General features: G+C 67.3%; 50 protein-coding genes (2 of these 50 cut by a window edge). 24 read left to right on the top strand and 26 right to left on the bottom strand.

What is annotated here, in order from left to right; all coding sequences use genetic code 11:
* From AABM56_RS06740 to AABM56_RS06710, 7 genes are all read right to left on the bottom strand, one after another.
* Nucleotides 1–189 carry the 5' portion of a universal stress protein gene (locus tag AABM56_RS06740; RefSeq protein ID WP_133859755.1) on the bottom strand. Its footprint begins 663 nt before the window's first position, so 189 of the gene's 852 nt are visible here — the first part of the coding sequence; the start codon lies at nt 187–189; its stop codon lies off the left edge, out of view.
* Between the two features lie 12 nt (nt 190–201).
* Complete coding sequence (locus AABM56_RS06735; protein ID WP_133859756.1) at nt 202–1,686, bottom strand: SulP family inorganic anion transporter; 1,485 nt, start codon at nt 1,684–1,686, stop codon at nt 202–204.
* Nucleotides 1,687–1,946: 260 nt separating this feature from the next.
* Nucleotides 1,947–2,561: an ATP-dependent Clp protease proteolytic subunit gene (locus tag AABM56_RS06730; RefSeq protein WP_166655861.1), complete on the bottom strand. Its 615-nt coding sequence runs from the start codon at nt 2,559–2,561 to the stop codon at nt 1,947–1,949.
* Nucleotides 2,562–2,752: 191 nt separating this feature from the next.
* On the bottom strand, nt 2,753–3,109 hold the full coding sequence (locus AABM56_RS06725; RefSeq protein ID WP_133859758.1) for a YajD family HNH nuclease: 357 nt from the start codon (nt 3,107–3,109) through the stop codon (nt 2,753–2,755).
* A 152-nt stretch (nt 3,110–3,261) separates the two neighbouring features.
* Nucleotides 3,262–3,693, bottom strand: a complete 432-nt coding sequence (locus tag AABM56_RS06720) for a carboxymuconolactone decarboxylase family protein (protein ID WP_133859759.1) — start codon at nt 3,691–3,693, stop codon at nt 3,262–3,264.
* The gene (locus AABM56_RS06715; RefSeq protein WP_133859760.1) at nt 3,690–4,334 is read right to left on the bottom strand and encodes an FMN-dependent NADH-azoreductase; all 645 of its coding nucleotides are present in this window, start codon (nt 4,332–4,334) and stop codon (nt 3,690–3,692) included. Before AABM56_RS06715 ends, AABM56_RS06720 begins: the two co-directional genes overlap by 4 nt.
* Nucleotides 4,331–4,780, bottom strand: a complete 450-nt coding sequence (locus tag AABM56_RS06710) for a GNAT family N-acetyltransferase (RefSeq protein WP_133859761.1) — start codon at nt 4,778–4,780, stop codon at nt 4,331–4,333. The genes AABM56_RS06715 and AABM56_RS06710 overlap by 4 nt, the downstream gene beginning before the upstream one ends.
* A gap of 85 nt (nt 4,781–4,865) precedes the next feature.
* Here AABM56_RS06710 and AABM56_RS06705 point away from each other — a divergent pair, with 85 nt between their 5' ends.
* The 7 genes from AABM56_RS06705 (at nt 4,866) to AABM56_RS06675 (ending at nt 16,527) form a co-directional block, all read left to right on the top strand.
* Nucleotides 4,866–6,266 carry a PLP-dependent aminotransferase family protein gene (locus AABM56_RS06705; RefSeq protein ID WP_133859762.1) on the top strand — a complete coding sequence of 467 codons (1,401 nt, stop codon included), beginning with the start codon at nt 4,866–4,868 and terminating at the stop codon, nt 6,264–6,266.
* Nucleotides 6,267–6,616: 350 nt separating this feature from the next.
* Nucleotides 6,617–8,248 carry a methyl-accepting chemotaxis protein gene (locus tag AABM56_RS06700; RefSeq protein ID WP_133859763.1) on the top strand — a complete coding sequence of 544 codons (1,632 nt, stop codon included), beginning with the start codon at nt 6,617–6,619 and terminating at the stop codon, nt 8,246–8,248.
* A gap of 129 nt (nt 8,249–8,377) precedes the next feature.
* Complete coding sequence (locus AABM56_RS06695; protein WP_133859764.1) at nt 8,378–9,571, top strand: DUF2252 domain-containing protein; 1,194 nt, start codon at nt 8,378–8,380, stop codon at nt 9,569–9,571.
* A 232-nt stretch (nt 9,572–9,803) separates the two neighbouring features.
* Complete coding sequence (locus AABM56_RS06690; RefSeq protein ID WP_074584476.1) at nt 9,804–10,319, top strand: sigma-70 family RNA polymerase sigma factor; 516 nt, start codon at nt 9,804–9,806, stop codon at nt 10,317–10,319.
* The gene (locus AABM56_RS06685) at nt 10,316–11,269 is read left to right on the top strand and encodes a FecR domain-containing protein (RefSeq protein WP_133859765.1); all 954 of its coding nucleotides are present in this window, start codon (nt 10,316–10,318) and stop codon (nt 11,267–11,269) included. The genes AABM56_RS06690 and AABM56_RS06685 overlap by 4 nt, the downstream gene beginning before the upstream one ends.
* Nucleotides 11,270–11,403: 134 nt before the next feature.
* Entirely contained in the window at nt 11,404–13,800 is a 2,397-nt protein-coding gene (locus AABM56_RS06680) for a TonB-dependent siderophore receptor (protein ID WP_347883923.1), read from the top strand.
* A 114-nt stretch (nt 13,801–13,914) separates the two neighbouring features.
* On the top strand, nt 13,915–16,527 hold the full coding sequence (locus AABM56_RS06675; protein ID WP_133859767.1) for an excinuclease ABC subunit UvrA: 2,613 nt from the start codon (nt 13,915–13,917) through the stop codon (nt 16,525–16,527).
* Here the strand turns inward: AABM56_RS06675 and AABM56_RS06670 are convergent.
* Entirely contained in the window at nt 16,524–17,657 is a 1,134-nt protein-coding gene (locus AABM56_RS06670; protein ID WP_263259205.1) for an MFS transporter, read from the bottom strand. The genes AABM56_RS06675 and AABM56_RS06670 overlap by 4 nt on opposite strands.
* A gap of 203 nt (nt 17,658–17,860) precedes the next feature.
* Here AABM56_RS06670 and cobF point away from each other — a divergent pair, with 203 nt between their 5' ends.
* Nucleotides 17,861–18,622 carry a precorrin-6A synthase (deacetylating) gene (cobF, locus tag AABM56_RS06665; protein WP_133859768.1) on the top strand — a complete coding sequence of 254 codons (762 nt, stop codon included), beginning with the start codon at nt 17,861–17,863 and terminating at the stop codon, nt 18,620–18,622.
* Here cobF and AABM56_RS06660 read toward each other — a convergent pair.
* Nucleotides 18,589–19,134, bottom strand: a complete 546-nt coding sequence (locus tag AABM56_RS06660; RefSeq protein ID WP_347883922.1) for a GNAT family N-acetyltransferase — start codon at nt 19,132–19,134, stop codon at nt 18,589–18,591. The genes cobF and AABM56_RS06660 overlap by 34 nt on opposite strands.
* 103 nt (nt 19,135–19,237) lie before the next feature.
* Between AABM56_RS06660 and AABM56_RS06655 the strand changes: the two genes are divergently transcribed.
* The 3 genes from AABM56_RS06655 to AABM56_RS06645 all read left to right on the top strand — a co-directional run bounded on the left by AABM56_RS06655 (nt 19,238) and on the right by AABM56_RS06645 (nt 22,186).
* The gene (locus AABM56_RS06655) at nt 19,238–19,645 is read left to right on the top strand and encodes a hypothetical protein (RefSeq protein WP_347883921.1); all 408 of its coding nucleotides are present in this window, start codon (nt 19,238–19,240) and stop codon (nt 19,643–19,645) included.
* 89 nt (nt 19,646–19,734) lie between these two features.
* The gene (locus tag AABM56_RS06650) at nt 19,735–21,108 is read left to right on the top strand and encodes a PepSY domain-containing protein (RefSeq protein ID WP_133859771.1); all 1,374 of its coding nucleotides are present in this window, start codon (nt 19,735–19,737) and stop codon (nt 21,106–21,108) included.
* A 469-nt stretch (nt 21,109–21,577) separates the two neighbouring features.
* Nucleotides 21,578–22,186 (top strand): NAD(P)H-dependent oxidoreductase, encoded by a 609-nt coding sequence (locus AABM56_RS06645; protein ID WP_133859772.1) that lies wholly within the window; start codon nt 21,578–21,580, stop codon nt 22,184–22,186.
* A 120-nt stretch (nt 22,187–22,306) separates the two neighbouring features.
* Here the strand turns inward: AABM56_RS06645 and hutC are convergent, their stop codons facing one another.
* From hutC to AABM56_RS06605, 8 genes are all read right to left on the bottom strand, one after another.
* Nucleotides 22,307–23,020 (bottom strand): histidine utilization repressor, encoded by a 714-nt coding sequence (hutC, locus tag AABM56_RS06640; RefSeq protein ID WP_133859773.1) that lies wholly within the window; start codon nt 23,018–23,020, stop codon nt 22,307–22,309.
* 76 nt (nt 23,021–23,096) lie between these two features.
* Nucleotides 23,097–24,629: a histidine ammonia-lyase gene (gene hutH / locus AABM56_RS06635; protein ID WP_133859774.1), complete on the bottom strand. Its 1,533-nt coding sequence runs from the start codon at nt 24,627–24,629 to the stop codon at nt 23,097–23,099.
* Nucleotides 24,630–24,678: 49 nt separating this feature from the next.
* Entirely contained in the window at nt 24,679–26,070 is a 1,392-nt protein-coding gene (locus AABM56_RS06630; RefSeq protein ID WP_347883920.1) for a cytosine permease, read from the bottom strand.
* Between the two features lie 84 nt (nt 26,071–26,154).
* On the bottom strand, nt 26,155–27,819 hold the full coding sequence (hutU, locus tag AABM56_RS06625) for a urocanate hydratase (protein ID WP_347883919.1): 1,665 nt from the start codon (nt 27,817–27,819) through the stop codon (nt 26,155–26,157).
* Nucleotides 27,820–27,852: 33 nt separating this feature from the next.
* On the bottom strand, nt 27,853–28,797 hold the full coding sequence (gene hutG, locus AABM56_RS06620) for a formimidoylglutamase (RefSeq protein ID WP_133859777.1): 945 nt from the start codon (nt 28,795–28,797) through the stop codon (nt 27,853–27,855).
* Nucleotides 28,787–30,001 (bottom strand): imidazolonepropionase, encoded by a 1,215-nt coding sequence (gene hutI / locus AABM56_RS06615; protein WP_133859778.1) that lies wholly within the window; start codon nt 29,999–30,001, stop codon nt 28,787–28,789. The genes hutG and hutI overlap by 11 nt, the downstream gene beginning before the upstream one ends.
* 612 nt (nt 30,002–30,613) lie before the next feature.
* Nucleotides 30,614–31,495 carry a transglutaminase family protein gene (locus AABM56_RS06610; protein ID WP_133859779.1) on the bottom strand — a complete coding sequence of 294 codons (882 nt, stop codon included), beginning with the start codon at nt 31,493–31,495 and terminating at the stop codon, nt 30,614–30,616.
* Entirely contained in the window at nt 31,495–33,975 is a 2,481-nt protein-coding gene (locus AABM56_RS06605; protein ID WP_133859780.1) for a circularly permuted type 2 ATP-grasp protein, read from the bottom strand. Before AABM56_RS06605 ends, AABM56_RS06610 begins: the two co-directional genes overlap by 1 nt.
* Before the next feature lie 313 nt (nt 33,976–34,288).
* On the opposite strand from AABM56_RS06605, the gene AABM56_RS06600 reads away from it, so the two are divergent.
* Nucleotides 34,289–35,488 carry a putative zinc-binding metallopeptidase gene (locus AABM56_RS06600; protein ID WP_347883918.1) on the top strand — a complete coding sequence of 400 codons (1,200 nt, stop codon included), beginning with the start codon at nt 34,289–34,291 and terminating at the stop codon, nt 35,486–35,488.
* Nucleotides 35,489–35,500: 12 nt separating this feature from the next.
* Here the strand turns inward: AABM56_RS06600 and AABM56_RS06595 are convergent, their stop codons facing one another.
* Together AABM56_RS06595 and erdR are read right to left on the bottom strand one after the other, a co-directional pair.
* On the bottom strand, nt 35,501–35,881 hold the full coding sequence (locus AABM56_RS06595; RefSeq protein ID WP_178083871.1) for a diacylglycerol kinase: 381 nt from the start codon (nt 35,879–35,881) through the stop codon (nt 35,501–35,503).
* Nucleotides 35,882–35,975: 94 nt separating this feature from the next.
* The gene (erdR, locus tag AABM56_RS06590) at nt 35,976–36,626 is read right to left on the bottom strand and encodes a response regulator transcription factor ErdR (RefSeq protein ID WP_133859994.1); all 651 of its coding nucleotides are present in this window, start codon (nt 36,624–36,626) and stop codon (nt 35,976–35,978) included.
* Between the two features lie 172 nt (nt 36,627–36,798).
* Here erdR and AABM56_RS06585 point away from each other — a divergent pair, with 172 nt between their 5' ends.
* Complete coding sequence (locus tag AABM56_RS06585; protein ID WP_133859783.1) at nt 36,799–37,695, top strand: DMT family transporter; 897 nt, start codon at nt 36,799–36,801, stop codon at nt 37,693–37,695.
* Here AABM56_RS06585 and AABM56_RS06580 read toward each other — a convergent pair.
* A complete protein-coding gene (locus AABM56_RS06580; RefSeq protein ID WP_133859784.1) occupies nt 37,692–38,426 on the bottom strand; it encodes a tRNA-uridine aminocarboxypropyltransferase in 735 nt (244 codons plus the stop codon). The two genes, AABM56_RS06585 and AABM56_RS06580, sit on opposite strands and share 4 nt — an antisense overlap.
* A 142-nt stretch (nt 38,427–38,568) precedes the next feature.
* Here AABM56_RS06580 and AABM56_RS06575 point away from each other — a divergent pair, with 142 nt between their 5' ends.
* Nucleotides 38,569–38,976: a quorum-sensing-regulated virulence factor family protein gene (locus tag AABM56_RS06575; RefSeq protein ID WP_133859785.1), complete on the top strand. Its 408-nt coding sequence runs from the start codon at nt 38,569–38,571 to the stop codon at nt 38,974–38,976.
* Between the two features lie 15 nt (nt 38,977–38,991).
* Entirely contained in the window at nt 38,992–40,071 is a 1,080-nt protein-coding gene (locus AABM56_RS06570; RefSeq protein ID WP_133859786.1) for a TIGR00730 family Rossman fold protein, read from the top strand.
* A 490-nt stretch (nt 40,072–40,561) separates the two neighbouring features.
* Here AABM56_RS06570 and recX read toward each other — a convergent pair whose 3' ends face one another.
* From recX to AABM56_RS06555, 3 genes are all read right to left on the bottom strand, one after another.
* Complete coding sequence (gene recX, locus AABM56_RS06565; protein WP_347883917.1) at nt 40,562–41,014, bottom strand: recombination regulator RecX; 453 nt, start codon at nt 41,012–41,014, stop codon at nt 40,562–40,564.
* A 65-nt stretch (nt 41,015–41,079) separates the two neighbouring features.
* The gene (recA, locus tag AABM56_RS06560) at nt 41,080–42,123 is read right to left on the bottom strand and encodes a recombinase RecA (RefSeq protein WP_133859788.1); all 1,044 of its coding nucleotides are present in this window, start codon (nt 42,121–42,123) and stop codon (nt 41,080–41,082) included.
* 86 nt (nt 42,124–42,209) lie between these two features.
* Nucleotides 42,210–42,710 (bottom strand): CinA family protein, encoded by a 501-nt coding sequence (locus AABM56_RS06555; RefSeq protein WP_133859789.1) that lies wholly within the window; start codon nt 42,708–42,710, stop codon nt 42,210–42,212.
* Nucleotides 42,711–42,875: 165 nt separating this feature from the next.
* Between AABM56_RS06555 and AABM56_RS06550 the strand changes: the two genes are divergently transcribed.
* From AABM56_RS06550 to fdxA, 9 genes are all read left to right on the top strand, one after another.
* Complete coding sequence (locus AABM56_RS06550) at nt 42,876–43,913, top strand: substrate-binding domain-containing protein (RefSeq protein WP_133859790.1); 1,038 nt, start codon at nt 42,876–42,878, stop codon at nt 43,911–43,913.
* Between the two features lie 57 nt (nt 43,914–43,970).
* On the top strand, nt 43,971–44,753 hold the full coding sequence (locus AABM56_RS06545) for a sugar phosphate isomerase/epimerase (protein WP_133859791.1): 783 nt from the start codon (nt 43,971–43,973) through the stop codon (nt 44,751–44,753).
* On the top strand, nt 44,746–45,675 hold the full coding sequence (locus AABM56_RS06540) for a sugar kinase (protein ID WP_133859792.1): 930 nt from the start codon (nt 44,746–44,748) through the stop codon (nt 45,673–45,675). Before AABM56_RS06545 ends, AABM56_RS06540 begins: the two co-directional genes overlap by 8 nt.
* A gap of 43 nt (nt 45,676–45,718) precedes the next feature.
* Nucleotides 45,719–47,002: an MFS transporter gene (locus AABM56_RS06535; protein ID WP_133859793.1), complete on the top strand. Its 1,284-nt coding sequence runs from the start codon at nt 45,719–45,721 to the stop codon at nt 47,000–47,002.
* A 14-nt stretch (nt 47,003–47,016) separates the two neighbouring features.
* Entirely contained in the window at nt 47,017–48,000 is a 984-nt protein-coding gene (locus tag AABM56_RS06530; RefSeq protein WP_133859794.1) for an NAD(P)-dependent oxidoreductase, read from the top strand.
* A 53-nt stretch (nt 48,001–48,053) separates the two neighbouring features.
* Nucleotides 48,054–48,260, top strand: coding sequence for a hypothetical protein (locus tag AABM56_RS06525; protein WP_133859795.1), 207 nt, complete (start codon nt 48,054–48,056; stop codon nt 48,258–48,260).
* A gap of 64 nt (nt 48,261–48,324) precedes the next feature.
* Nucleotides 48,325–50,274: an ATP-binding protein gene (locus AABM56_RS06520; RefSeq protein WP_347883916.1), complete on the top strand. Its 1,950-nt coding sequence runs from the start codon at nt 48,325–48,327 to the stop codon at nt 50,272–50,274.
* A gap of 92 nt (nt 50,275–50,366) precedes the next feature.
* Nucleotides 50,367–52,943, top strand: coding sequence for a DNA mismatch repair protein MutS (mutS, locus tag AABM56_RS06515; RefSeq protein WP_133859797.1), 2,577 nt, complete (start codon nt 50,367–50,369; stop codon nt 52,941–52,943).
* A 68-nt stretch (nt 52,944–53,011) separates the two neighbouring features.
* Nucleotides 53,012–53,335 carry a ferredoxin FdxA gene (gene fdxA / locus AABM56_RS06510; RefSeq protein WP_059314069.1) on the top strand — a complete coding sequence of 108 codons (324 nt, stop codon included), beginning with the start codon at nt 53,012–53,014 and terminating at the stop codon, nt 53,333–53,335.
* A gap of 405 nt (nt 53,336–53,740) precedes the next feature.
* On the opposite strand, the gene rpoS is transcribed toward fdxA, so the two are convergent.
* The 3 genes from rpoS to AABM56_RS06495 all read right to left on the bottom strand — a co-directional run.
* Nucleotides 53,741–54,733 carry an RNA polymerase sigma factor RpoS gene (rpoS, locus tag AABM56_RS06505; protein WP_133859798.1) on the bottom strand — a complete coding sequence of 331 codons (993 nt, stop codon included), beginning with the start codon at nt 54,731–54,733 and terminating at the stop codon, nt 53,741–53,743.
* Nucleotides 54,734–54,843: 110 nt separating this feature from the next.
* Complete coding sequence (locus tag AABM56_RS06500) at nt 54,844–55,680, bottom strand: peptidoglycan DD-metalloendopeptidase family protein (RefSeq protein ID WP_133859799.1); 837 nt, start codon at nt 55,678–55,680, stop codon at nt 54,844–54,846.
* A 170-nt stretch (nt 55,681–55,850) separates the two neighbouring features.
* Nucleotides 55,851–56,445: the 3' portion of a protein-L-isoaspartate(D-aspartate) O-methyltransferase gene (locus AABM56_RS06495; RefSeq protein ID WP_007159462.1), read on the bottom strand. Its footprint extends 44 nt past the window's final position; 595 of the gene's 639 nt are visible here — the last part of the coding sequence; its start codon lies beyond the right edge, outside the window; its stop codon occupies nt 55,851–55,853.

Below are 56,445 nucleotides of genomic sequence, written 5' to 3'. Positions count from 1 at the left end.
TTCGAGCAGGTGCTCGCGCGAGCCGAGACCGATGGCGCCGCTGGTGTCGGGTGAGCTCGGATAGAGGCTGCGCTCCAGGACATGCAGCAGGGTGATGGGTAGCGTTAGGCGGTGGGCCAGCCAAGCGCTGTGGTCGCAGACGCTGCCCGCCAGGGGCGAGCTGTCGATACAGGCGATGATCTTGCTCATAGGTGTCTCTCCTCAGTGGCCCAGCAGTTCACTGCAGGCCCCCGGCTTGTCGTGGATGCCGAAGCGATCGACCAGGGTCGCGCTGGCCTGGTCGAGGTCGAGGACCTGCACGGTCACGCCTTCCCGGCGATACCTGAGCACGACCTTGTCCAGGGCGGCGACGGCGGTGATGTCCCAGAACTGGGCCGCCTTGAGATCGATGCGGACCTCGTCCAGCACCTCCTTGAAGTCGAAGGCGTCGATGAAGGCCGCGGTGGACGAGAAGAACACCTGGCCACGCACCTCGTAGACACGAATGCCGGGCGCTTCCAGACGGGACGTCAGCCTCAGCTGGTGCCCCACCTTGTTGGCGAAGAACAGCGAGGCCAGCAAGACCCCGACCAGCACGCCGAGCGCCAGGTTGTGGGTAGCGACCACGACCACCACGGTGGCCACCATCACCAGGTTGGTGGAGAGCGGATGGCGCCGCAGATTGCGGATCGAATCCCAGCTGAAGGTGCCGATGGACACCATGATCATCACCGCGACCAGCGCCGCCATGGGGATCCGCGCGAGCCAGTCGCCAAGGAACACCACCATCAGCAGCAGGAAGACACCCGCACAGAGGGTGGACAGCCGGGTTCGCCCGCCGGATTTCATGTTGATCACCGACTGGCCGATCATGGCGCAGCCCGCCATGCCGCCCAGCAGGCCGGCGGCGATGTTGGCGATCCCCTGCCCCTTGCACTCGCGATTCTTGTCGCTGGGCGTGTCGGTGATGTCGTCGACGATGGTGGCCGTCATCAGCGACTCCAGCAGCCCCACCACGGCCAGTGCCAGGGAATAGGGCAGGATGATCAGCAGGGTGTCGAGGGTCAGTGGCACCTGGGGCCAGAGCAGCACCGGAAGGGTATCGGGCAGCTGTCCCATGTCACCCACCGTGCGGATATCCAGCCCCAGGGCAAGGGAGACGCCCGTCAGCACCAGGATGCACACCAGCGGCGACGGCAGCAGCCGGCCCACCATCGGCAGCAGCGGGAACAGATAGATGATGCCCAACCCGGCGGCGGTCATGGCGTAGACCTCCCAGCCGACATGGGTCAGCTCGGGCAACTGGGCCAGGAAGATCAGGATCGCCAGGGCGTTGACGAAGCCCGTCACCACGGAACGGGACACGAAGCGCATCAGCGCGCCCAGACGCAGGTAGCCGGCGGCGATCTGCAGCACCCCGGTCAACAGGGTCGCGGCGAGCAGATACTGCAGGCCGTGCTCCTTGACCAGGGTCACCATCAGCAGCGCCATGGCGCCGGTAGCCGCCGAGATCATCCCGGGGCGACCGCCGACGAAGGCGATCACCACGGCGATGCAGAAGGAGGCATAGAGCCCCACCTTGGGATCGAGTCCGGCGATGATGGAAAAGGCGATGGCTTCGGGGATCAGCGCCAGGGCGACGACCAATCCGGACAATACATCGTTCTTCACATTGGAAAACCAATGTGTTCTGAGGGTATTCAACATAGACAACTCGCACCTGTGCCTGACCCGTCAAGCGAGTGGCAGACGCCGGATCAGGCGTGAATTCCAGGGTTGGCAGCCGCCACGTCGCGGGCGCGACAGGACGGCAGAGGTCCTTGCAGCGAGGCAAGGACGAGGGAGGCGCGAGCTATGGGGGACTGGGTTGCCAGTCGCGGGAAGGGAAATGCATGCGCCGAGGGTATCACGAAAGAACGAGCGCTTGTAGACCGTGCCCGCCGGTGTGGCCGGGCGTCAACCTGCCCTCACCGGCTTCCGCCATCGCTGACAAGGTAGGTAGCCCGGTCGATCCCACGCGGCAACCGGTCCGGCGTCCGGGTGATCAAACCGATGTCCTTGGCTGCGTCGTAGCCCAATCGTCGTCTGTTGCTTTCGGAGGACAGCAGGGTGGTGAGCTCCTCCGGGGTCAGCTTGAGACAGCCCTTGTAGATCTCGCGGAACTTGAGGTTCTCACGCTCGACGTCCTCGAACGCCTGCTTGGCCTGGTCCGGCTTCATGTAGCCGTTGACGGCGATGGCCGCCGCGGCCGGATGCAGGAGAAAGCTGGCGAGTGGCGCGGCATAACGATCTTCGGCCGCGCAATAGATCATGGTGGCGGATGAATCCGTCGCAGCGGCGTCGATGGTATTGATGTGCAGCGGATAGTGGCGGATGAACTCGTAGGCGACATAGCCCGCCTCCATGCTGCCGCCAGGGCTGTTGAGGTAGAGATTGACGTTCTTGGTCGCGGGATACTTGAGGGCGATGTCGCTCAGGGCAGCCAGCAGGGAGCTGACCGAGCGGTCGTTGATACCGCTGTTGAAGTACACCGACGCGGTGTCGGCACTGGCAGCAGAGCCTTCTCCGCGGATGACGGTCATCTCGGCGGAGGCCTCCGTCAGGCAGCCTGCGGCCAGCAAGGCCAAGGCCCCGGCGGACAATCGCTTCGCAACGTTCGAACGTCTCATCCCTGCTCGCTCCCAGGTCGGCAACCGGCCAAAGACCTGAAACGCTAGAGCGTGAGACTTAAGATCGGCTTAAGGCAGGGCGACCTGCCTTGATCGCCGCGCACTCAGTCCTTTTTCAGCAGCCCGGCCAGCCCGGCGAAGGGGTTGTGGGTGGCCTGGGCCACCTTGGGCGTGCTCAGCGAGCTGTCGCTGAAGTACTGCTGATCGGTGTAGCGGCTGTGCTCGTTGTCGTGGCAGTACAGGCAGAGCAACTCCCAGTTGGAGCCGTCCTGGGGATTGTTGTCGTGGTTGTGGTCACGATGGTGCACGGTCAGTTCGCTCAGGCGCTTGCCGGCGAACTCGCGGGCGCAGCGACCGCAGACGTGGGGATACATCTTCAGCGCCTTGTCACGATAGCCGCGTTCGCGCTCGCGCTGGGTCTCGGCGAGGATTCGATCCAGCTTCGAGGTATCGGTAGCCATGCTGCACCTGGGTAGTCGGGTAGAAAGGCCCAGTATAGCCCGGGCCCGGCCTGGCCGGTGAGCGCCCGTCATTGACTCCGACTGCCGAGCGCCCTGCCTGCCGGGAGCGCAGCGAAGTCCGGAAATCGTCCTTCGCTGCGGCCTGCCTTCGCCTAGAGGCGCATCCCCACTGCCAGCCGGTTGAAAGCATTCATCAGCGCCACCGCGAAGGTCAGGTCGGCGATTTCCGCGTCGCTGAACTGCGCCTTGAGTGGTTCGTAGAGCGCGTCGGGGGCGCCCTTCTCGGCGACAGCGGTCAGGGTCTCGGCCCATTCCAGGGCAGCGCGCTCGCGGGCATCGAAGAGGTTGCTGATGCGCCAGCCGGCCAGACGATCCAGCTTGGCCTGGCTGACGCCCTGCTCGCGCAGGGTTTCGGCGTGCTTGCCCAGGCAGAAGGCGCAGCCATTGATCTGGGAGATGCGCAGATAGATCAGCTCCACCAGCTCCAGGCCCAGCGAACTCTGCGCCAGGGCCTGGCCCGTGGCGATCAGGCCCTGATAGGCGGCGGGTGAAAGGGTGGAAAACGGCAGTCGCAGTTGGCTCATGGTTTACTCCGGGTAGCGGTCACAGGGTTGGCGAGCGCGCGGAAGGGCACCTCGCGGGAGAGTTGTTCACGGACAGACGCCAGGGTGTCGGCCACATCAGCCGGGTCGCCGACCAGGCCTTCCAGATAGATGAAGTGCAGGTCGAACAGCCCGAGCGTGCCCAGGGCATGGCGCAGGTAGGAGGTGAGGAAGTCCGGCTGCCGCGCCTGGGGGCCACGGTGATGACCACCCGAGCCGACCAGCAGGTAGACCGGCCGGTCTGCCAGCAGACCGCGCTTGCCCTCCGTGGTGGACGCGAAGGTGCGGCCGATGCGCAGCACGTAGTCGAGCCAAAGCTTGAGCGCCGCAGGCAGGGTGAAGTTGTGCAGCGGCGTATTGATCAGCAGCAGGTCGCTGGCCTCCAGTTCGCCAATGAGGGCCTCGGACAGGGCGAATACCGCTGCCTGCGGTGGCGTGCGCCGGGTCAGGGCCTCGGCATAGTCGGTGCTCAGCGGCGGCAGCGGCATGGCGGCCAGATCCCGCTCCAGTACTTCCAGGCGAGGCCAGCTCAGCCTCAGCGCGGCCCGGAGTTCACCGGCCAGCCGATAGCCCTGGGAGGTGGCCGGACGTGGGCTGGCGTTGACATGGAGGGCGGTCTTCATGGCGTCACCGCCCCCGTCAGCCGCTCGGCGAAATGCAGGCCGCGGGCGAGCAGGCCCTGGCGGAAATAGAAGCGCTGGGCCAGCGGCATGTGCAGACCGGTATCCAGGATCAGATGGGAGCAGCCGCGATCCAGGGCTTCGCTGCGGACCGCCGCCAGCAGCCGTCCACCCAGGCCGTCGCGCTGACGAGCCGGCTGCACGACCAGATCATCGACATAGAGGAAGCGGCCGTAGAGCAGATTCTCCAGCTCGCGATACCCGGCCAGACCAACCACCTCGCCCTCCTCCAGGGCGGCCAGCAGCCGGTAGCCCTGGGCCGCCTGGCGCTGGAGTTGCGCCTGGTAACGTTCGGCATCGTCCAGATGCGGGCGCAATATCCGCATCAGCGTCAGGCTGGCCAGGCACAGCGGATGATCGGGCAACAAAGGCTGGAAGGTCAGGGGCATGACGGCTGTCTCCGGGAAAGATGACCCACTCTAGGCAGCCGATGGCCTAGGCTATAGAGCCAAGAAAGATATAAACGACCAGGCCATGACCCTCACCGCTGCCCTCGACAGTCGCCTCGCCTTGCCGCTCTACCGGCAGCTCTATCAGCGCTTTCGCCAGGCGCTGGACGAAGGGCGCCTGCGACCCGGTGACCGGGTGCCTGCGGTGCGCGCCCTTGCGGCGGAGCTGAACGTGGCCCGGGGGACGGTGGAGATGGCCTATCAGCAGCTGATCGCCGAAGGCTTTCTGCTGCCGCGCGGTCCGGCCGGGACCATCGTCTCGCCCCAGTGGCGTTGCCCGGCCGCTCCAGCACCGGCCGTACCCTCCTCACCGGACGCCGCGGCGATTCATGCCGGTGGCGCGCCGCTGCCCCTGCAGCTGGGCCTGCCGGCGCTGGACGCCTTTCCACGCAAAGGCTGGACGCGCCTCGCCGCGCGGCAGTTGCGCAGCCAGGGCCTGGAAGGACTGATCTATCCCGATGCCCGGGGTCACGCCGGTCTGCGCGCCGGCATCGCCACCTACCTGGGCCTGTCCCGCGGGATTGCCTGTCGTCCGGAGCAGGTGTTCGTCTGCGCGGGCTATCGCGCCTGCCTGGACCTGGTCGTCCAGACGCTGCTGGCACCTGGCGACGCCTGCTGGTTCGAGGAGCCCGGCTATTTCATCGCCCGCCAGGCGCTGCAGGGCGCCGGCCTGGATCTGGTGCCGGTGCCCGTGGACGCGGCGGGACTGGACGTCGCCGCCGGTCTCGCCCGGGCCCCGGCCGCCCGGTGCGCCCTGGTCACCCCCAGTCACCAGAGTCCGCTGGGCGTGTCCCTCGCCCTGCCTCGGCGGCTGACACTGCTGAACTGGGCGATGCGGCAGAACACCTGGATCATCGAGGACGACTACGACAGCGAATACCGCTACCAGGGCAAGCCGCTGCCCGCGCTCAAGAGCCTGGATGACGGCGGTCGGGTGCTCTACACCGGGACCTTCAGCAAGGTGCTGTTTCCCGGTCTGCGCCTCGCCTACCTGGTGGTACCGCCCGCGCAGGTCGCCGCCTTCGGTCGCAGCGCCGACCGGCTGCACAATCATGCGCCCCTGCTGCTGCAGGCCACGGTGGCGAGCTTTCTGGAAGAAGGGCATTTCGCCCGCCATCTCAACCGTATGCGCAGTCTCTACCGACAGCGCCGCCAGTGGCTGGCCGAGGCGCTGGCGAACAGCCTGGGTGACGCGGTGCGGATCGACCTGCAGGCCGGCGGGCTGCACCTGCTGGCGCGCCTACCGCAGGGCGGTGATCGCCGCTGGGCGGAGGCCGCCCGGGCCGACGGCCTGGGGGTTCAGGCCCTGTCGCGCTGGTATCTGGAAACGCCCCAGGCCCAGGGGCTGCTGCTGGGGTTCACCAATGTCGCCAGCGCGGTGGAAGCCGGCGAACTGGCTCGCCGGCTGGCCCGCCTGGAACGCTGACGGCACCTTCTTCGCGGCTGTCCTTCGCGGCGGACCGTCCGCCACCGCCTCTGCGAAGCGCAAAAATGTTTATTGCGTCACACAAAACTTTTTCAGGAGTGACCGCTCAAAGACCAGGCTCGTAGGCTCTAGCCTGCCACTCTCGCGCGAAATACCGGCCTTTTTTCGGCCTGCATTCGGCTAGGCGCGGCGCGACTGGAGTCATCCGCGGTATCGGCACTATCAGGAGCCACGCGTCCCCACCGTCGACGCAAGACACGGATCAGTCGCGTTCCCCTCCGCTAGCTTGCCGTACCCCAAAACGTTGCCCCCTGGGCGTGAGTCGACAACCTGGCGCGTGAGGCCTTTCCATGCTGCAACAGCTGACCATCGCGAACAAACTCAGACTCGGCTTCGGTACCATTCTGGTCATCATCCTGGCGCTGATCCTGGCGGCCTGGCAGGGCTTCAACCAGGTCAACCAGGCTGTCCGGCAGAACATCCATTCCTACCACGTCCTGCAGGATTCGGATGCGGCCCTGCTGGCGCTGGTCAACATGGAAACCGGGATGCGCGGTTTCGCCCTGACCGGCAAGGAAGAATTTCTCGATCCCCTGAACAAGGGCGAGCAGCAGTTCGCCGAGCAGTTGCAGGAACTCACTCAACTCACCCGCGACAACCCTGAGCAGCAGGCCGGCCTGGCTCAGCTGGGCCAGGCCAAGCAGCAGTGGAACTCTGAGTCCGTGCAGCAGATCCTGGCCCTGCGCCGGCAGGTCAATGCCGGTACCCAGCCGCTGGACGCCCTGACCGCGCGCATCGCCACCGCCCAGGACAAGGGCAGGATGGATGGCATGCGCGAATTGCTGGCACAGCTCAAGACCCGCGAGAATCGCCTGCTGGACGGCCGCACCCAGTCGATGGACGACGCCAAGCAGCAGGCCCTGACGATCCTGATCAGTGGCGGCGTGCTCGCTACCCTGCTGGCGCTGGGCATCGCCTTGTCGCTGACCCGCACCATCGTGGGCCGGCTGGCCCAGACCGTCGCCGTCGCCCGTACCATCGCCGCCGGCCAACTGGATTCACCGATTCCCGCTGGCGGGCGCGACGAACTGGGCCAGTTGCTGACCGCCTTCGCCCAGATGCAGGACAAGCTGCGCGGCATGATCCAGGGGATCAAGCAGGGCACCGATCACCTGGTCGCCGCCTCCCACAGCATCTCGGCCAATTCCCAGCAGCTGTCCGCCGCCGCCCAGGAACAGTCCAGCGCCGCCTCCAGCATGGCGGCTACCGTGGAAGAGCTGACCGTCAGCATCAACCATGTCTCGGACAATGCCGGGGAGGCTCATGACCTCTCCAGCCAATCGGGCCGGCTGGCCCAGGATGGCGGCCAGACCATCCAGGCCTCGGTGGACAGTATGAGATCCATTGCCGGTACCGTGCAGTCCTCGGCCACCCGCATCGGCGAACTGGGCGAGCATTCCGAGCGGGTGTCCTCCATCGTCAGCGTGATCAAGGGCATCGCCGACCAGACCAACCTGCTGGCGCTGAATGCCGCCATCGAGGCGGCGCGGGCCGGCGAACAGGGACGCGGCTTCGCCGTGGTGGCCGACGAGGTGCGCCAGCTGGCGCAACGCACCACCAATTCCACCCAGGAGATCGCCGCCATGATCGAGAAGATCCAGGCGGCGACCCAGGCGGCCATGAGCGACATGGAGGTGGGCGTCCGCCAGGTCAATGGCGGGGTCGACCTGGCCAACCAGGCGGGTGAGGCGGTGGTCAGCATCAACACCGCCTCGGACAAGGTGGTGCGGGTGGTCAACCAGATCTCCCTGGCCCTGCGCGAGCAGACCGCTGCCAGCCACGACGTCGCCCGTACCGTGGAGCGTCTGGCGCAGATGGCCCAGCAGAACAGCGAAGCCATCGGCGAGACGGTGCAGACCGCGGTGTCCCTGGACGCCCTGGCCAACGACCTGAATCGCCAGATCAGCCAGTTCCGCTGCTAGCGCCAGGCCTCCCCGCAGCCCGTCCCCCTCGATCCCGGCACCTGGCCGGGATCGACTTGCCGAAACACCTCGCAACATTCATCCAGCGCAACGGTCACAAAGGCGTCTCCCTCAAGGCCTGCGCCCTGCATGAAAACCCCGCGTCCCGTCGATCGTCTCCCCCGCCTCAACCAGCTGCGCAATCTGAAAATGGCCCGTTCCGCCCACGCCTATGTGCGCGGCAGCACGGTGCAGTTCTACGAGTGGCTGCACAGCCAGCCCGGCCGCAACCTGCCCAATGGGCCGGCGGTATGGATCTGCGGCGACTGCCATGCCGGCAACCTGGGCCCCACCGGCGACCTGCACGGCTCCACCGACGTCAACATCCGCGACCTAGACCAGACCGTGGTCGGCAATCCGGCCCATGACCTGGTGCGCCTGGCGCTGTCGCTGGCCACCGCGGCGCGCGGTTCCGACCTGCCGGGGGTGACCACGGCGCGGATGCTCGAAGAGATGATGCGCGGCTACGAGATAGCCTTCGAGGACGATCTCGAGCGCGAGGTGCCGCGGCCGGCCCAGGTCAAGGCCGGCATGCGCAGCGCGGTGCAGCGCACTTGGAAGCACCTGGCCAAGGAGCGCATGGAAAACACTCGACCCAAGCTGCCGCTGGGCAAGCACTTCTGGCAGCTGAGCAAGGCCGAGCGCCAGGCCATCGCCGAGTTGTGCGAGACGCCGGGCATCCATGCCCTGGTGACCTCGCTCAAGGGCCGCAGCCACGACAGCCGCGTCGAACTGCTCGACAGTGCCTACTGGGTCAAGGGCTGCAGCTCCCTGGGCCTGCGCCGCTACGCCGTGCTGCTGGGCGTGGACGATGGCGATGACCAGGACTACTGCCTGATCGACGTCAAGCAGGCGGTGGCCGCCGCCGCTCCGCGCGTGGCCCATGCCACCATGCCCCGCGACAACGGCAAGCGGGTGGTGGAAGGTGCCCGCCAGCTCTCCCCGGCCCTGGGCAATCGCATGCTGGCGGTGCGCCTGCTGGATCACTCCTTCTTCATCCGCGAATTGCTGCCCCAGGATCTCAAGCTGGAACTGGACGAACTCAGCGCCCGCGAAGCCATGAGCGCCGCGGCCTACCTGGCCCGGGTGGTCGGCCGCGCCCATGCCCGGCAGATGGACCTGGCCACCCGCGTCGAGTGGATGAGCGATCTGCAGCGCAATCGCACCCGCACCCTGGATGCGCCCTCCTGGCTGTGGAGCAGCGTGGTGCAGCTGGTGGGCGCCCACGAGATGGGCTACCTGGCCCACTGCCGCGCCTATGCCCTGGAGCATGCGCAGGATTGAGGCCACCCTGAGACCGACCCGGGGCTAACCGCCTCGGGCCGCGCTTCTCGCTCCCGCCTCTTCCGCGCGGGTCTGCTCGGTCCAGACCGGATGCGGCAGGCGGAGCCCACCTGCCCTTTGGCCACCTGCCCGCTTCGTCGATCCGCTCGATCACGCATTGTGCGCCCTTCAGGCTTTAACTAAAATGAGACGCTTTATCATTTAAGACCGGCGCTCGCGCCAAGGATCTTCCATGCGCCCTGCCCTGTCTTCCGGCTCGCCCACCGTCGCCCTGGATCGGCTCTATCGCGATCATCACGGCTGGCTCAGCGGCTGGCTACGCGGGCGGCTGGGCAACGCGCCGGATGCGGCGGACATCGCCCAGGACACCTATCTGCGCATCCTCAGCTCCGGACGGCTGCCGCTGCGTGAGGACTCGCGGCGCTATCTGGTGCAGGTGGCCAAGGGGCTGGTGATCGATCTCTGGCGACGCCAGGAGGTGGAGCGCGCCTATCGCGAAGCCATCGCCCATCTCCCTGAGGCCCAGGTACCTTCGCCGGAGACGCACTGGCTGATCGTCGACGCCCTGCTGCGCATCGATGCCATGCTCGACGGCCTGCCCGGCCCGGTACGGGAAGCCTTCCTGCTGGCGCAATTCCAGCGGTTGACCCTGGCCGAGATCGCCGTGCGGCTGGATCTGGCGGTGATCACCGTACGTCGCTACATCCAGCGCGCCCTGGTGGCTTGCCTGGTGGCCGGCGAAGCATGAGTCCTCCCGCACCGCAGCTGCTCGAAGAAGCAGCCGAGTGGCTACTCGCGCTGAACTTCGACGACGCCGACGAGGCGCAGCGCCAGGCCTTCGAGCGCTGGCGAGCGCAGAGCGAGGCCCATCGCGCGGCCTGGGCACGGGCCGAGCGGGTCATGGGTGCCCTCGCCAGCGTTCCGCTGGATATCGGTCAGCAGGCGCTATGCCGCGCAGGTGACCGGGCCCTCAGCCGGCGGCGCACCCTGCGCCTGCTCACCGCCCTGCTGGTGGGGGCTCCCAGCGGCTGGCTGGCCCTGCGCACCCTGCGACTGGATACGCTGGGTGCCGAGCTGACGACCGCCATCAGCGAGCGGCGGTCCGTGCTACTCGCCGATGGCAGCCAATTGGTGCTGAACAGCGACTCCGCCTTGGACGTCCGCTTCGACGAAGGCACCCGCCGCCTGCACCTGCGACGGGGCGAGGTGCTGGTGACCACCCATGCCGATCCGGTCGTGCCGCGCCGACCCTTCGTGATCGACCTGGCACAAGGCGAGATCGAGGCCCTGGGCACCCGTTTCAGCGTGCGGTTGGAAGAGGCGCTGTGCTGGGTCGCGGTGTTCGCCCACGGCGTGGAAGTGCGTCCGCAACGGGGCGCTGCCGTACGCCTGGCTGCCGGGCAACAGGCCTGGTTCGACACCCGTGGCGTGCAGCGCATCACGCCGGTGGAGGAGGATGCCAGCCTCTGGACGCGCGGCATGCTGGTCGCCCACGAGCGCCCGCTGGCCGAGGTGCTGGCCGAACTGGGTCGCTATCGCCCAGGCCTGCTGCGCTGCGACCCGGCCGTCGCCGGGCTGCGGGTGTCCGGCGCCCTGTCACTGGACGATACCGACCAGGCCCTGCTGGCGCTGCAACGCACCCTGCCGATCCGCATCACCCGTCGCACCCGCTACTGGGTGGCGGTGGGCGCCCCCTGAACGTCAACGACGTCGCCGAAAAAAGTCCGCGTCCCCTGAGCACTTTTCCGCGCTCGTCCGGGATAGCTGCAGACACCCTCATGGGGAGCGGTGGCAGCCCGCGCCTGGTGCGCTTTAGAGGACGGCAACACGACATGGCAAAGATCCACCGGCAGCAACCCGGCACCCGACGCTTCACTCCGTTGATCCTGGCCGTCGCCCTGCAGGGCGTGCCCCTGGCCGGTGCCGGACTGGCCCTGCTGCCCCTGCCGGCTCTGGCGGCCGCGGAGGGGCGTGACTACCGGATTCCCGCGGGTCCGCTGAAAGCGGTACTGGCCCGCTTCGCCGCCACGGCCGGGGTCCAGCTGGTGTTCGATCCGGCGCCGCTGGCCGGTCGCATCAGTCAGGGGCTGCAGGGCCGCTATACCCTCGACCAGGGCTTCGAGCACCTGCTGCGTGGCAGCGGCTATCGCTGGAGCGAACGCGGTGCCGGTATCTACGCCCTGGAAGGTGGCAGCGCTGAGGCCGCCCTCGCGATGCCCGAGACCGTCATTCAGGCCAGTGCCGCAGGCGGCGGCGCCGATGTCGGCTACCGGCGCCCGGTCAGCACCAGCACCACGCGCCTGGGACTGAGCGAACGCCAGACACCCCAGGCGATCACCACCCTGACCCGCGACCAGGTCGAGGACTTCCACCTGCAGAGCATCAAGGACGCCCTGCGTGCCGCCCCGTCGGTCACCGTCGAGCAGACCGAGACCGATCGTACCCAGTTCACCTCGCGCGGCTTCGACATCAACAGCTTCCAGTACGACGGCATGGGCATGCCCTTCGTCAGCACCACCTTGGTGGGCGACCAGGATCTGGCGGAATACGAGCAGGTGGACGTCCTGCACGGGGCCAATGGCCTGATGAGCGGCACCGGCAATCCCTCCGCGGCGGTCAACTTCGTCCGCAAGCGGCCCAGCGCCGAGTTCCAGGCCAGGCTCGGCGCCAGCGTCGGTTCCTGGGACAACCGCCGGGTGGATGCCGATGTCTCCGGCCCCCTGACCGAGACCGGCAACGTGCGCGGACGCTTCATCTACGCCCACGACAAGGGCAATTCCTGGCTGGATCGCTATGGCCATGAAAAGAACATAGCGGCCGGTCTGGTAGCCTTCGACCTCAGCGACGCCGACACCCTGACCCTGGGTTTCTCCCAGCACAACAGCGACGCCAACGGCAGCTCCTGGGGCAACCTGCCGCTGGCCGACACGAACGGCGCTCCGCTGCACTACGGCCGTCGCAGTTCCAGCATCGGCCAGGACTGGACCTACTGGAATCTGGATACCCAGCGGGTCTTCGCTGAATTCACCCACGACTTCGGCAACGGCTGGCAGGGTACCCTCACGGCCACCGGCGTCACCGAGCGACAGAACGCCGACATGTACTACATCTTCGGGGTCAGCGGCGACGACGCCACTGCCTTCGGCGACCACTCCGCCAGCAAGGCGCACCAGCTGATCGGCGAGGCCAGGCTGTCCGGTCCCTTCGAACTGTTCGGCCGCGACCACGAACTCACCCTGGGCGCCAGCTACGGCCGGACCCACCAGAAATTGCGCGAAAAGATCCTCGCCGAGGACGGCTACTACCCCACCACCCTCTCCGGCTCCCTGGCCGGCGTCCCCGAGCCGTCGCTGCAATACACCGACGACAGCGGCCATACCCAGGACTTCATCGATCGCCAGAAGAGCCTGTTCGCCGGCGCCCGCTTCAACCTGATCGACGACCTGCACTGGATCGTCGGTGCGCGGATGCTCAGCGCCGATGCCAGCGGCCTGAGCTATGGCGACGACTACTACACCCGTGCCCATGGCGAGGTCACCCCCTATACCGGCCTGGTTTACGACCTGAATCCGCAGTGGAGTCTCTATGCCAGCTGGACCAGGATCTTCAGCCCGCAACACAGTTTCGGCCTGGATGGCCGGCTACTCGATCCGCTGGAGGGCAAGAGCCTGGAAGCGGGCATCAAGGGCGACCTGCTCGACGATCACCTGAGCCTGACCACCGCGGTGTTCAAGACCACGCAGCGCAACGTGGCCGCCACCTCGGTGCTCGCCGGTTCGCGCTATCTCTATGACACCACCGACTACCAGAGCCATGGCCTGGAACTGCAGGTCTCCGGCGAGGCGCTGCCCGGTCTGGACCTGCTGGCCGGTTACACCTATGTCCGCATCGACGACACGGACGGCGAGCGGGCGCGCAAATTCGTGCCCAGCCACAGCCTGCGCGGCCTGGCGACCTATCGCCTGCCAGGCCTGCCCCAGGCCAAGGTCGGCGCGCGGCTGAGATGGCAGAGCGGTATCGAGAACGACAACAACAGCCGCATCCGCCAGAACGCCTACGCGCTGGTGGATGTGCTGGGCAGCTACGATTTCGACGAGCATTGGAGCACCCAGCTCAATCTCAACAACCTCACCGACCGCAAATACCTGCTGTCGCTGTACAACAACGCCACCAGTGGCAACTACGGTGCGCCACGCAACGCGACGCTGTCGGTCAGCTACAACTTCTGAGACTGGGCAGGCGGCCGCCGAGATCTCCGTCCCGGCGTCCGCCATCGCCCGGCGATCCTTTGCGCCGTGCCGCGGTCCGAATCTGCACGCTCTCAGACAAGGTTTCCGCCCGTCATGCCCTCCTCCCCCCGTCCCGGTTTCGTCTCCGTCCGCGGTGCCCGCGAGCACAATCTGAAGAACGTCGATGTGGACATCCCCCGCGATGCCCTGGTGGTCTTTACCGGGGTGTCGGGCTCGGGCAAGTCGTCGCTGGCCTTCGGCACCCTCTATGCCGAGGCCCAGCGGCGCTATTTCGAATCCGTGGCGCCCTATGCGCGGCGGCTGATCGACCAGGTGGGGGTGCCCCAGGTGGAGGCCATCGAAGGCCTGCCACCGGCGGTGGCCCTGCAGCAGCAGCGTGGCCAGCCCAGCAGTCGCTCGTCCATGGGCAGCGTGACCGGGCTGTCCAGCCTGGTGCGCATGCTCTACTCCCGCGCCGGGCGCTACCCCGCCGACCAGCCGATGCTCTATGCCGAGGACTTCTCGCCCAACACGCCCCAGGGTGCCTGCCCGGAGTGCCACGGCCTGGGCCGGGTCTACGAGGTGACCGAGGCCTCCATGGTGCCGGACCCCTCGCTGACCATCCGCCAGCGCGCCATCGCCGCCTGGCCCACCGCCTGGGGCGGGCAGAATCTGAGGGACATCCTGGTCACCCTGGGCTATGACGTCGACACGCCCTGGCGCGACCTGCCGCAACAGCAGCGCGACTGGATCCTTTTCACCGAGGAGCAGCCCACGGTGCCGGTCTATGCCGGCCTCACCCCCGAGCAGACCCGTGCCGCGCTCAAGCGCAAGGCCGAGCCCAGCTACCAGGGCACCTACACCGGGGCGCGGCGCCATGTGCTGCACACCTTCGCCAATTCCCAGAGCGCCAAGATGAAGCAGCGCGCGGCGCGCTTCATGATCGGCCAGACCTGCCCGCTGTGCCACGGCAAGCGGCTGACCCGGGCGGCGCTCTCGGTGACCTTCGCCGGCCTGGACATCGGCGAGTTGTCGCGGCTGCCGCTGGACGACCTCACCGTGCTGCTGCGCCGGGTCGCTGCCGGCGATTTCGACGCGGCGAAGGATGCCCGCGTGCTGGACGCCAAGGCCGGTAAACAGGATCGCGCCCGGCGCAAGGCCGCCGGCGGCAGCGATCACGCCAGTGCCCCGGACGTGCGCCGTACCCCTGATCTTTCCCCGGAAAAACGCCTGGCCGCCCAACGCATGGCCACCGAATTGCTGGAACGGCTGCAGACCCTAACTCGCCTGGGCCTCGGCTACCTGGCGCTGGAACGCAGCACCACCACCCTCTCCTCCGGTGAGTTGCAGCGGCTGCGCCTGGCCACCCAGCTGGTGTCCCAGCTATTCGGCGTGGTCTATGTGCTGGACGAACCCTCCGCCGGCCTGCATCCCGCCGATGGCGAGGCGCTGCTGGAAGCCCTCGACGGCCTCAAGGCCCAGGGCAATTCGCTATTCGTGGTGGAGCACGACCTGGCCACCATGAAGCGTGCCGACTGGCTGGTGGATGTTGGTCCCGCGGCCGGCGAAGGCGGTGGCCGGGTACTCTACAGCGGTCCGCCCGCCGGTCTGGCCGAGGTCGAGGAGTCGGTGACGGCGCGCTATCTGTTCGCCACGCCGCAACGCGAGACCCGGCCGCCCCGCGAGCCCCAGGGCTGGCTGCGGCTGGCCGGGGTCACCCGCAACAACCTGCAGGGCCTGGACGCCGCCTTCCCCCTGGGCTGCCTGACGGCGGTGACCGGTGTCTCCGGTTCGGGCAAATCCAGCCTGGTCAGCCAGGCGCTGCTGGAACTGGTGGGCGCCGACCTGGGCCAGCGCGCCGCCGAAGATGGCGACGAGGCCCCCGAACTGGACGGCGATGCCCTGACCGCCACCACCGGCCAGGTAGTCGGTGGCCTCGGCGGTATACGTCGCCTGGTACCGGTGGACCAGAAGCCCATCGGCCGCACCCCACGCTCCAACCTGGCGACCTACACCGGGCTATTCGACGGGGTGCGCAAGCTGTTCGCCGCCACCCCCGAGGCCCAGGAACGAGGCTTCGACGCCGGACGCTTCTCCTTCAACGTCGCCAAGGGCCGCTGCCCGACCTGCGAAGGCGAAGGCTTCGTCAGCGTCGAGCTGCTGTTCATGCCCAGCGTCTATGCCGCCTGCCCCACCTGTCAGGGCGCCCGCTACAACCCCGAGACCCTGGAGGTGCGCTGGCAGGGCAAGACCATCGCCGAGGTGCTCGGCCTGACGGTGGACGAGGCCCTGGCCTTCTTCGCTACGGAAGCGTCGGTGGCACGAGCGCTGCGAGTACTGGTCGACATCGGCCTGGGCTATCTGCGCCTGGGCCAGCCGGCCACCGAACTCTCCGGCGGCGAGGCCCAGCGCATCAAGCTGGCCACCGAACTGCAGCGCACCAGCCGCGGCACCACCCTCTATGTGCTGGACGAACCCACCACCGGTCTGCACCCGGCCGACGTGGAGCGCCTGATGCGCCAGCTGCACGGCCTGGTCGATGAAGGCAACACCGTGGTGCTGGTGGAGCACAACCTGCAGGTGGTGGCCAGCAGCGACTGGCTGATCGACATCGGTCCCGGTGCCGGCACCGCGGGCGGCCGCATCGTCGCCTGCGGCACGCCCCGGGCGGTGGCGGACGATCCCGCCAGTCCCACGGCGCCCTATCTGCGCCCCCTGTTCGACTAGCCTGCCAGCGGTGCCACGCTGCGGCGACAGGCTGCCAGCACCAGCAGCGTCAGCGTCGCCGCCAGGGCACCGAACTGGAAGGTGGCGGCGGAGCCGAGGAAGTGCCAGAGCGCACCGGCAATGCTGCTGGCCAGCAGCAGGGCGATGCCGCTGACCAGGTTGAACAGGCCGAAGGCGGTACCGCGCAATTCGGCCGGGGCGGTGCGGGCGACCATGGCGGCGAGCAGCCCCTGGGTCATGCCCATGTGCAGGCCCCAGAGCACGATGCCCAGCGCCAGACCGGTCCACCCGCTGCTGAAGGCCAGGGCCAGGTCGGCCAGGATCAGCAGCACTAGGCCCCAGGCCAGCAGCGTGCGATGGCTGACCCGGTCGGACAGCGCCCCCAGCGGATAGGCCGACAGCGAGAACACCAGCTGCATGCCCACCATCACCAGCGGCACCAGCGCCAGGGGCACGCCCACCTGCTCGGCCTTGAGCACTAGGAAGGCCTCGCTGAAGCGCGCCAGGGTGAAGAGGCCGCCGAGCAGCGCCACCTGCCAGAAGGCCGCCGGCAGCTTGCGCAGCTGACTGCGGGTGAGCGGATTGGTGCGTGCCTGGACGATGGCCGCCTGGGGCTCATCCAGCCCGAAATACAGCAGGGCCACGGCGATAAAGGCCGGGATCACCGCCACCCAGAACACCGCGCGGAAATCGTTGGCCCAGAGCAGCATCAGCCCCACCGCCAGCAGCGGACCGAGAAAGGCGCCGAAGGTGTCCAGCGACTGGCGCAGGCCATAGGCGGCGCCACGGATCTCCGGCGGCGTGACGTCGGCCACCAGGGCATCGCGCGGCGCCCCGCGGATGCCCTTGCCGATGCGATCCATGAAGCGCGCGCCGAATACCAGGCCGGCACCGCTGGCCAGGGCGAACAGCGGCTTGCTCAGGGCGCCCAGGCCATAGCCCAGCACCGCCAGGCCCTTGCGCTTGCCCAGGTAGTCGCTGATGACGCCGGAAAAGATCTTGGTGATGAGCGCGGTGGCCTCGGCCACCCCTTCGAGGATGCCGATGTAGAGCACGCTCAGGCCCAGGCCGGTGGCCAGGAACAGCGGCAGCAGGCTGTGGATCATCTCCGAAGAGATGTCCATGAACATGCTCACCCCACCCAGAATCCAGACCCCGCGGGGTATCCGTCGCCAGCTCGCCGTCATCGTCACGCCCCTGTCCTCCTTGATCCTGTCCATCCCTGCCTGGCAGCAGGCAAACCGGTCGAAACTAGCATGACGATTGCCCGAGTCTCTACGGAGAAGACATCCCCCGTTACACTGGGCGCCGCTCTTTCCTTCGAGGCCACCCCATGAAAACCCTGCTGGTCATCGGCATCGGCGCTGGCGATCCCGACTACCTCACCCTCCAGGCCGTCGCCGCCCTCAATCGCGCCAGAACCTTCTTCCTGTTCGACAAGGGCACGGAAAAGGACAGCCTGATCCACCTGCGTGAAACCATCTGCGCCCGCCACATCCGCCAGGCGGACTATCGGTTCGTCACCGCGCCCATCCCCGAGCGCCGCCGCGAAGGCGACTATCGTCAGGCGGTGGACGATCTCAACGCCGCCAAGCAGGCGCTGATGGTGGAGATGATCGAGCACGAGCTGGCGGACGACGAATGCGGCGCCTTCCTGGTCTGGGGCGATCCGGCGCTGTACGACAGCACCCTGCGCATCCTGGCGGCGATCCGGCGCGAAGGCCGGCTGGACTTCGACTACGAGGTGATCCCCGGCATCTCCAGCGTCCAGGCCCTGGCCGCGCGCCACCGGGTGCCGCTCAATCGCATCGGCCAGGCCCTGGAGATCACCCCCGGCCGGCGCCTGGAGCGCTTCCCCGCGCACCTGGACAGTCTGGTGGTGATGCTCGATTCCCACGAAGCCTATCGCCGCCTGGACGAGCCCGGTCTGCATATCTACTGGGGTGCCTACGTCGGTACGGCGGACGAGATCCTCATCGCCGGTCCGCTGCAGGAGGTAGCCGAGGAGATCCACCGGGTACGCAGCGCTGCGCGCGAAGAACACGGCTGGATCATGGACACCTATCTGCTCTGTCGGGGGCCGGCGGACGCCTGAGGGCTGTCCAGCCATCGGTCCAGATGGAGGGTCTGCCAGGGCAAGGCCGTCTCCCGCGCGACGACCCGGAAGCCCTGGTCCAGCCAGAAGGCTTCGGCCCCGGGCAGGAAGGGATGGGTGTGCAGGTAGAGGCGCTCCACGGTATCGCGTCGCGCCTGGGTCAGCAGCGCCGCGAACAGCCGCCGCGCCAGGCCTTGGCGCCGCTGCCGGGGCACCACGAACAGCCGGACCACCTCCACCACCCGCTCGCCGGGATAGGCCAGCTGGGCAAAGCGCCGGTCGTAGGGCCGGTAGCCGATGCTGCCGAGGGGCTCTCCGGCGGCGCCCCGGGCGATCAGCAGGCAGCCATGACCCGCGCCATAGTGGTCGGCGAAGCGCCGTAGATCCCGGGGTACGGCCGTCGCCTCGACCCGGCTACCGAACAGCTCGTGATAGCTCGCCAGCAAAAAGCTCAGCGTCTCGTCATCCGCCACGGTGAGCCGTTCGAGGGTGATGGGTGGCGCTTCGCTCATGGTCCTGTGCGTCTCTCTGGCAGTGGCAGGGGCGCGACATTTCGGCGCAGGTCCGCGCCGGCCGGGCTGTGCGCCGCCCGCGACGATGATACAGTCCCTCGCCATGAAAACCGTCCGTTCACCGCGCGCCTCGCTCGCCTGGATGCTGCTCGCCTGCATCCTGCTGAACGGACTCGTCTGCGCCCTGGGCCACGGTCAGATGCTGGCGCGCTTGACCCTGCCGGTCCTGCCGCCCCTTACCCAGGCACACGAGCACCATCACGGTCTGCACGCCCAGACCGCCCAGGGTGACATGGCCGGCATGCATGCGGGCCTGCCGAGCGGCAGCGTGACCACCCTTTCCCCCACGGGTGATTGCGTCTTCGCCGCCACCCTGTTCCTCGCCACGCTGGCCGCCGTCGTGCTGCAGTGGCTGCTGCGCCCCGGCGATCCTCATCGTCCTCGCTACCAGAGCGTCCTGCCGCCGCCACCGCGCGCACGACGCTCCACGCTCCATCCCCAGGCCCCCTGACACCCCGGCGACGAAAGACGGCTGTCCTCCTTTTTCGTAATCCCGCGCGTGGCCTCTCGCTGGCTGCGCGTCGCTCCGTGGTGAACGATATGACTTCGCACCCCTCCGTTCCGGCCGCCAAGACGCCGGGGCCGCTGCTGCAGCTGTTGGCGCGGCTGCATTTTCTCATCGGTCTGTTCGTCGGTCCCTTCCTGCTGGTGGCCGCCGCCAGCGGCCTGATCTATGCCCTCACGCCGCAACTCGAGGCGCACCTCTATGCCGAGGCCCTGCACACCCCCAGCCGCGGCAAGCCCCTGCCGCTGGCCGAGCAGATCCATATCGCCCAGGCCGCGGTAGGCCCCACCCTGACCCTGGGCGCGGTGCGCCCGGCCCCTGCCGAGGGCGATACCACCCGGGTGATGTTCAATGATCCGGCGCTGGGCGAGTCGACCCATCGAGCGCTGTTCATCGACCCGGTCACCGGCGCCATCCGCGGCGATCTGGCGGTCTATGGCACCAGCGGCATCCTGCCGCTGCGCACCACCATCGACCAGTTCCACCGCAGCCTGCTGCTGGGCGAGCCCGGTCGTCTCTACAGCGAGCTGGCCGCCTCCTGGCTGTGGGTCGCGGCCCTCGGCGGCCTGACCCTGTGGTTGGCACGCCGCCGCCAGCGCCGCCCGGCCCGGGGCCTGCGCGGCCTGCACGCCTGCACCGGCGTCTGGCTGCTGGGTGGCCTGCTGTTCCTCTCCGCCACCGGCCTGACCTGGTCGCGCTTCGCCGGCGACAACATCGGCGTGCTGCGCGCCCACTACGGCTGGTCCACGCCAGGCGTGAAGACCGCCCTGGGCACCGCGCTGACACCCACCATGGCCCATGACGAGCACGCCGATCACCATGGCGCCATGCACATGGCCATGGGGCCGGCTCTGGATCCGGCCACCTTCGACCGGGTACTGGCCAGCGCCCGCGCCGCCGGCATCGACGCCGGCAAGCTGGAGATCCGCCCGGCCCGCAGTGCCGACAAGGCCTGGACGGTCAGTGAGATCGACCGGCGCTGGCCGACCCGGGTGGATGCCGTCGCCGTCGACCCGACCAGCTTCAAGGTGGTCGATCAGGTGCGCTTCGCCCAGTACTCGCTGCCAGCCAAGCTGACCCGCTGGGGTATCGATGCCCACATGGGCGTGCTGTTCGGCCTGGCCAACCAGCTGGTGCTGGCGGCCATCGCCCTGGGCCTGCTGGTGATGACCGTCTGGGGCTATCTGCTCTGGTGGCGCCGCCGGCCCAGCCGCGATCCGGCGCAACCCGGGCTGCTCGCCCTCTGGCGCCAGCTGTCGCCGCTGCCGCGTCTGCTGGTGCCGGCGACGGCCCTGCTGATCGGTCTGTGCCTGCCGGTGCTGGGCGGCAGCCTGCTGCTGTTCCTGCTGCTGGACACCCTGCTCGGCCTGCGCGGCCCAGCGCTGCGCACGGAGGCCGGTTCGGCTTGAGGTGGGCTGGGTAGCTGTTGGGCTTCGCTACGCTCAACCCAACCTACATAGCCTCCCCCTCACCCAGCCGTAGCGTGGAAAATCGCGCAGCGTTCGCCACCTGTGCGACGCCGAACGCGTGGACAAGGCTACGCCATTGTCCACTCTACAGCGCACGCAGGCTCCCGCTCACACCAAACCACCCCCTCTCCCTCCGGGTGAGGGTCCGTCCCAAATCGCAGCCGTAGCGTGGAAAACCGCGCAGCGTTTTCCACCTGGGTCCATCCCGAACGCGTGGAATGCAGCCTCCTGCCCGCGCCAGACCATCCCCTCTCCCTCCGGGAGAGGGCTGGGGTGAGGGTCCGCCCAACACGGTTTGTCAGGCCGAGAATCCCCCCAGACCATCCATCGGCACACCCCCCTTCGAGGCTGGCGCTCCCCAGCGAGACGCTTATAGTTATCGCAATCCCCATCCCTCGAGGATCCGCCCATGCCCCGACTGCTGCACGTGATAGGTTCGCCCCGCCAGGATCGTTCCGCCTCGCTGGAAGTCGCCACCGCCTTCATCCAGGCCTGGCAGGGCGAACATCCCGACGCCGAGGTGGATACCCTCGATGCCTGGCACTGCGACCTGCCGGAATTCGACGGTCCCATCCTCGACGCCAAGTACGCCGGCATCCAGGGCGAGTCCCTCAGCGCCGAGCAGGCGCACGCCTGGACAGTGGCCAAGGCGCTGGCACAGCGCTTCAAGGCCGCCGATGTGCTGGTGTTCGGCGTGCCCGGCTGGAATTTCGGCATCCCTTACAAGCTCAAGCAGCTGTTCGACGTGGTCAGCCAGAAGGACCTGCTGTTCACCTTCGACGAGCGCGGCCTCAATGGCCTGCTCGGCGGTCGCCAGGCACTGGTGATCGCCGCCCGCGGTGCGGCCCTGGATCGCCAGGAGCACCAGGAATCCTATCTGCGCACCTGGTGCGAGATGGTCGGCATCGACCGGATGCATACCGTGGTGGTGGAAAAGACCCTGTTCGGTGCCGAGGTCGACCAGGCTTCACGCGACCAGGCCAAACAGGACGCCGTGGCGCTGGTGGGCAAGCTCTGATCGCTGGCTGCAGGGGCTACCCTCTCCCCGAGGGAGAGGGGGCAAATCGGCGCGTGCGAACAGTCTCGTAGGTTGGGCTGAGCGCAGCGAAGCCCAACACCCCTCCCCACTCCACGCCCCTCAGCGATGCCGGGTCGTTGAACTCAGCTTGTACCTGTCGCCCGGATGCAGCAGCCGCACATAGCTGACCAGGTGTTCGTCCGACCAGGTCCGGCGGATCATCGACAGGCAGGCCGCGCCTTCGGCGATATCCAGCCAGAGTGCGGTCTGGGCATTGGCCAGTACCGCCTCGACGATGTGCTCCACATCGCTGATCGGACAGCTGGCCACCAGCACCTCGTTGGGGGTCTGGCGGCTGAAATCGCTTTCCAGGTAGTGCGGCACCCAGCGCGGATTGACGTAACGATCTTCCAACTGGATGGGCAGGCCGTTCTCGCGATGCACCAGGATGCTGTGGAACACCTGGCTGCCGATCCGCAGCCCCAGGCGCAAGGCCACCTCGTCGTCGGCGGCGATGGCCTCGCTGCGCAGCACCTCGTTGGAATACGCATGCCCCCGGGCGCGTACCTCGGCGGCGATGTTCATCACCTCGTGCAGCGAGGATTCGGCCTTGCGCTCGATGACGAAGGTGCCGAGCCCCGCCTGGCGCATCAGGTAGCCCTGCTGCACCAGGCGGGTGATGGCCTTGTTGGCGGTCATGCGGCTGACGGCGAAATCCCGCGCCAGCTGCTCCTCGGTGGGAATCTGGTGATGCACCGGGTAGGCACCACCCTGGATGCGTTCGAGCAGGAAGTCCTCGATCACCTTGTAGCGCGGGGGTGTCGTGCTGCTCACGCGAACTCCAGGCCGGAAAATGGGACGCCGATGATAACGCGCGGTCCGGCGTTCTGACTGCCGGACCGCGTCCCTCTCAGAGACTGGGCAGCAGCCGCGGCGTGACCAGCGCGTTCAGGCAGCCGCTGGCCAGCAATGCGCTGGCGGCCTCGATGTCGGGGGCGAAGAAGCGGTCTTCCTGGTAGTAGGGCACCTGTTCGCGTAGCAGGCTGCGCGCCCTTTCCAGGCGTTCCGAACTCTTCAGGCCGTGACGGAAATCCAGGCCCTGACAGGCGCCCAGCCACTCGATGGCGAGGATGCCGCGCACGTTCTCGGCCATGGCCCACAGTCGCTTGCCGGCATTGGGCGCCATGGAGACGTGGTCTTCCTGGTTGGCCGAGGTGGGCAGGCTGTCGACGCTGGCCGGATGGGCCAGGGCCTTGTTGTCGCTGGCCAGGGCCGCGGCGGTGACCTGGGCGATCATGAAGCCGGAATTGACCCCGCCGTTCTCCACCAGGAAAGGCGGCAGCTGGGACATGTGCCGGTCCATCATCAGCGAGGTGCGCCGCTCCGACAGGGCACCGATCTCGGCCAGCGCCAGGGCCAGGTTGTCGGCGGCCATGGCCACCGGCTCGGCGTGGAAGTTGCCACCGGAGATGACGTCGCCCTCCTCGGCGAATACCAGGGGGTTGTCGGACACAGCGTTGGCTTCCACCTCCAGGACCTCGGCGGCCTGGCGCAACTGGGTCAGGCAGGCACCCATCACCTGGGGCTGGCAACGCAGCGAATAGGGATCCTGGACCTTGTCGCAGTTGGCATGGGAACGGGAGACCTCGCTGCTGTCAGTGAGCAGCTCGCGATAGGCCGCGGCCACGTCGATCTGGCCGCGCTGGCCCCGCGCGGCATGGATGCGCGCATCGAAGGGCGCCCGGGAACCGAGCATGGCCTCAACGCTCAGGCCGCCGCAGACCGTGGCCGCGGCGAACAGGTCTTCGCCCTCGAACAGCCCGCGCAAGGCATAGGCGGTGGACACCTGGGTGCCATTGAGCAGCGCCAGGCCCTCCTTGGCGGCCAGGGTTATGGGTTCGAGACCCGCCACCGCCAGCGCCTCGCGGGCCGGCAGCCACTGGCCCCGATAGCGCGCCTTGCTCTCGCCGATCAGCACCAGCGACAGGTGCGCCAGCGGCGCCAGGTCACCGGAGGCCCCTACCGAACCCTTGAGCGGAATGTGCGGATAGACCTCGGCATTGATCAGGCCGATCAGGGCTTCGATGACCTGCCGGCGGATGGCGGAAAAGCCACGGGCCAGGCTGTTGACCTTGAGCAGCAGGATCAGCCGCACCAGGTCGTCGTCCAGTGCCTCGCCCACCCCGGCGGCATGGGACAGCACCAGGGAGCGCTGCAGCTTTTCCAGATCCGCCGGCGCGATCCGCGTCGAGGCCAGCAGGCCGAAGCCGGTGTTGATGCCATAGGCGGTCCGGCCTTCGGCCAGGATGTTTTCCACGCAGGCCACGCTGGCATCGATGGCCGGATAGGCCGCCGGATCGAGCTCGACGCGCAGCGGCTGCTGATAGGCCTGGCGCAGCTGGGTCAGATCGAGGGTGCCAGGTTTCAGGGTCAGGGTGTTCATCTAGGACTCCAGAGCCGCACACCGCAGGTGTCGGCGTTGATCGAGAAATTCAGATTGCCGCCGGGCGCGTGTTCGGCAGTGGTTGGCGACGGGCCAGCAGGTAGTAGAGGACCGCCGGCACCAGCAGGCCGATGATCCAGGAGATGTCCACGCCGCCCAGATGCGCCACCAGCGGGCTGGTGTAGAGTTTGGTCGAGAGGAACGGCAGCTGGATCAGCACCCCGACGCCGTAGGCGAGCAGGCCGGCCCGATTCCAGCGACCGTAGCGCCCGTCAGGATCAGCCAGGGCGGACAGGTCGTAGCGGCCGTGGTTGACGGCGTAGTAGTCCACCAGGTTGACCGCGCTCCAGGGCGTGAAGAAGGTCAGCAGGAAGAGGATGAATGACTTGAATGCGCCGAGGAATTCCCGCTGGCCAAGCAGCGCCACCAGGGTGGCGGCGCCGACGATGGCGAGCACGAAGAACACCCGCTGGAGCCGCGACACCTCCAGATGACCGCGAAAGCCACTGATCACCGTGGCGATGCACATGAAGCTGCCATAGGAATTGAGCGTGGAGATAGTGATCTTGCCAAAGGCGATGCTGAAGTACAGCAGCGCCGCGGTAACACCACTGCCGCCAAGGCCGACGATATAGGCCACCTCGCGCCCGGCAAACTCGCCGTTCGCCAGGGCTGCAGCCAGCACGCCGAGGATCATGGCCGCCTGGGCGCCGAGTATCGAACCGGCCCCCACGGCGGCAAAGGTTTTCCAGCTCGAAGTAGCGCTCGGCAGATAACGGGAATAGTCCGCCACATAGGGGCCATAGGCGATCTGCCAGGAAGCGGCCAGGGACACGGCCAGTAGAAAGGACGCCCAGCTGAAGTAGCGGATCTGCAGCAAGGCGCCCAGGTCGCCCAGGCTGATCAACCGGGCGAACAGGTAGCAGAAGGCGAGGATGCCCAGGACGCTGGCCAGTCGACCGACCCAGTGGATCACCCGGTAGCCGAGGACCGTGGCCACCACGATGCAGGTGGCGAAGACCAGGATGCCGGCACTGTCGCTGATGCCGGCCAGCTGGGCGATCGCCTGGCCGGACAGCACGGTGCCCGTGGCGGTGAAGCCCAGGTACATCAGGCACACCAGCACGATGGGAATCGCCGCGCCATAGACGCCGAACTGCACCCGGCTGGAGATCATCTGCGGGAGGCCGAGCCGGGGGCCCTGGACGGCATGCAGCGCCATCACCCCACCGCCCAGCAACTGGCCGATGAACAGCCCGATCAACGACCAGAAGACATCACCTCCCAGCACCACGGCGAGGGCACCGGTGACGATGGCGGTGATCTGCAGGTTGGCGCCCAGCCAGAGGGTGAACTGGCTGTAGAGCCGACCGTGCCGCTCGGTCTCGGGAATGAAGTCGATCGAGCGCCGCTCGATCAGGGGGGTGTTGGCCTTGGGCATGGTTCGCGCTCCACGGCGCCGAAGGTCGGCGCTCTTGTTGTTGTCGGGAACGGGACGCCGGTGCTACCACCGGCGTCAGGACGCTCAACTCTTGATCATGGGCAGATTCAGGCCCTGCTCGCGGACGCATTCGATGGCAATGTCGTAGCCGGCATCGGCGTGGCGCATCACTCCGGTGGCCGGGTCGTTGTGCAGGACCCGGGCGATACGGGCCGCGGCGGCGTCGCTGCCGTCGCAGACGATGACCATGCCGGAGTGCTGGGAGAAGCCCATCCCCACCCCGCCACCATGGTGCAGCGAGACCCAGGTGGCACCGCTGGCGGTATTGAGCAGGGCATTGAGCAGCGGCCAGTCGGAGACGGCATCGGAGCCGTCCTGCATGGCCTCGGTCTCGCGGTTGGGGCTGGCCACCGAGCCGGAGTCCAGGTGGTCGCGACCGATGACGATGGGCGCCTTGAGTTCGCCGCTGCGCACCATCTCGTTGAAGGCCAGGCCCAGCCTGGCCCGCTGGCCCAGGCCGACCCAGCAGATGCGTGCCGGCAAGCCCTGGAAGGCGATGCGCTCGCGGGCCATGTCCAGCCAGCGGTGCAAATGGGCATCGTCGGGGATCAGCTCCTTGACCTTGGCGTCGGTGCGCTGGATGTCCTCGGGATCGCCCGACAGCGCGGCCCAGCGGAAGGGGCCGATGCCGCGGCAGAACAGCGGGCGGATATAGGCCGGGACGAAGCCCGGGAAGGCGAAGGCATCGGCGACCCCGGCTTCCTGGGCCATCTGACGGATGTTGTTGCCGTAGTCGAAGGTCGGGACGCCGCGCTTCTGGAAGTCGAGCATGGCCTGGACGTGCATGGCCATGGACTGCTTGGCGGCCTTGACCACCCCAGCCGGATCGGTGGCTGCACGATCCCGGTATTCGGCCCAGGTCCAGCCGATCGGCAGATAGCCGTTGAGGGGATCGTGGGCGCTGGTCTGGTCGGTGACCATATCCGGGCGCACGCCGCGGCGGACCAGTTCGGGCAGGATCTCGGCGGCGTTGCCCAGCAGGGCGACGGAGATCGCCTTGCCTTCACGGGTGTACTGAGTGATACGCGCCAGGGCGTCATCGAGGTCAGTGGCCTGCTCGTCGACATAGCGGCTGCGCAGACGGAAGTCGATACGACTCTGCTGGCATTCGATGTTCAGCGAACAGGCGCCGGCCAGGGTCGCGGCCAGGGGCTGGGCACCGCCCATGCCGCCGAGACCGGCGGTCAGCACCCAGCGGCCGCGCAGGTCACCCTGGTAGTGCTGACGCCCGGCCTCGACAAAGGTCTCGTAGGTGCCCTGGACGATGCCCTGGCTGCCGATGTAGATCCAGCTGCCGGCGGTCATCTGGCCGTACATGGCCAGGCCCTTGGCATCCAGTTCGTTGAAGTGCTCCCAGCTGGCCCAGTGCGGTACCAGGTTGGAATTGGCGATCAGCACCCGCGGGGCGTCGGCGTGGGTCTTGAATACCCCCACCGGCTTGCCCGATTGCACCAGCAGGGTCTCGTCGTCGCCCAGTTCCTTGAGGGTGGCGACGATGCGGTCGTAGCTTTCCCAATCGCGCGCCGCCCGGCCGATGCCACCGTAGACCACCAGCTCCTCGGGATTTTCCGCGACCGCGGGATCGAGATTGTTCATCAGCATGCGCAGCGGCGCCTCGGTCAGCCAGCTCCTGGCATTGAGCTGGGTGCCGCGGGGGGCGCGGATCTCACCTTCACGAAAGCGGGTCATGGAATCTTCCTCTCTTGTTGTTCGCGGCAGGCCCTAGAAGTCCAGTGCCAGGGTATGGATCAGCCGCGCCGCGACCCGGGCCGTGCGGCCGTCCTGGTCGAGCGCGGGATTGAGTTCGGCCACATCGGCCAGGCGCAACTTGCCGCTGGCCTTGAGCCGGCGGATCAGGAGTTCCAGCAGCGCGAGGCTCACGCCATGAGCGGCGGGGGCGCTGACCCCGGGTGCATCGCCGGCGGGCAGCACATCCAGGTCGAAGGTCAGATAGAGGGCATCGCAACCGGCGACGAAGGCGTCCAGCTCGGCGCCGATCCGTTCCAAGCTGCCCTCGCGGATCTCGTGGTCTTCGCGGATCAGCACGTCCAGCTCGGCGGCACGCCTGAGCAGGGTGCGGGTATTGGCCGCCAGGCTCAGCCCCAGGCAGGCATAGTGGAAGGACCAGCCATGGCGGGCGCAGTGAGCGGCGACCTGGGCGAAGGGCGTACCGGAGGTCGCTCCCCGAGTCGGATCGCGCAGGTCCAGGTGGGCGTCGAAATTGACGATGCCGATGCGCGGCTTGGGCAGGGTCCTGGCCAGGTGCAGCGCCAGGCCCGACCAGCTGGCCCAGGCCACCTCGTGACCGCCTCCCAGCACCAGGGGCAGATGGCCCGCGTCGAGCAACTGGCGTACGCCATCGGCCAGGCGCGCCTGGGCGCCTTCCAGATCGCCGTCAGTACAGCGGACATCGCCGGCGTCATAGGCAGGCCCCTGCCGCTGCCAGGCGACATTGGCCAGGGCGCGGCGCAGGGCGACAGGGCCCTCGGCAGCGCCCACCCGCCCCTGATTGCGCCGCACGCCCTCGTCACAGGCGAAGCCCAGCAGGGCCACGCCGGGCGCGCTGTCCGCGGCGAGTGGCTGGATGCACTGATGCCAGCGCAAGGCATCCGGCTCAGGATCGATGCGACCGCTCCAGGTTTCCAGGGCCTGGCAATCAGCGAACATGCTGCGCCTCCCCGGCGAAAACGCGCTGACGCAGGCGGCCCGGACGCACCTCATAGGCCAGCTCCGCCGGCTGACCGACGTCCCACAGGCAGAGATCCGCCGGGGCGCCCACCTGGATACGGCCAAGCTCCGGACGCCCCAGGGCCTGGGCGGCGTGGGCGGTCATGCCGGCCAGGGCCTCGCGGGGCGTGAGGCGAAACAGGGTGCAGCCCAGGTGCGCGATCAGGGTAGGCAGATAGAGCGGCGAGGTGCCGGGATTGGCGTCACTGGCCAGCGCCATGGGCACCCCGTGGCGACGCAGCAGTTCGACCGGTGGATGTTGAGTCTCGCCCAGCATCAGGAAGGCGCCGGGCAGCAGCACGGCGACGGTGCCGGCGGCGGCCAGGGCGCGCACCCCGGCTTCGTCGAGATACTCAACATGGTCCGCCGACAAGGCGCCCAGGCGCGCGGCCAGGGCGCTGCCGCCCAGGTTGGACAGCTGTTCGGCATGGGCCTTGATCGGCAGACCGTGCGCGTGCGCCGCCTGGAAGACTCTTTCGCACTGGGCCGGCGAAAAGGCGATCCCCTCGCAGAAGACGTCCACCGCATCGGCCAGCCCTTCGGCCACCGCGGCCGGGATCATATCCTGGCAGACCAGCTCGACATAGCCGTCGGCATCGCCCTGAAATTCCGGCGGCACGGCATGGGCGCCCAGCAGCGTGGTGATCACCCGGACCGGCAGCGCCTTGCCTAGCTGGCGGGCGACCCGCAATAGCTTGAGTTCGTCGGCCACTGTCAGGCCATAGCCGGACTTGATCTCCACGGTGGTAACGCCCTCGTTGGCCAAGGCCTGCAGGCGCGGCAGGCTCAGGGCGAAAAGGTCCGCCTCGCTGGCTGCACGGGTGGCCCTTACGGTGCCGAGGATGCCGCCACCGGCGCGGGCGATTTCCGCGTAACTAGCGCCCTCCAACCGCTGCTCGAATTCTCCGGCACGCTGACCGGCATAGACCAGATGGGTATGACAATCCACCAGGCCGGGCGTCATCACCCCGCCCTCCCCGGCCAGTTCGGCGCCTTGGGCCAGCTCGGAATAAAACTCGGACTCCGGCCAGACACCGGCAATCTGGTCATTCTTGACCCAGACCGCCATGGGCTTGGGCAGGGTCTGCAGGCCATCGAACAGGGTAACGTAACGCCAGAGCAGCGACTGGGTAGCGGCGGACATGATGACCCCTCCGGTTAATGTATATACATTTAATCCAGAGTTGATTGATCGTCAAGCACATGAAGCCTCTCCTTGCCTTAGAAGCCAGCAGAACGCTAACAGTGACGCAATGGAAGCTCAGCACCGGGGAAAGGCGACACTCATTTTGTATAGACAATAAGGACTCTGCGGGGACGCAACAGCGAGTTGCCTGTTGCCACGACTCAGCCAACGCCGGCCGCACCTATGGCGCCACTTTAAAAATCGCCACGGTCAGCGTCGCCTCTACAAGCCGGTGCGATAGCTGATGCCGATCTTGCCCGGCCTGATAGCGCTGAGCGCCTGCTCGAACAACCCCCTCTCCCCGCGGGAGAGGGCTGGGGTGAGGGCGCCCCTTGCCACGCGGCCCCAGTGGAAAAGGCTGCGCCGTTTTCCACGCTACGGCGCTGCAAGCAGGCGTTTCGTAGATAGCGCTGAACGCCTGCTCCGACACCCCCCTCTCCCCGCGGGAGAGGGTTGGGGGTGAGGGCGCCCCTCGCCACGCAGTCCCAGTGGCAAAGGCTGCGCCGTTTTCCACGCTACGGTGCTGTAGGTAGGTGTTCCTTAGCTGGAGTTCCTGCCAAGCCAAACACGCTACAGCGGCGTTACCGTCACCTCGACCACCGGATCGTGATCGCCGCCGCCGAGGATTACCCCGCGCAGCGGCGAGACATCGGTGAAGTCGCGGCCCCAGGCCAGAGTGATGTGTTCCAGGTCCGGCAGGACGTCGTTGGTGGGATCGAAATCGACCCAGCCCAGCCGCGGGCAATGCACGCTGACCCAGGCGTGGGAGGCATCGGCACCGATCAGCCGCGGCTTGCCGGGTGGCGGCCGGGTCAGCAGATAGCCGCTGACGTAGCGCGCCACCAGCCCCAGGCCACGCAGGCAGGCCAGCATCAGGTGGGCGAAGTCCTGGCAGACGCCATGGCGGTGCTCCAGCACCTCGCGCAGGGGCGTCGCCACCTGGGTGGCGGTGGCGTCGAAGCGGAATTCGCGGTGGATCTTTTCCATCAGCGCCCGGCAGCCCAGCAACAGGGGACGGCCCGGTGGGAAACACTCCTCGGCGAAGCGGGCGAAGATGCCGTCCAGCGGCACCGCCGGGGATTCGAAGCGGAAGTGATGGACGTCCAGCGACACCTGGGCGGCGGGATAGCGCAGGCCGTCACGGACCTCCTCCCAGGCGGGCGAATCCGCCAGCCTGAGACCGGCACGGGAATCCACCTCCACTTCTAGCTCGGTGCCGACATAGAGTTCGTCGTGGGGTCGCTCGAAGGACAATCGCGTCAGCGGATTGCCGAAGGCGTCCCAGGCGTCCTGGCGCTGGGTCGGCTGCGGCAGGATCACCAGTTGCCGGGACAGGCAGCGTTGCCACGCGCAGTCGCGCGGCAACAGGTGCAGCAGCTGCTGCGACAGCGACACCGGCGTCGCGTAGCGATAGTGGGTGTCGTGCTGGATGCGATAGCGGACCTGGTTCATCACATGGACACCGTGCGCTGGCTGACGGCGTCGACATGGGCGAAGCAGCGATAGATGACCCGCTCGGACAGCTGGCTGCTGGCCTCGGCGACCTGCCGCAGCAGGCGCGCCAGCCCCTGCTGCACCTCGACCCGACCGGCGTCGCCGAACAGGGTGTTCTCCAGGGTCGCGAGGTCGAAGCGGCGGAGGCGATCGTAGGTATCGTGCAGCGCAGGATCGCGGGGCAGGCCGTAGTAGCGTTCCAGGTGCTCCACGGCGTTGATCAGCGCATGCAGCTGGAAGCGGATCGAATAGGGGTTGTGCTCGTGCAGCATCAGCAGGTCCAGCACCGGGATCAGCTGGGGCGCCGCCTGGTAGCGCGACCGATAGGTGATGATGCTGTTGCCCAGTTCCAGCAGCCATTCCAGGCCGGCCGCGTCCCAGGTGGCGCCGCCTTCGAGAAAGTGCGCCAGGCTGCCGGCGAGGAATTGCACCCGCTCGATGCGCCGGCCGATCATCAGGAAGCGCCAGCTCTCGTCATGGGTCATGTCGTCGAAGGTAAAGCCGGCCACCGCCGCCAGCGCCATCACCAGGCGGTTGAGACTCTGCAGCGCCTCGCCCGGCTCGCTGCCGACCTGGCCCAGACCATGGGCCTCACGCTCCACCTCGCGGATGGCGCGCCAGTTCTCCGGCGACAGCCGGCCACGCACCTGGGCCGCGGCCCAATGCAGGCGCTGCAGATTGGCGCCCAGGCCGCTGGGAAAGTCACCCGGCCCCAGGGCCGCGCGCAGTTGCTCCGCCAGCCGGCCATCCGCCGGCAGCAACTCCAGGGCTGTGGCCAGATCGATGGCCGACTGCACCGCCGGCCCGCCGTCATCGGCGTCGAGGTGGCGACTCAGGACGATCCGCAGCAGGCGCGCGGCATCCTCGCAGCGTTCGCTGTAGCGACCGTACCAGAACAGATTCTCGGCGGTACGCGAGGGCAGGAAGGGGTCCTTGCGCACCAGGTCGCGCACCCCCAGCACCCGCGCTCCGGGCACCTCGGCGGCGCCGCGACTGCCACCCAGCACCCAGGTGTCCTTGCTCGATCCGCCGCGCTGCATGGACACCACCGCGGCGCCCTCGTGGGCGACCCGGGTCAGGCCGCCAGGCATCACCCAGTAGCCGTCTTCGCTGGCCACCGCATAGACGCGCATGCCGATGGCGCGCGACTGCAGACTGCCGCCCTGCCAGACCGGCGCCTGGGACAGCTGGATGCGCTCCTGGGCCACATAGGCATGGGGCGTGGCCAGGATCCGCGCGCGCAATTCGGCCAATCCCGCGGCATCCAGCGCCTTGCCGAACACCGGTTCGAAGCCCTGGGCCGGATAGGCCGGCTTGATCACCAGCTCCGCCAGCCGCGCCAGGGCCGCTTCCCGCACCGGCGTCTCGCCGCACCACCAGGTGGCGACGGAGGGCAGCGCCAGGGTCTCGCCCAGCAGCGCCTGGCAAACGCCGGGCAGAAAGCCCAGCAGGCCGGGCGATTCCAGCAGGCCGCTGCCCAGGGCATTGGCCATGATGACGTTGCCCTGGCGCACCGCTTCCAGCAGGCCGGGTACGCCCAGCGCCGAATCGGTGCGCAATTCCAGCGGATCGCAGAAGTCGTCGTCCAGCCGGCGGAACACCGCGTGGACGCGCCTCAACCCGCTCAGGGTCTTCAGATAGAGGCAGGCGTCGCGCACCGTGAGGTCCTGGCCTTCCACCAGCGGAAAGCCCAGTTGCCGGGCCTGGTAGAGGTGCTCGAAGTAAGTCTCGTTGTAGCGTCCCGGCGTCAGCAGCACCGCCAGCGGCGCCTCCTCGCCGGTGTCCAGGCCGGTGCTCAGGGTGCGCTGCAGGGCCTGGAAGTAGCCATTGAGTGGCTGGACCTGCAGATCGCGGTGCAACTCGGGAAAGGCCCGCGCCACGATGTGGCGGTTTTCCAGGGCATAGCCGGCGCCTGAGGGCGCCTGGGTGCGATCGGCCAGTACCCACCAGCGGCCATCTGGCGCGCGCGCCAGATCCACCGCATAGACGTGCAGCCAGGTATCGCCCGGCGGGCGCAACCCCTGGCAGGCCCAGAGGAAGTTGTTGTGGCCGAACACCAGCTCCGGCGGCAGCAGCCGCTCGTGCAGCAGCCGCTGTTCGCCATAGAGATCGCCCAGTACCCGGTTCAGCAGGCGCGCCCGCTGCGCCACGCCCGCCGCCAGGGGTGCCCACTCCTCCGCCGAGATCAGTTGCGGCAGCAGGTCCAGCGCCCAGGGCCGGTCGCTGCCCTTGGGATCGGCATAGACGTTGTAGGTCACGCCGTTTTCCTGGATCTGCCGGGCGATCAACGCCTGGCGCTGATCGAGCTGCGCGGGTCGCAGTCCGGCCAGATGGCCGTAGAAGCGGCGCCAGGGCGGCCGCACGCCACCCCGCGGACTCCAGAGTTCGTGGTAGCTGCCGGTCATGTCACTGGCATTGCGGGAAGCGTTCGGGGGCATGGTCGGAGGACGGCTGACAGGGTGCGCGAGCAGGTTCGGAGAGGTCGCCTCGACGGGCACGCCGGACCGCACGCGCCGGTCGCGACCGGTAACCTAGGGTAGTGATGTGCGTCGGGATGCGCCACCGCTAACGCTGGCCGCCGCTGCCTGTGGCGCGTCGCCCGGTGCGGGAGCCGATCCCAGAGCCCTCGCCGGCCGTCCCAGGCGACGAACAACCCGGAACTCCCGGGTCGAGCCGCTCTACTAATCCGCTAGCAAGACGCCGGCGCTCCGCCGACGTCCGACGCGGCCGCTCTCGCCAGGTATCAGCCCCATGCGCAATTTTCTCGGAAGCTACAGCTCGAATCGTCAGCAACGCAACGCCCTGCGCGCCCTGCCCGTCCAGCGCAAGGTCGCCAACTGCACCTGCGGCCAGGCCATCTTCTTTCCCAACAGCGAGTGCCTGGCCTGCGGCAACGCCCTGGGTTACGCCCCGGACCAGGGCACGCCGACGGCGCTGCTGCCGGGCGAAGGCGGCCTCTGGCAACTGCCCGAGGCGACCAGCGCGCTCTATCGCCGCTGCGCCAACCTGGACATGCCCGCCGCCTGCAACTGGCTGGTACCGGCCGACTCGGGAGAAAACTTCTGCGTGGCCTGCCAGCTCAATCACACCATCCCGGACCTGTCCTTCGACGGCAACGGCGAGCGCTGGCGCAAGCTGGAGCTGGCCAAGCGGCAACTGGTCGCCCAGTTGCTGGGCCTGGGGCTGCAGGTGATCCCCCAGACCGTGGATGCCGAGCACGGCCTCGCCTTCGACTTCCTCGCCCCCGACGCCACCGGCACGCCCACCACCGGGCACGCCAATGGCCTCATCACCCTGAACATCCTCGAAGCGGACGATGCCCACCGGGAAAAGGTCCGCGCCGACATGCACGAACCCTATCGCACCCTGCTCGGGCACTTCCGCCACGAGGTCGGCCACTACTACTTCGATCGCCTGGTCGCCTGCACCCACTGGGAAGACCCCTTCCGCGCCCTGTTCGGTGACGAACGCGCCGACTATGGCCAGGCGCTCCAGCACCACTACGAGCAGGGCGCACCGGCAGGCTGGGAGAGCCAGTACGTCAGCGCCTACGCCACCATGCACCCCTGGGAGGACTGGGCGGAGACCTGGGCGCACTACCTGCACATGATGGATACCCTGGCCACCGCCGCCAGCCTGGGCATGAACGCCGGCAGCCTGCAGCTGGACTTCCAGCCGTTCACCCGCGAGGCGCTGTACGAGGCCGAGGATCGCAGCGACGACGAATTCCTCGGCTTCGCCAATGCCTGGATCGAATTGGCGGCCATGCTCAACGAATTGTCGCGCAGCATGGGCCAGCCGGACTTCTATCCCTTCGCCCTGCCCGCCCCGGTGATCGCCAAGCTGCACTTCATCCACAAGGTCATTCACTCGGCCCAGCCCAGCGTGCTGGAACAGGGCCTGGCCGCGGATGACACCACGGCGGGTGCCACCCTGGGCGCTACCCTCTGACCGGGGTCCTGCTCACCCGAGCAGGACGATGCCCCAGACCACGGCGATGATGATCATGGCCACGAACTGCGCAGCGCTGCCCAGATCCTTGGCGTTCTTCGACAGTTCGTGCCAATCCAGGGAAATGCGGTCCACCACCGCCTCGATGGCCGCGTTGAACAGTTCGACCACCAGCGACAGCAGGCAGACCGCCACCAGCAACGCCCGCTCGCCGCGACTGACGTCCAGCCAGAAGGCCAGGGGCACCAGCACCACATTGAGCATCACCAGCGAACGAAAGGCCGCTTCCTGGCGAAAGGCCGTGCGCAGGCCGGCCAGGGAATAGCCGGTGGCATTGATGACCCGGCGCAGGCCGGTCTTGCCTTTGTAGGGAGAGATCACCGAAAGCTCCATCTAGCAGGGGCGAACCGCCGATCCGAATGGACGGCAGCTGCCAGAAAGTGAAAGTCGAGGGTCGCGCCCGGTTCAGGCGCCGACAGCGCCTGGGTCAGCTGGAGGTGCTCTCCAGTTGCTGCAGCAGCAGCGCCGCCTGGGTGCGGGTGCGGACGCCGAGCTTGCGGAAGATGGCCGTGGCATGGGCCTTGACCGTGGCCTCGGAGACATTGAGCTCGAAGGCGATCTGCTTGTTGAGCAGGCCTTCGCAGAGCATGGTCAGCACCCGGAATTGCTGGGGGGTGAGACTGGCGAGTCCGGCGCTGGCGGCCTTGGCTTCCTCGCTCAGGGCGGGAGCGCCTTCCACCTGGGGCGGCCACCAGGTATCGCCATCCAGCACCTGACTGACCGCCTGCTGCAGGGTGCTCAGATCGCTGGACTTGGGAATGAAGCCACTGGCGCCGAATTCCCGGGCGCGCTGCACCACCGCCGGTTCTTCCTGGGCCGAGATCATCACCACCGGCACCTGGGGATACTGGCCCCGCAGGAGGACCAGTCCGGAAAAGCCATAGGCGCCGGGCATGTTGAGATCGAGCAGGACCAGATCCCAGTCGGTGCGCTCGGCCAGGCAGGCCTGGAGTTCGGCGATGTCGGCCACCTCGGTGAGCCGTGCCTGGGCGCCCAAGCCCAGGGTCAGGGCCTGCTGCAGCGCGCTGCGAAACAGCGGATGATCGTCGGCGATCAGTATCTGGTAGGCAGCCGCCATGGTGTAGCTTTCCTTGTTGTCGTGAACGCCCACGTCGACCAGGTAGCTGGCGCACGGGCTGCACGCAAGCATGCCGAACGGCGCGGACGGGGGCAAGGCCGGGCGGACCGCGGACGGTAGGCAAGGCCCTGCGGTTTGCGGCACAGTTGCCGTTTTGCCCAAGAGACGTCCCATGCCCAGCGCCGCCCTGCGTGCCGATCTGCTCATGCTGCTCACCGCCCTCATCTGGGGTAGCGCCTTCATCGCCCAGACCGGCGGCATGGAGCACATCGGCCCCTTTCTCTATACGGGCCTGAGATTTGCCCTGGGCGCCCTCACCCTGTTGCCACTGCTCCTGTTCCTGCGCCGCCGCGGTCGCCAGCAGCGCCTGACCCGCGACACCTTCAAGGGCGGCCTGCTGATGGGCCTCGTACTGACCCTGGGCATCAACCTGCAGCAGGTCGGCCTGCTGTTCACCAGCGTGACCAATTCCGGCTTCATCACCGGCCTCTATGTCATCGTGGTGCCGCTGCTGGGGCTGCTGCTCGGCCAGCGCAGCCACCTGGGCACCTGGATCGGCGCCAGCCTGGCGGTGGTCGGCATGGGGCTGCTGAGCATCGGCGACAACTTCCACGTGGCCTCGGGCGATCTGCTGCAACTGGCCGGCGCCCTGGCCTGGGGGGTCCATGTGCTGCTGGTGGGACACTATTCCAGTCGCCACGACGCCACGGTGCTGTCGATCCTGCAATTCGGCGTCTGCGCCGTGCTCAGCCTGGCGCTGGCGCTGGCCTTCGAGCCGATCCAGTCGACCGGGATCGTCCTCGCCCTGCCCGAGTTGCTCTATGGCGGCGTGATCGCCGCCGGCATAGGCTACACCCTGCAGGTGTTCGCCCAGCGCGGCGCCATCGCCTCCCATGCGGCGGTGATCTTTTCCCTGGAGGCGGTGTTCGCCGCCTTCTTCGGTGCCTGGCTGCTGGGCGAGGCCCTCAGCGGTCGTGGCTATTTGGGCTGCGGCCTGATGTTCGCCGGCATGCTCGCGGCCCAGCTCTGGCCGCGCCAGGCGCCGGTGGAGATCAAGCCGGTCAACTAATCCCGCAGGGCCTTCAGTTGCCGGCTGGCCGGGCTGTCCGCCGCCAGCGGCAGGTGATGCTTGGCGTCCAGGTAGCGCTCGCTGAAGACATCCAGATAGGCCTCCAGCAACCGACCGGCCGGTGCCTCGCCGGCCAGTTCCAGGCACAGGGCGGCGACCTCGGCGGTGCACAGGTGCTCGCCCCGGGTCGAGCGCCGCAGGCGATAGCGCGACAGGGCGTTGGGCTGGAAGCTCAGCACCGGCAGGCGGTCCAGATAGGGACTCTTGCGAAACATCTTGCGCGCCTCGGTCCAGGTGGCATCCAGCAGCACGAACAGCGGGCGCTGACCGGGCGCCAGCGGCATGCTCTCGACCACCCGCTCGGGCGCGGCGTACTCGCCGGGAAACACCAGCAGCGGTTGCCATTCCGGCTGCGCGAGCAATGCCGGCAGCCCCGGATCCACCGCCGTGCGACTCCAGCCGAAGGCATGGGTGTCGGCCACCACGTCGGCGATCAGCCAACCGGTGTTGCTCGGCTTAAGCGGCTCGACGTCGTGCATCAGCAGGCACATGCCGGCGTGGGTCTGGCGCAGGGGACGCAGGTCGCAGAGGCAGTGGCTGGGTGCCAGACGGCAATTCGGGCAGCGCGCCATGCGCGAGCCACGGGCGATGAAGGGCTTGATGCTGCGCGCCAGGCGCTCCTGGCGCAGACGGGCCACGGCATGCAGAGGGGTGTCGCTGATCGGGGTCATGCCGGGCTCGCGGGGCAAAAGCGCAGTTTACCAGAGCGATCGGGATGCCCGCGGCGGCCAGGCAGGTTACCCTGCGCAGACGCCCTGCGAACCCCCGCCCGCGACCACGGTCGAAACGGGCTCCTCTACGCTGGAGAACACGATGCCTCGTTTTGCTTTGCTCGCCCTGACCCTCGCCCTGCCCTTCACCGTCCAGGCGGCCGAGTCGCTCAAGGACCACGAGCTCAACCAGATGCTGCGCAAGGTGGCTACCGAGAGCAGCCAGGGCACGCCCCGCGCCATCAACGAGGACATCCTCGACCGCGGCTACACCGTGCAGGGCAAGCAGCTGATCAACAACCTCAGCGTCCGCCCTGCCCATGCCGCCCGCATGCGCGAGAATCCGGCCACGGTGCGGGTGCAACTGGCCGAGAGCGTCTGCCAGAGCAATGGCTATCGCCAGCTGCTGGCCCGTGGCGCCACCCTGGTCTATGACTTCACCGAATACCAGACCAACAAGCCGGTCATGGTCGAGCGCTTCCAGGCGGCCGACTGCGGCCTGGGCAAGTAAGCGGAGACCGCGGCCATGACCGAGGACAGCGACGACAGCTACCTGGCCCGCCACGTGGAGCCCAGCGCCGCCGACCTCGGCCAGCGCATCGACGAATTGCTGGAGCACGCCCTCCCGGGCGGCAGCCCCAACCTGGGCCTCTACCGCGAGATGCTGGTGACGGTGGTGCGCATGGCGCAGACCAATCCGGCACGCTGGGACGCCAAGATCATGCTGCAGACCCTCAAGGAGCTGGAGCAGGCCTTCCGCACCCTCGAGCGTTTCCGCAGGCGACGCAAGGTCACGGTGTTCGGCTCGGCGCGGACCCGCATCGATCATGGCCTCTATGCCCTCGCTCGCGAACTGGGCAGTGCCCTGGCCCGCCGCGACATGATGGTCATCACCGGCGGCGGCGCCGGCATCATGGGCGCGGCCCACGAAGGCGCAGGGCCCGAGGCCAGTCTCGGCTTCAACATCACCCTGCCCTTCGAACAGCGCGCCAATCCCACCATCGAGGGCACGGATCACCTGCTGTCCTTTCACTTCTTCTATGTGCGCAAGCTGTTCTTTCTCAAGGAGGCGGATGCCCTGGTGCTCTGCCCCGGCGGTTTCGGCACCCTGGACGAGACCTTCGAGGTGCTCACCCTGATCCAGACCGGCAAGAGTCCGCTGGTGCCGCTGGTCCTGCTGGACACCCCCGACGGCCACTTCTGGGACGACACCCTGGCCTATCTGCAGCGCAATCTGCTGGAGGAAGGCTACATCCTGCCGGCCGATCTCAAGCTGGTCCGGCTGGTACGCTCACCGGAAGCCGCCGCCGCCGAGATCGAGCACTTCTATGGCAACTACCACTCCACCCGCCGACGTGACGGCCTGTTCCATATCCGCCTCAGGCACGCCCTGACACCGGCCTGTCTTGAGCGCCTGGCAACGGATTTCGGCGACCTCTGTCGGACCCCGGGCTTCACCCAGCTGGCGCCCGGGGAAGGCCAGCCCGACGAAGCGGAATTCGCCCATCTGACGCGCCTCGCCTTCGACTTCCATGGCCGTCACTACGGTCGTCTGCGCGAACTGGTGGACGAACTCAATCGGCCGGAGCATTGGGCAGCCACGTAGGTTGGCGCTGAGCACTGCGAAGCCCAACGTATCCAGACTCTGCCGCCATGTTGGGCTTCGCGGATGGGGCCGTCTCAACCCAACCTGCAGCACTCTCCCGTAGGTTGGGTTGAGCGCAGCGAAGCCCAACGATCTCCGACACCAGAACCGATGCTAGGCGCCACTGTGCTCAGCGCGAACCTGCGGGACCGAGGTGATCGCTACCATCGCGGCCATAGGCCGCTCTTACAGACACTGATTTGACTGTAGGAGCGGCCCATGGCCGCGATGGCTCTGAACTCGATTCGTGTCCTGGCAAACGCACGGAAAATGGCGCCTCCTTTCCATTCGGCATCACCGCGAAGCGCGCCCTCACCCCAACCCTCTTCCTCAGGGAGGAGGTTGGTCGTGCGCGCGTTCATTTTCCGCAATCAATCACTCACCTTGGGCGGGATGGACCTGCAGGCTGGCGCTGGGCGCAGCGAAGCCCAACACCGCAAGCCACAACCCACTACCGCCGGCTCAGCACCCGGTTGATTCCGTCCATGGCATAGCCTCGGTAGGCCAGGAAACGCCCCTGCTTGGCACGCTCCTTGGCATCGGCCGGCGGCGTACCGAATTTCCGGCGCCATACCTCTTCCAGCTGCGCCTGCCAGTCCACGTCCGCTTCGCGCAGGGCCATCTCCACCTGCTCTTTTTTCAGGCCACGCTGGCCCAGTTCCTCGCGGATGCGCATGGGCCCGTAACCGGAGCGGGCACGGCTGGCGATATAGCTCTCCAGATAGCGACTTTCATCGAGCAGGCCATCCTCGGCCAGGCGATCGAGTACCGGACCAAGCAGTTCCTCCTCGGCCCCGCGCCGACGCAACTTGCGCGACAGCTCTTCACGGCCATGCTCGCGACGCGCCAGCAGATCCATGGCGGCGAGACGGATGGCAGCGGTGGTATCCAGCGGATTGCCCAAGGGTGATCCTCCTCATACGAAAACCCCCGCACGGGGCGGGGGTCGTCTGGAACACTGGCAGGCGATCAGAGATCGACGTCAGCGCCTTCTTCAGCAGCTACTTCGGCTTTCTGATTGGTCGGCTGGCTCAGCAGCTTTTCGCGGATCGCCTTGTCCACGGCGCCCTTGATCTCGGGATTGTCTTCCAGGAACTTGGCAGCGTTACCCTTGCCCTGGCCGATCTTGCTGCCCTGGTAGCTGTACCAGGCACCCGACTTCTCGATCAGACCCAGCTGCACGCCCAGATCGATGATCTCGCCGTTCAGGTAGATACCCTTGCCATAGAGGATCTGGAACTCGGCCTGGCGGAACGGCGGTGCCACCTTGTTCTTGACCACCTTGACGCGGGTTTCGCTGCCGATCACCTCGTCGCCTTCCTTCACCGCGCCGATGCGACGGATGTCCAGGCGGACCGACGAATAGAACTTCAGGGCGTTACCGCCGGTGGTGGTCTCGGGGTTGCCGAACATCACCCCGATCTTCATGCGGATCTGGTTGATGAAGATGACCAGGCAGTTGGCGTTCTTGATGTTGCCGGTGATCTTGCGCAGCGCCTGGGACATCAGACGCGCCTGCAGCCCCACGTGCATGTCACCCATCTCGCCTTCGATCTCGGCCTTGGGCACCAGAGCGGCCACGGAGTCGACGATGATGACGTCGACCGCGTTGGAGCGCACCAACATGTCGGTGATTTCCAGGGCCTGTTCACCGGTATCCGGCTGGGACACCAGCAGGTCGTCGACATTGACGCCCAGCTTGCCGGCGTAGTCCGGATCCAGGGCATGTTCGGCGTCGACGAAGGCGCAGGTGGCGCCCTGCTTCTGGGCCTGGGCGATGACCGACAGGGTCAGGGTGGTCTTGCCCGAAGACTCGGGACCGTAGATTTCGACGATCCGGCCCTTGGGCAGACCACCGATGCCAAGGGCGATGTCCAGGCCCAGGGAACCGGTGGAAATCGCCGGAATGGCCTGGCGCTCGTGATCGCCCATGCGCATCACGGTGCCCTTACCGAATTGCTTTTCGATCTGTCCCAAGGCCGCGGCCAGGGCACGCTTTTTGTTGTCGTCCATTAGATTCCTCTCGGAGAAAGAAGGGCCAGACGGCCGTGGATACCTGTATAAGTGAACAGTATTAAACCATATTCACCCCCTGGTTGCTACACCTGAGGGCCTTTTTCCTCGGTCAAGAAGGCCAATAAAACCTCCAGCGCGCGGACCTGGGTCTGCTGGCGAACGACGGCGCGATCACCCGCAAATACCTGCCGTTCGGTGTGCAATTTTTCGCCGTCGCGCCAGGCCAGCCAGACGGTACCGACCGGCTTGCCCGGCACCGCGCCGCCCGGCCCGGCGATACCGCTCACCGCGACCGCGAAGCGGGCACCGGCACGCTGTTGCGCGCCCAGCGCCATGGCCGCCACCACCTCCTCACTGACCGCGCCGACCTGCTCGAACAGCGCCTCGGGCACGTCCAGTTGCAGGGTCTTCTGGCGGTTGGAGTAGGTGACGAAGCCGGCCTCGAACCAGGCCGAGCTGCCGGCGATGCGGGTGATCGCCTCGGCGATGCCGCCACCGGTGCAGGATTCGGCAGTGGTGACCTGGGCGCCGGCCGCCTGCAGGGCTTCACCCAGTTGTTGGGCGAGACTGTCGAGGGAGTCCATCGAGACCTTCCTGTGCAAAGGAGAACATAAAAGGTGACCGCGGCCAGCGACCGCCTGCGGCGACCACTGGTCGGCCTGCACCTTAGACCGGCTTGCCGGTCCGCGTGAGAAGAGATTTACTGAAACCGGTTTCAGGCACCTACAAAATCCTAACAGCGGTACGCCATGAACGATGTCTTTCTCCCCGGTCCGCGCGCCACCCGTGCGACCATCGCCGAAGTGGCCGCCGCCGCCGGCGTGTCCAAGGCCAGCGTGTCTCGCTACATCAGCGACGATCGCCGCCTGCTGTCCGATTCCCTCGCCGCGCGTATCGAGCAGGCCGTGGTCGCCCTCGATTTCCAGCCCAACCAGATGGCCCGTGGTCTCAAGCGTGGTCGCAGCCGCCTGATCGGCATGCTGGTGGCCGATCTGCTCAATCCCTATTCCACCGCGGTGATGCATGGCGTGGAAACCGCCTGCCGCCAGCAGGGCTATTCGCTGCTGATCTGCAACACCGACCAGGACGCCCGCCAGGAGCGCCAGCAACTGGCCGCGCTGCAGTCCTACAGCATCGAAGGCCTGATCGTGAACACCTTTGGCCAGCACGCCGCCGACCTGCGCCACCTGGGCAGCCGCCTGCCGCTGGTGCTGCTGGATCGCGAACTGCCGGGCGTCGAGGCCGATCTGGTCGGCCTCGACAACCACCAGGCCATCGCCGACGGCGTGGCCCACCTGCAGCGTCAGGGGTATCGCGACCTGTTACTGGTCAGCGAACCTCTGGACGGCACCAGCTCCCGCCGCCAGCGGCTGACGGCCTTCGACGCGGCCCTGGCCGACCATCCTGGCTGTCGTGGCGGGCATTGCGCCCAGGCCGACGATGCCCTGGCCTTGCAGACGGCACTGGCCGCCTTTCTCGCCAGCCCCGGCCCCGGACCCAAGGCGCTGCTCACCGCCAATGGCGTGGCGACCCTGGCGACGACCCTGGCGCTGCAGGCCCTGGGCGAACCCCTGTTCGAACGCCTCGGCCTGCTCGCTCTCGACGACCTCGACTGGTTTCCCCTGGTGGGTGGCGGCATCAGCGCCCTTGCCCAGCCGACCCATGCCCTGGGCATAGCCGCCTTCGAGCGGTTGCAGCGGCGGATCGACGGGGATCGCAGCGCCCCGGTGCAGCAGACCTTCGGCGCGGAATTGCGCATCCGTCAGTCGACTCGCGCCCGAACCTAGAGGCACCTTTCGCCCTTTTGCTCGTCTTTTGTTGAAACCGGTTTCAGGAGAACAACAATGCCACCGGAGATCGCCATCACCACCTCGGCCTTTGGTGCCGACGGGGTCCGTACCCAGGGTCAGGCCGCCTGGCTCGACCTGATCGCCGCCGCGGGCGCCACCCATGTGGAAATCCGCGCCGAACTCTTTACCGAGGCGCCCGATTTCGCCGCCTTGGGCGCCGCCATCCAGGCAGTTGGTCTGAGCTGTGTCTATTCGGTCCCCCTCGAACTCTGGCCCGAAGCCGGCGCGGCCCTCTCGCCACGTCTGCCCTCGGCCCTCGCGGAAGCCTGCCTGCTGGGCGCCGATACACTCAAGGTGTCCCTCGGGCACTACCGCGCGGCGGCCGATCTGGTGCCGCTCGCCAGCCTGCTGACGGGCGACGGCCCACAGCTGCTGGTGGAAAACGACCAGACCGCCCAGGGCGGCCGGGTCGAGCCACTGCGCGCCTTCATCCAGGCGGCCCGGGCAATCCAGTTGCCGGTGGCGCTGACCTTCGACGTCGGCAACTGGCGCTGGCAGGACGAAGACCCTTTGCAGGCTGCTCGCCTGCTCGGCCCCGACGTCCGCTACCTGCATTGCAAGGCGGTGCGCCGGCGGGCCGGTGGCCTGCACGCCGTACCGCCGGAAGCCGCCGACCTGCTGGCCTGGCAGGGCCTGATGGCGCACTTCCCCAGCGGCCTGCGCCGCGCCATCGAATTTCCGCTGATGGGGGCGGATCTGCTGGCCGAGACCCGCCGCCAGGTAGCGGCGCTACGCACCCTGGATGGGCAGACCCGGGAGGAGCGCCGGCATGGCTGACATCGACATCCTCGCCTTTGGCGAAACCATGACCATGTTCGTCGCCGAGACGCCGGGCGAGCTGGCCACGGTCGACCAGTTCGGCAAGCGCATCGCCGGCGCCGACAACAACGTGGCCATCGGCCTGAGTCGCCTGGGCTTCAAGGTCGCCTGGCTGTCGCGGGTGGGCGATGATTCCTTTGGCCGCTTCGTGCGCGCCAGTCTCGAGGCCGAGGGCCTGGACTGCCGCCGCCTCACCGTCGATCCCCGGCACCCCACCGGCTTCCAGCTCAAGTCCCGCGCCACCGATGGCAGCGATCCGGTGGTGGAGTACTTCCGCCGCGGCTCGGCCGCCAGCCACCTCAACATCGAAGAAGACTTCGACCCCAGCCTGCTGCAGGCGCGCCACCTGCACGCCACCGGTATTCCACCTGCCCTTTCGCCCAGCGCCCGCGCCTTCAGCCGCCACCTGTTGCAGGCCATGCGCGACGCCGGCCGCAGCATCTCCTTCGACCCCAATCTGCGGCCGTCGCTGTGGGACAGCGAAGACCAGATGCGCCGCGAACTCAATGACCTCGCCGCGCTGGCCGACTGGGTGCTACCCGGCCTGGCCGAAGGCCGGCTGCTGACCGGTTACGACACCCCGGCGGACATCGCCGCCTTCTACCTGGATCGCGGCGCCAAGGCCGTGGCCATCAAGCTCGGCCCTGAGGGTGGCTACTGGCGCACGCCCGACGCCGAGGGCGAGGTCCCCGGCGTAGCGGTGGCCGAGGTGGTCGACACCGTTGGCGCCGGCGATGGCTTCGCCACCGGCTTCGTCAGCGCTCTGCTCGACGGTCTCGACGTCGCCGTCGCCGTCGCCCGCGGCAACTGGATCGGCGCCCGCGCCGTGCAGGTGGTCGGCGACATGGAAGGATTGCCCTACCGCCACGAACTCCCCTGATCGACACCAACCCCCTGACAAGAACAATCAAGCAGGTGACCCCATGAACGCTTCCCCTCTCGCTCCACGCCGCTGGTGGTATCTGATGCCGGTGGTCTTCATCACCTACAGCCTGGCCTATCTCGATCGGGCCAACTACGGCTTCGCCGCGGCCTCGGGCATGGCCGACGACCTGGGCATCACCCCGGCGATGTCCTCGCTGCTCGGTGCGCTGTTCTTTCTCGGCTACTTCTTCTTCCAGGTGCCCGGCGCCATCTATGCCGAGAAGCGCAGCGTCAAGCGACTGATCTTCTGGAGCCTGATCGCCTGGGGCGGTCTGGCGACCCTCACCGGCTTGGTACCCAACGTCACCCTGCTGATCGCCATCCGTTTCCTGCTCGGCGTCGTCGAAGCGGCGGTGATGCCGGCGATGCTGGTCTATCTCTGCCACTGGTTCACCAAGCGTGAGCGTTCCCGGGCCAATACCTTTCTGATCCTCGGCAATCCGGTGACCATCCTCTGGATGTCGGTGGTCTCGGGTTATCTGATCCATGCCCTGGATTGGCGCTGGATGTTCATCATCGAAGGCCTGCCGGCGGTGATCTGGGCCTTCATCTGGTGGCGCCTGGCCGCCGAGCGGCCCAAGGATGCCAAGTGGCTCGCCGCTGACGAAAAGGCCCGCCTGGAAGAGGCGCTGAAGGCCGAGCAGCAGGGCATGAAGCCGGTCAAGAACTACGCCGAAGCCTTCCGTTCGCCCAAGGTCATCCTCCTGTCGCTGCAGTATTTCTGCTGGAGCATCGGCGTCTATGGCTTCGTCATCTGGTTGCCGTCGATCCTGCGCCAGGGCGCCCAGCTGGACATCGTTCAGGCCGGCTGGCTGTCTTCGCTGCCCTATCTGGCCGCGGTACTGGCCATGCTCGGGGTGTCCTGGGCCTCGGACCGCATGCAGAATCGCAAGCTGTTCGTCTGGCCGCCGCTGCTGATCGCCGCCCTGGCCTTCCTCGGCTCCTTCGCCCTCGGCACCCAGCACTTCTGGTGGTCCTATGCCCTGCTGGTGGTCGCCGGTGCCTGCATGTACGCCCCCTACGGCCCCTTCTTCGCCATCGTTCCGGAGATCCTGCCCGGCAACGTCGCCGGCGGCGCCATGGCGCTGATCAACAGCATGGGCGCCCTGGGCTCCTTTGCCGGTTCCTACCTGGTGGGCTATCTCAACGGCGTGACCGGTGGTCCCGGCGCGTCCTTCGGCTTCATGGGCGGCGCCCTGCTGGTGGCCGTGGTCCTGACCCTGCTGCTGCGCCAGGAACCGGTCACCCGCGCCGCGGCGCTCAAGCCCGCCACCAGTCACTAGAGGAAGCGCTGTCCATGAAAAAGAAGGTGATCCACTACAAGGCCCTGTCGCCGGCGCTGACCGCGCGACTGGACGAAGCCTTCGATCTGGAATACGTCGACGTCAAGGCGCCAGGCGGTGAGGCCCGCCTGCGCGAACGCCTGCCCGAAGCCCAGGGGCTGCTCGGCTCCAGCTACAAGCTGACGCCCGAACTGCTGGACCTGGCCCCCCGGCTGGAAGCCATCGCCAGTGTCTCGGTCGGCTTCGACAGCTATGACCTGCCCTATCTGGAGCGTCGCGGCATCCTGCTCTGCAACACCCCGGATGTGCTCACCGAAAGCGTTGCCGACGCCGCCTTCGCCCTGCTGCTCGCCACTGCGCGGCGCATCGTCGAACTGGCGGACTGGGTCCGCGCCGGCCAGTGGCAGGCCAGTCTGGGCGAGGCGCATTTCGGTTGCGACGTTCATGGCAAGACCCTGGGCCTGGTGGGCATGGGCCGCATCGGCCAGGCCATCGCCCGCCGCGCCCACCTGGGTTTCGGCATGCATGTCAACTACACCGCCCACGCCGCCAAGCCCGAGGTGGACGAGCGCTTCGGCGCGCGCTTCCTGCCGCTGCCCGAGTTGCTGGCGAGCTGCGACTTCCTCTGCATCACCGTACCCCTGAGCGACGAGACCCATCACCTGCTGGGCGCCGCCGAACTGGCCCGGTTGCCGGCCCACGCCATCCTGATCAACGTCTCGCGCGGCCCGGTCATCGATGAAGCCGCCCTGATCGCCGCCTTGCAGGAAGGCCGACTGCGTGGCGCCGGGCTGGACGTCTTCGACCGGGAACCCGTGGCGTCGGACTCGCCCCTGCTGCAGCTGCCCAACGTGGTGCCCACGCCGCACCTGGGCTCTGCGACCCGGGAGACGCGCGAGGCCATGGCCCGTTGCGCGGTGGACAACCTGCTGGCCGCCCTGGGCGGTCAGCGACCGGCAAATCTGGTCAATCCGCAAGCCTGGACGCGGCGCGAGTGAGCCTTGGCCGTCATTTGTGGTCAGACAAGTATCATCACAACGGAGAACGCCCCATGACCGCCTTCGACGATCCCCAAGCCTTCGTCAACCGCGTGCGCGAGCAGGCCGCCGATGCCGAACGCAGCGGCGACATTCCGCGTCTGCTGCAACTGGTCGATGAGCTGGCCACCGCCTTCGAGCGCCAGGCCCGCAGCACGGCGGCGGACAACGCGGGCGTGGTACGCGCGGTCGAGGAATTCGAGCGGCACGAGGGCACCTGAGCCGGCCTGCCGGTCGTGACCCGTTCGATACCGTGAGCGATCAGCGCCCCGAGGTCTAGCGCCAGTGCCCATTGCCACCCATACCCTGCTCGGCCGGCTGCTCAAGCTGGTCCCGCGGGAGACGCCGGCTTCCTTGCGCTTTCTGGGCGCTACCCTGCTGATCGCCATCGCGGCCGGAATCCGCCTGAGCCTGGGCATCGACAGCCTGCCCTATCTGCTGTTCATTCCCTTCATCATGGCCGCGGCCTTCTGGTTCGGCCTGGGTCCCGGCATCTTCGCCACCCTGTTGTCGGTGCTGCTGGCCGAGACCCTCTTCGTCAAGGCACCCGCCTATTTCGCACTGTTCTCGGAACGCTGGGTGTCCCATGCGCTGTTCGTGCTGGTCAACGTCATCATGACGGTGGTCTGCGCGGCCCAGCGCCGCAGCCTGGAGTCCCTCTATCGCTTCGCCGGCAATCTCGGCGAACAGGTCACCCTGCGCACCCGCCAGCGTGATCTGATCTGGCTGGCCAGCCCCGATCTGCTCTGTACAGCGACCCTGGAGGGCCAGCTGCTGGACCTCAATCCAGCCTGGACCAGCACCCTGGGCTGGAGCGAAGAGCAGTTGCGCCACGAGCCTTTCATGGCCTTCGTGCATGTCGAGGATCGCGCCCGCACCGAGACGGCCCTGGAACGCCTGAAGCACGGCGAACCGGTGTTCGGCTTCGAGAATCGCTATCGGCATCGAGAAGGCGGCTATCGCTGGTTGTCGTGGAATTCGGTGTTGCAAGATGGCCTCATCTATTCTGCCGTTCGCGAAGTCACCGCCATCCGTGAGCAACAGGAAGCCCTGCGCCAGACCGAGGAACAGCTGCGCCAGAGCCAGAAGATGGAAGCCGTGGGCCAGCTGACCGGAGGCATCGCTCATGACTTCAACAACCTGCTGACCGGTGTGATCGGCAGCCTGGACATGCTCAGTCTGAGACTGGAACAGGGCCGCTTCACCGATCTCGAGCGCTATGCCAGTGGCGCCAAGGGTGCCGCCGAGCGCGCCGCGGCCCTGACCCACCGCCTGCTCGCCTTTTCCCGTCGCCAGGCGCTGGATCCCTCGGCCACCCAGACCAACGCACTGGTGCTGGGCATGGAGGAACTCATCCGCCGCTCGGTCGGCCCCCAGATCGAGATCCATATCGAACTGGCGGAGGCGTTGAATCTCACCCTGTGCGATCCCCATCAGTTGGAGAACGCCCTGCTCAACCTGTGCATCAACGCCCGGGATGCCATGCCCGAAGGCGGGATGCTGCGCATCGTCACCGCCAATCGCCGACTCAACGACGCCCAGGCCGCCGCGCTGGAATTGCCGGCTGGCGACTATGTGACCCTGGCAGTGCTCGACACCGGTTCCGGGATGCCGCCCGCGGTGCTGGCGCGGGCCTTCGATCCCTTCTTCACCACCAAGCCGGTGGGCATGGGCACCGGGCTTGGACTGTCGATGATCTATGGCTTCGCCAGGCAGTCCGGCGGGGTCGCCCATATCGCCTCGGCACCCGGCCAAGGCACCACCGTGACCCTCTATCTGCCGCGCCTGGTGGAGCCTTCAGCGTCGTCGGTGGAGACGCCGTCGGCTCCAGCGCTGCGCTATCCCGACGGCATGACCGTCCTGGTGGTGGACGACGAACCTCTGGTGCGCATGCTGGTGGACGAAGCCCTGCGCGAACATCGCATCCATACCCTGGAGGCGCCCGATGCCGCCGCGGCGCTGCAGGTACTGGAATCGGATATCCCGCTGGACTTGCTGATTGCCGATGTCGGCCTGCCGGGCGGGCTGAGTGGCTGCCAGCTCGCCGCCCTGGCCCGGGAACGCCGCCCGGGTCTGATGGCCCTGCTGATCACCGGCTATGCCGAGGCAAACCTGCCTGGCGAGTCCCTGCCTGTCGCGGACGTCGAGGTGCTGGCCAAGCCCTTTACCCTGGAACGGCTGATGGCCCGCATCGATCAGCTGCTGGCTGCCCGCGAACAAGGGCCGCAGGCCTGATACCGCTGCCTTGAGCCGAGCGGGGCCGACAAACGCCGCCAGTTGGTGGACAATACGCGGCTATCCACAGGCAACCGGATCGAAACACCCGCATGAGCGATCTCTCCGCGCACACGCCCATGATGCAGCAGTACCTCAAGATCAAGCATCAGCATCCCGAACAGCTGCTGTTCTATCGCATGGGCGATTTCTACGAGCTGTTCTATGACGACGCCCGGCGTGCCGCCAAGTTGCTCGACATCACCCTGACCGCCCGCGGCGCCTCGGCCGGCAAGTCCATCCCCATGGCCGGTATCCCCTTCCACTCCGCCGAAGGCTACCTGGCCAAGCTGGTCAAGCTCGGCGAATCGGTGGTGATCTGCGAGCAGATCGGCGACCCCGCCACCAGCAAGGGCCCGGTGGAACGCCAGGTGGTGCGCATCATCACCCCTGGCACCGTCAGTGACGAAGCGCTGCTGGACGAGCGCCGCGACAACCTGCTGACCGCCGTGCTGGGCGACGAGCGCCTGTTCGGCCTGGCCGTGCTGGACATCGCCAGCGGCCGCTTCACCGTGCAGGAACTGGCCGGCTGGGAGACCCTGCTGGCCGAGCTTGATCGTCTCAATCCCGCCGAGCTGCTGATCCCCGACGACTGGCCCGCCGGCCTTCCCGCCGAGAAGCGGCGTGGCGTGCGCCGCCGGGCGCCCTGGGACTTCGACTGCGATTCGGCGCTCAAGAGTCTCTGCCAGCAATTCGGTACCGGCGACCTCAAGGGCTTCGGCTGCGACAAGCTGGGCCTGGCCCTCGGCGCCGCCGGCTGCCTGCTGGCCTATGCCAAGGAAACCCAGCGCACCGCCCTGCCGCACCTGCGCAGCCTCAGGCACGAGCGCCTGGACGACACCGTCATCCTCGACGGCGCCAGCCGCCGCAACCTGGAGCTGGACGTCAACCTGGCCGGTGGCCGCGACAACACCCTGCAGTCGGTGGTGGACCGCTGTCAGACCGCCATGGGCAGTCGTCTGCTGACCCGCTGGCTGAATCGGCCGCTGCGCAATCGCGCGGTGATCGAGGCGCGCCAGGACGCCATCACCTGCCTGCTGGAAGGCTATCGCTTCGAGACGCTGCAGCCGCAACTCAAGGACATCGGCGACCTGGAGCGCATCCTCGCCCGTATCGGCCTGCGCAACGCCCGCCCGCGCGACCTCGCGCGCCTGAGAGACGCCCTGGCCGCGCTGCCGGCGCTGCAGGAGGGGTTGACGCAGATGATCGCCCCGCACCTGCTCGACCTGGCCAAAAGCATCCAGACCTATCCGGAACTGGCTGCGACCCTGGCTCGCGCCATCATCGACAATCCGCCGGCGGTGATCCGCGACGGCGGCGTCATCAAGCGCGGCTACGACAGCGAGCTGGACGAGCTGCAGACCCTGAGCGAAAACGCCGGCCAGTTCCTCATGGACCTGGAGGCCCGGGAAAAGGCCCGCACCGGCCTGCAAGGCCTCAAGGTCGGCTACAACCGCGTCCACGGCTATTTCATCGAGATCCCCAGCCGCCAGGCCGAGTCGGCACCGGCCGACTACATCCGCCGCCAGACCCTCAAGGGCGCCGAGCGCTTCATCACCCCGGAGCTCAAGGCCTTCGAAGACAAGGCGCTGTCGGCTCAGAGTCGCGCCCTGGCGCGGGAAAAGGCCCTCTACGAAGCGCTGCTGGAGGAACTCATCGGTCACCTGGCGCCCTTGCAGGACAGCGCCGCGGCCCTGGCCGAACTGGACGTCCTGGCCAACTTCGCCGAGCGCGCCCTCAACCTGGACCTGAACAAGCCACGCTTCGTCGCGGAGCCCTGCCTGAAGATCGGCCAGGGACGTCATCCGGTGGTGGAGCAGGTGCTGGAAACGCCCTTCGTCGCCAACGACGTCACCCTCGACAACGACACCCGCATGCTGGTGATCACCGGTCCGAACATGGGCGGCAAGTCCACCTATATGCGCCAGACCGCGCTGATCGTGCTGCTGGCCCATGTCGGCAGCTTCGTCCCGGCGGCGAGTTGCGAACTGTCCCTGGTGGATCGCATCTTCACCCGCATCGGCTCCAGCGACGACCTGGCCGGTGGCCGCTCCACCTTCATGGTGGAGATGAGCGAGACCGCCAACATCCTGCACAACGCCAGCGAACACAGCCTGGTGCTGATGGACGAGGTCGGCCGCGGCACCAGTACCTTCGACGGCCTGTCCCTGGCCTGGGCCGCCGCCGAGCAACTGGCGCGCCTGGGCGCCTGGACGCTGTTCGCCACCCATTACTTCGAGCTGACCGTGCTGCCGGAAGGCCAGCCGAGCGTGGCCAACGTCCACCTCAACGCCACCGAGCACAACGACCGCATCGTCTTCCTGCACCATGTGCTGCCCGGTCCGGCCAGCCAGAGCTATGGCCTGGCCGTGGCCCAACTGGCCGGCGTGCCGGAGGACGTCATCCTGCGCGCGCGGGAGCATCTCGCCCGCCTGGAAGCGGCCAGTTTCAACGGTGAGGTGGGTGCCCCCTTGCCGGTAAGCGCGCCGGCCAAGGGTCGTCCGTTGCAGGCCGATCTGTTCGCCAGCGCCACCCATCCTCTCATCGAGGAACTGGAACGCCTGCAGCCGGACGACATCACACCCAGACGGGCCCTGGAGCTTATCTACGAATGGAAAAAGCGTATCTGAGTTAACGGATACGAGGGTTCCGGCAATGCTGCTAGAATCCGCCGCCTTAGCCTGAGGAGAACGAGCAGATGACCTTCGTCGTCACTGACAACTGCATCAAATGCAAATATACCGACTGCGTGGAAGTCTGCCCGGTGGACTGCTTCTACGAAGGCCCCAACTTCCTGGTGATTCACCCGGACGAGTGCATCGACTGCGCCCTGTGCGAGCCCGAGTGCCCGGCCCAGGCGATCTTCTCGGAAGACGAGGTACCGGCCGGCCAGGAAGCCTTCATCGAACTCAACAGTGAGCTGGCCAACATCTGGCCGAACATCACCGAGAAGAAGGAAGCCCTGCCCGACGCGGCCGAATGGGATGGCAAGACCGGCAAGCTCGCCCAGCTCGAGCGCTAGGCCGCGCCTGGAAATCCGGGCCAAAAAAAGGGGGCGGATCGCTCCGCCCCCTTCGTCCCTGTCCCTGTAATCCTGTCACCGTCCTGGTGAACCTCGTCCCGAGGTGATCCCGATCCGCTTCCTGCCGATCCGTGTCGTCCCAGACACAGCGCCGATAGTACGCCTCTGCCGAAGGCTGGCAATCTGCCACAGTCGGTCACGGTGAGCGCGCTCAGCACGCCCCTCGAAACAAAAAAACGTTACGCAGCAAGCACTTGGCTATTAGTCGAGCTGCTCAAGCGATACTTTCCGGCAGCCTGAATCGATGCATGCTTACGCGGACTGTAAGCCTTGGCTTACAACGACACGCAGAAAAAAGCCCGGATAAATCCGGGCTCCGTTTGGCTGACATTCAGCTAGGCATGTTCAGAACAGCGAATCACTGGACAGGCCATTGCGCTCGAAAATCTCGCGCAACCGCTTGAGCGCCTCGACCTGGATCTGCCGGACCCGCTCGCGGGTGAGCCCTATCTCCTGCCCGACCTCTTCCAGGGTGCAGGCTTCATGACCACGCAGGCCGAAGCGACGCACCACCACCTCGCGCTGCTTTTCCGGCAGCTCCAGCAGCCACTGGTCGATGCTCTGGTTGAGATCCGAATCCTGCAGCAATTCGCAGGGATCGGTGGGGCGGTCGTCGGTCAGGGTGTCGAGCAGGGTCTTGTCGGAATCGGGGCCGAGGACCATGTCAACCGAGCTGATCCGCTCGTTCAGGCCCATCACCCGCTTGACGTCCGCTACCGGCTTTTCCAGCAGGGCGGCGATTTCCTCGGGTGAAGGCTCGTGGTCGAGCTTCTGGGTCAGTTCGCGCGCGGCGCGCAGGTGCAGGTTGAGTTCCTTGACCACATGGATCGGCAGGCGAATGGTGCGGGTCTGGTTCATGATCGCCCGCTCGATGGTCTGCCGGATCCACCAGGTGGCATAGGTGGAGAATCGGAAACCCCGCTCGGGATCGAATTTCTCCACGGCGCGAATCAGCCCGAGATTGCCCTCCTCGATCAGATCGAGCAGCGACAGACCGCGATTGATGTAGCGTCGAGCGATCTTCACCACGAGGCGCAGGTTGCTTTCGATCATGCGCTTGCGACCGGCGGGATCGCCACGCTGGGCAAGACGGGCGAAATGCACTTCCTCCGCTGGTGACAGCAGCGGCGAAAAGCCGATTTCGTTGAGATAGAGCTGAGTGGCGTCGAGCGCTCGGCCGTAGTCGGCCAGTTTCGCCCCCCGCAAGACCTGGTTGCCGCGCCCGGAGAGCGCCTTGGTCATGGCTGAATCGGCGGATTCCTCACCGAAGGGATTGGAATCGAGAAGCAGGACATCATCGCCGAGGTCGTACTCGGTTTCTTGTTTGTTCTGGATCATCTTGAGTAACCCTTGCTCGTCTGCGCTTCGAACCAGGGCGTATCGATACGTTGCCGATGCGCCATGACTCGCCCCCAAAAAGCTGCGGGATCGAGTCGGCGCCTAGCGAATCAGCGATTGGGCAAAAACTGCAAGGGATCCACCGGCTTGCCCTGACGGCGAATCTCGAAATGGAGCTTGACCCGGTCGGTCCCGGTCGAACCCATCTCGGCAATCGTCTGCCCTATCTTGACACGCTCACCTTCCCGAACCAGCAACCTACGATTGTGACCGTAGGCACTGACGTAGGTTTCGCTGTGTTTGACGATAACCAGTTCACCATAACCCCGTAGACCATTTCCCGCATAGACCACGGTACCGTCGGCAGCGGCCATTACGGGCTGACCTTCCTGCCCGGCGATGTCTATTCCCTTGTTTAGGCTGCTGCTGGCCGAGAAGCGGCTGATCAACGTACCTTTCGTCGGCCAGGCCCAACCGGATGCGGATTGGGGGACATCACGGGTCGGCGTCTGAGCGGGCGTTACCGGCGTCGGCGGGGGCGCGGCGGGCAGATTGGGGGTCACCACCGGGGTGGCGACAGTGGGACTGGAGGTGACGGGCGGCGGGATGGGCACCGGTGTCGCCACCGGAGTGCCGGGTGCCGGAGCGGAAGCTACCGTGGCCGGTCGACGGATGATGCGACTGGAACCACTGGCGCTGGAACCGCTGCCGAAACGGATGACCTGGCCGACATGGATGACATAGGGTGCCCCGAGGCCGTTCTGGGCTGCCAGGGCACGCCATTCCCAGCCATTGCGGGAGGCGATGGAGAACAGGGTGTCACCGCGCTTGACGCGATACTGCCCGGAAGTGACCTGGGGCACGCTGCTGCGGCCATCGCCGCGGTCGACCACCGGCGCTCGCGAGCCGTTGCTCGAACAGCCCGCCAGCAGCAGGGCCAAGAGCACCCCCGCCAGCCAGACTGAACGCCCTCGTCCTGGAAATCCTTGCGCTCGGGCCTTCACCCGTTCCTCCCGCAGAGTCTGATCATCTACCGTCCGGCCATCCCGCCGGCCTCAAGCGGCCGCGGCCGCCAGGCAGCCTTGGAGCGCGGTACCGGGGTAACGTTCCCTGTCGCTCACTGGGCCAGGGGTCCATTGAGCAGGGGCACGAAACGGACGGCATTGAGTTCGTGGCGGACGAAGCCCTCGGCTTCGCGCACGATCAGCAGGAGCTTCTGCTCCTCGTCGACGCCTACCGGGATCACCAGGCGACCGCCGGGTGCCAGCTGGTCGAGCAGCGCCTGGGGCACTTCCCGCGCCGCGGCGGTGACGATGATGCCGTTGTAGGGCGCCAGCGCCGGCCAGCCTTCCCAGCCATCGCCCCAGCGAAACACCACGTTGCGCAGATTGAGTTCGAGCAGGCGCTCCTTGGCTCGGTCCTGCAGCGACTGGATGCGCTCCACGGAAAACACCCGCTCCACGGTCTGCGCCAGGATGGCGGTCTGGTAGCCGGAGCCGGTGCCGATCTCCATGACCTTGTCCAGCGGACCGCCGGCGAGCAGCAGCTCGGTCATGCGCGCCACCATGAACGGCTGGGAGATAGTCTGGTTGTGGCCGATGGGCAGCGCCGTATCTTCGTAGGCGCGATGGGCCAGGGCCTCGTCGACGAACAGGTGACGCGGCGTACGGCGGATCACCTCCAGCACCTGGGCGTTGGACAGCCCCTCTTCG

Source organism: Pseudomonas aestiva, from assembly GCF_039908605.1.
GTDB lineage: Bacteria > Pseudomonadota > Gammaproteobacteria > Pseudomonadales > Pseudomonadaceae > Chryseomonas > Chryseomonas aestiva.
Note: the sequence above shows the minus strand (reverse complement) of the source record. Positions and strands in the feature narration are given on the sequence as shown.

What these genes read in the sequence shown, in the direction of transcription:
- AABM56_RS06735 (WP_133859756.1), bottom strand. Translation starts at nt 1,686, where the DNA reads ATGTTGAATACCCTCAGAACACATTGGTTTTCCAATGTGAAGAACGAT.
- AABM56_RS06730 (WP_166655861.1), bottom strand. Translation starts at nt 2,561, where the DNA reads ATGACCGTCATCCGCGGAGAAGGCTCTGCTGCCAGTGCCGACACCGCG.
- AABM56_RS06725 (WP_133859758.1), bottom strand. Translation starts at nt 3,109, where the DNA reads ATGGCTACCGATACCTCGAAGCTGGATCGAATCCTCGCCGAGACCCAG.
- AABM56_RS06720 (WP_133859759.1), bottom strand. Translation starts at nt 3,693, where the DNA reads ATGAGCCAACTGCGACTGCCGTTTTCCACCCTTTCACCCGCCGCCTAT.
- AABM56_RS06715 (WP_133859760.1), bottom strand. Translation starts at nt 4,334, where the DNA reads ATGAAGACCGCCCTCCATGTCAACGCCAGCCCACGTCCGGCCACCTCC.
- AABM56_RS06710 (WP_133859761.1), bottom strand. Translation starts at nt 4,780, where the DNA reads ATGCCCCTGACCTTCCAGCCTTTGTTGCCCGATCATCCGCTGTGCCTG.
- AABM56_RS06705 (WP_133859762.1), top strand. Translation starts at nt 4,866, where the DNA reads ATGACCCTCACCGCTGCCCTCGACAGTCGCCTCGCCTTGCCGCTCTAC.
- AABM56_RS06700 (WP_133859763.1), top strand. Translation starts at nt 6,617, where the DNA reads ATGCTGCAACAGCTGACCATCGCGAACAAACTCAGACTCGGCTTCGGT.
- AABM56_RS06695 (WP_133859764.1), top strand. Translation starts at nt 8,378, where the DNA reads ATGAAAACCCCGCGTCCCGTCGATCGTCTCCCCCGCCTCAACCAGCTG.
- AABM56_RS06690 (WP_074584476.1), top strand. Translation starts at nt 9,804, where the DNA reads ATGCGCCCTGCCCTGTCTTCCGGCTCGCCCACCGTCGCCCTGGATCGG.
- AABM56_RS06685 (WP_133859765.1), top strand. Translation starts at nt 10,316, where the DNA reads ATGAGTCCTCCCGCACCGCAGCTGCTCGAAGAAGCAGCCGAGTGGCTA.
- AABM56_RS06680 (WP_347883923.1), top strand. Translation starts at nt 11,404, where the DNA reads ATGGCAAAGATCCACCGGCAGCAACCCGGCACCCGACGCTTCACTCCG.
- AABM56_RS06675 (WP_133859767.1), top strand. Translation starts at nt 13,915, where the DNA reads ATGCCCTCCTCCCCCCGTCCCGGTTTCGTCTCCGTCCGCGGTGCCCGC.
- AABM56_RS06670 (WP_263259205.1), bottom strand. Translation starts at nt 17,657, where the DNA reads ATGTTCATGGACATCTCTTCGGAGATGATCCACAGCCTGCTGCCGCTG.
- cobF (WP_133859768.1), top strand. Translation starts at nt 17,861, where the DNA reads ATGAAAACCCTGCTGGTCATCGGCATCGGCGCTGGCGATCCCGACTAC.
- AABM56_RS06660 (WP_347883922.1), bottom strand. Translation starts at nt 19,134, where the DNA reads ATGAGCGAAGCGCCACCCATCACCCTCGAACGGCTCACCGTGGCGGAT.
- AABM56_RS06655 (WP_347883921.1), top strand. Translation starts at nt 19,238, where the DNA reads ATGAAAACCGTCCGTTCACCGCGCGCCTCGCTCGCCTGGATGCTGCTC.
- AABM56_RS06650 (WP_133859771.1), top strand. Translation starts at nt 19,735, where the DNA reads ATGACTTCGCACCCCTCCGTTCCGGCCGCCAAGACGCCGGGGCCGCTG.
- AABM56_RS06645 (WP_133859772.1), top strand. Translation starts at nt 21,578, where the DNA reads ATGCCCCGACTGCTGCACGTGATAGGTTCGCCCCGCCAGGATCGTTCC.
- hutH (WP_133859774.1), bottom strand. Translation starts at nt 24,629, where the DNA reads ATGAACACCCTGACCCTGAAACCTGGCACCCTCGATCTGACCCAGCTG.
- AABM56_RS06630 (WP_347883920.1), bottom strand. Translation starts at nt 26,070, where the DNA reads ATGCCCAAGGCCAACACCCCCCTGATCGAGCGGCGCTCGATCGACTTC.
- hutU (WP_347883919.1), bottom strand. Translation starts at nt 27,819, where the DNA reads ATGACCCGCTTTCGTGAAGGTGAGATCCGCGCCCCCCGCGGCACCCAG.
- hutG (WP_133859777.1), bottom strand. Translation starts at nt 28,797, where the DNA reads ATGTTCGCTGATTGCCAGGCCCTGGAAACCTGGAGCGGTCGCATCGAT.
- hutI (WP_133859778.1), bottom strand. Translation starts at nt 30,001, where the DNA reads ATGTCCGCCGCTACCCAGTCGCTGCTCTGGCGTTACGTTACCCTGTTC.
- AABM56_RS06610 (WP_133859779.1), bottom strand. Translation starts at nt 31,495, where the DNA reads ATGAACCAGGTCCGCTATCGCATCCAGCACGACACCCACTATCGCTAC.
- AABM56_RS06605 (WP_133859780.1), bottom strand. Translation starts at nt 33,975, where the DNA reads ATGCCCCCGAACGCTTCCCGCAATGCCAGTGACATGACCGGCAGCTAC.
- AABM56_RS06600 (WP_347883918.1), top strand. Translation starts at nt 34,289, where the DNA reads ATGCGCAATTTTCTCGGAAGCTACAGCTCGAATCGTCAGCAACGCAAC.
- AABM56_RS06595 (WP_178083871.1), bottom strand. Translation starts at nt 35,881, where the DNA reads ATGGAGCTTTCGGTGATCTCTCCCTACAAAGGCAAGACCGGCCTGCGC.
- erdR (WP_133859994.1), bottom strand. Translation starts at nt 36,626, where the DNA reads ATGGCGGCTGCCTACCAGATACTGATCGCCGACGATCATCCGCTGTTT.
- AABM56_RS06585 (WP_133859783.1), top strand. Translation starts at nt 36,799, where the DNA reads ATGCCCAGCGCCGCCCTGCGTGCCGATCTGCTCATGCTGCTCACCGCC.
- AABM56_RS06580 (WP_133859784.1), bottom strand. Translation starts at nt 38,426, where the DNA reads ATGACCCCGATCAGCGACACCCCTCTGCATGCCGTGGCCCGTCTGCGC.
- AABM56_RS06575 (WP_133859785.1), top strand. Translation starts at nt 38,569, where the DNA reads ATGCCTCGTTTTGCTTTGCTCGCCCTGACCCTCGCCCTGCCCTTCACC.
- AABM56_RS06570 (WP_133859786.1), top strand. Translation starts at nt 38,992, where the DNA reads ATGACCGAGGACAGCGACGACAGCTACCTGGCCCGCCACGTGGAGCCC.
- recA (WP_133859788.1), bottom strand. Translation starts at nt 42,123, where the DNA reads ATGGACGACAACAAAAAGCGTGCCCTGGCCGCGGCCTTGGGACAGATC.
- AABM56_RS06555 (WP_133859789.1), bottom strand. Translation starts at nt 42,710, where the DNA reads ATGGACTCCCTCGACAGTCTCGCCCAACAACTGGGTGAAGCCCTGCAG.
- AABM56_RS06550 (WP_133859790.1), top strand. Translation starts at nt 42,876, where the DNA reads ATGAACGATGTCTTTCTCCCCGGTCCGCGCGCCACCCGTGCGACCATC.
- AABM56_RS06545 (WP_133859791.1), top strand. Translation starts at nt 43,971, where the DNA reads ATGCCACCGGAGATCGCCATCACCACCTCGGCCTTTGGTGCCGACGGG.
- AABM56_RS06540 (WP_133859792.1), top strand. Translation starts at nt 44,746, where the DNA reads ATGGCTGACATCGACATCCTCGCCTTTGGCGAAACCATGACCATGTTC.
- AABM56_RS06535 (WP_133859793.1), top strand. Translation starts at nt 45,719, where the DNA reads ATGAACGCTTCCCCTCTCGCTCCACGCCGCTGGTGGTATCTGATGCCG.
- AABM56_RS06530 (WP_133859794.1), top strand. Translation starts at nt 47,017, where the DNA reads ATGAAAAAGAAGGTGATCCACTACAAGGCCCTGTCGCCGGCGCTGACC.
- AABM56_RS06525 (WP_133859795.1), top strand. Translation starts at nt 48,054, where the DNA reads ATGACCGCCTTCGACGATCCCCAAGCCTTCGTCAACCGCGTGCGCGAG.
- mutS (WP_133859797.1), top strand. Translation starts at nt 50,367, where the DNA reads ATGAGCGATCTCTCCGCGCACACGCCCATGATGCAGCAGTACCTCAAG.
- fdxA (WP_059314069.1), top strand. Translation starts at nt 53,012, where the DNA reads ATGACCTTCGTCGTCACTGACAACTGCATCAAATGCAAATATACCGAC.
- rpoS (WP_133859798.1), bottom strand. Translation starts at nt 54,733, where the DNA reads ATGATCCAGAACAAACAAGAAACCGAGTACGACCTCGGCGATGATGTC.